Annotated in this window: 66 protein-coding genes and 1 tRNA gene (2 of these 67 only partly in view); 11 read left to right on the top strand and 56 right to left on the bottom strand. The window is 44.4% G+C overall.

Annotation, left to right across the window (positions count from 1 at the left end):
• On the top strand, positions 1-613 hold the end of the coding sequence (locus MTBPR1_RS16400) for a recombinase family protein (protein ID WP_069190112.1). Its footprint begins 875 nt before the window's first position; 613 of the gene's 1,488 nt are visible here — the last part of the coding sequence; the start codon falls outside the window, past its left edge; its stop codon occupies positions 611-613.
• Positions 614-689: 76 nt separating this feature from the next.
• Here the strand turns inward: MTBPR1_RS16400 and MTBPR1_RS16395 are convergent, their stop codons facing one another.
• The 3 genes from MTBPR1_RS16395 to MTBPR1_RS16385 all read right to left on the bottom strand — a co-directional run bounded on the left by MTBPR1_RS16395 (position 690) and on the right by MTBPR1_RS16385 (position 1,925).
• A complete protein-coding gene (locus MTBPR1_RS16395) occupies positions 690-1,253 on the bottom strand; it encodes a hypothetical protein (protein WP_069190111.1) in 564 nt (187 codons plus the stop codon).
• A 94-nt stretch (positions 1,254-1,347) separates the two neighbouring features.
• The gene (locus MTBPR1_RS16390) at positions 1,348-1,581 is read right to left on the bottom strand and encodes a hypothetical protein (protein WP_069190110.1); all 234 of its coding nucleotides are present in this window, start codon (positions 1,579-1,581) and stop codon (positions 1,348-1,350) included.
• Between the two features lie 41 nt (positions 1,582-1,622).
• The gene (locus MTBPR1_RS16385; RefSeq protein ID WP_069190109.1) at positions 1,623-1,925 is read right to left on the bottom strand and encodes a hypothetical protein; all 303 of its coding nucleotides are present in this window, start codon (positions 1,923-1,925) and stop codon (positions 1,623-1,625) included.
• Between the two features lie 118 nt (positions 1,926-2,043).
• Here MTBPR1_RS16385 and MTBPR1_RS16380 point away from each other — a divergent pair, with 118 nt between their 5' ends.
• Positions 2,044-2,271 carry a helix-turn-helix domain-containing protein gene (locus MTBPR1_RS16380; RefSeq protein ID WP_069190108.1) on the top strand — a complete coding sequence of 76 codons (228 nt, stop codon included), beginning with the start codon at positions 2,044-2,046 and terminating at the stop codon, positions 2,269-2,271.
• Positions 2,272-2,297: 26 nt separating this feature from the next.
• Here MTBPR1_RS16380 and MTBPR1_RS16375 read toward each other — a convergent pair whose 3' ends face one another.
• The 10 genes from MTBPR1_RS16375 to MTBPR1_RS16335 form a co-directional block, all read right to left on the bottom strand.
• Complete coding sequence (locus tag MTBPR1_RS16375; RefSeq protein ID WP_069190107.1) at positions 2,298-2,846, bottom strand: hypothetical protein; 549 nt, start codon at positions 2,844-2,846, stop codon at positions 2,298-2,300.
• A 37-nt stretch (positions 2,847-2,883) separates the two neighbouring features.
• Positions 2,884-3,123: a hypothetical protein gene (locus tag MTBPR1_RS16370; RefSeq protein ID WP_165602693.1), complete on the bottom strand. Its 240-nt coding sequence runs from the start codon at positions 3,121-3,123 to the stop codon at positions 2,884-2,886.
• A gap of 121 nt (positions 3,124-3,244) precedes the next feature.
• Positions 3,245-3,715 (bottom strand): hypothetical protein, encoded by a 471-nt coding sequence (locus tag MTBPR1_RS16365; RefSeq protein WP_069190105.1) that lies wholly within the window; start codon positions 3,713-3,715, stop codon positions 3,245-3,247.
• Positions 3,716-3,780: 65 nt separating this feature from the next.
• Positions 3,781-4,140, bottom strand: a complete 360-nt coding sequence (locus MTBPR1_RS16360) for a hypothetical protein (protein WP_069190104.1) — start codon at positions 4,138-4,140, stop codon at positions 3,781-3,783.
• Between the two features lie 19 nt (positions 4,141-4,159).
• Positions 4,160-4,594 carry a hypothetical protein gene (locus MTBPR1_RS16355; protein ID WP_069190103.1) on the bottom strand — a complete coding sequence of 145 codons (435 nt, stop codon included), beginning with the start codon at positions 4,592-4,594 and terminating at the stop codon, positions 4,160-4,162.
• Between the two features lie 29 nt (positions 4,595-4,623).
• Entirely contained in the window at positions 4,624-4,977 is a 354-nt protein-coding gene (locus MTBPR1_RS16350) for a hypothetical protein (protein WP_069190102.1), read from the bottom strand.
• A gap of 62 nt (positions 4,978-5,039) precedes the next feature.
• Positions 5,040-5,201, bottom strand: a complete 162-nt coding sequence (locus MTBPR1_RS18190) for a hypothetical protein (protein ID WP_165602692.1) — start codon at positions 5,199-5,201, stop codon at positions 5,040-5,042.
• Between the two features lie 8 nt (positions 5,202-5,209).
• A complete protein-coding gene (locus MTBPR1_RS16345; protein ID WP_069190101.1) occupies positions 5,210-5,488 on the bottom strand; it encodes a hypothetical protein in 279 nt (92 codons plus the stop codon).
• Complete coding sequence (locus tag MTBPR1_RS16340) at positions 5,488-5,694, bottom strand: hypothetical protein (RefSeq protein ID WP_069190100.1); 207 nt, start codon at positions 5,692-5,694, stop codon at positions 5,488-5,490. The genes MTBPR1_RS16345 and MTBPR1_RS16340 overlap by 1 nt, the downstream gene beginning before the upstream one ends.
• Positions 5,695-5,698: 4 nt before the next feature.
• On the bottom strand, positions 5,699-5,947 hold the full coding sequence (locus MTBPR1_RS16335; RefSeq protein WP_069190099.1) for a hypothetical protein: 249 nt from the start codon (positions 5,945-5,947) through the stop codon (positions 5,699-5,701).
• A 95-nt stretch (positions 5,948-6,042) separates the two neighbouring features.
• On the opposite strand from MTBPR1_RS16335, the gene MTBPR1_RS16330 reads away from it, so the two are divergent.
• Positions 6,043-6,273, top strand: a complete 231-nt coding sequence (locus tag MTBPR1_RS16330; RefSeq protein WP_069190098.1) for a hypothetical protein — start codon at positions 6,043-6,045, stop codon at positions 6,271-6,273.
• 125 nt (positions 6,274-6,398) lie between these two features.
• On the top strand, positions 6,399-7,379 hold the full coding sequence (locus tag MTBPR1_RS16325; protein WP_069190097.1) for a tyrosine-type recombinase/integrase: 981 nt from the start codon (positions 6,399-6,401) through the stop codon (positions 7,377-7,379).
• Between the two features lie 256 nt (positions 7,380-7,635).
• Here MTBPR1_RS16325 and MTBPR1_RS18035 read toward each other — a convergent pair whose 3' ends face one another.
• The 24 genes from MTBPR1_RS18035 to MTBPR1_RS16210 all read right to left on the bottom strand — a co-directional run bounded on the left by MTBPR1_RS18035 (position 7,636) and on the right by MTBPR1_RS16210 (position 27,300).
• Entirely contained in the window at positions 7,636-7,842 is a 207-nt protein-coding gene (locus tag MTBPR1_RS18035; RefSeq protein WP_126465321.1) for a hypothetical protein, read from the bottom strand.
• A gap of 27 nt (positions 7,843-7,869) precedes the next feature.
• Positions 7,870-8,265: a hypothetical protein gene (locus MTBPR1_RS16320; protein WP_126465319.1), complete on the bottom strand. Its 396-nt coding sequence runs from the start codon at positions 8,263-8,265 to the stop codon at positions 7,870-7,872.
• Positions 8,266-8,386: 121 nt separating this feature from the next.
• The gene (locus tag MTBPR1_RS16315) at positions 8,387-9,337 is read right to left on the bottom strand and encodes a response regulator (RefSeq protein WP_069190095.1); all 951 of its coding nucleotides are present in this window, start codon (positions 9,335-9,337) and stop codon (positions 8,387-8,389) included.
• A gap of 20 nt (positions 9,338-9,357) precedes the next feature.
• Positions 9,358-9,918, bottom strand: a complete 561-nt coding sequence (locus tag MTBPR1_RS16310; RefSeq protein WP_069190094.1) for a transglycosylase SLT domain-containing protein — start codon at positions 9,916-9,918, stop codon at positions 9,358-9,360.
• Positions 9,915-10,406 (bottom strand): hypothetical protein, encoded by a 492-nt coding sequence (locus MTBPR1_RS16305; RefSeq protein WP_069190093.1) that lies wholly within the window; start codon positions 10,404-10,406, stop codon positions 9,915-9,917. The genes MTBPR1_RS16310 and MTBPR1_RS16305 overlap by 4 nt, the downstream gene beginning before the upstream one ends.
• Positions 10,406-10,804 (bottom strand): hypothetical protein, encoded by a 399-nt coding sequence (locus MTBPR1_RS16300; protein WP_069190092.1) that lies wholly within the window; start codon positions 10,802-10,804, stop codon positions 10,406-10,408. The genes MTBPR1_RS16305 and MTBPR1_RS16300 overlap by 1 nt, the downstream gene beginning before the upstream one ends.
• Position 10,805: 1 nt before the next feature.
• Positions 10,806-13,676, bottom strand: a complete 2,871-nt coding sequence (locus tag MTBPR1_RS16295; protein WP_069190091.1) for a LamG domain-containing protein — start codon at positions 13,674-13,676, stop codon at positions 10,806-10,808.
• Positions 13,677-13,687: 11 nt separating this feature from the next.
• Positions 13,688-14,173: a hypothetical protein gene (locus tag MTBPR1_RS16290; RefSeq protein ID WP_069190090.1), complete on the bottom strand. Its 486-nt coding sequence runs from the start codon at positions 14,171-14,173 to the stop codon at positions 13,688-13,690.
• Positions 14,173-14,790 (bottom strand): hypothetical protein, encoded by a 618-nt coding sequence (locus MTBPR1_RS16285; RefSeq protein ID WP_069190089.1) that lies wholly within the window; start codon positions 14,788-14,790, stop codon positions 14,173-14,175. The genes MTBPR1_RS16290 and MTBPR1_RS16285 overlap by 1 nt, the downstream gene beginning before the upstream one ends.
• A 15-nt stretch (positions 14,791-14,805) precedes the next feature.
• Entirely contained in the window at positions 14,806-15,321 is a 516-nt protein-coding gene (locus tag MTBPR1_RS16280) for a hypothetical protein (protein ID WP_126465317.1), read from the bottom strand.
• Complete coding sequence (locus MTBPR1_RS16275; RefSeq protein WP_069190087.1) at positions 15,318-16,199, bottom strand: hypothetical protein; 882 nt, start codon at positions 16,197-16,199, stop codon at positions 15,318-15,320. Before MTBPR1_RS16275 ends, MTBPR1_RS16280 begins: the two co-directional genes overlap by 4 nt.
• Positions 16,200-16,201: 2 nt before the next feature.
• Positions 16,202-17,428 carry a type II secretion system F family protein gene (locus MTBPR1_RS16270; protein ID WP_069190086.1) on the bottom strand — a complete coding sequence of 409 codons (1,227 nt, stop codon included), beginning with the start codon at positions 17,426-17,428 and terminating at the stop codon, positions 16,202-16,204.
• Complete coding sequence (locus MTBPR1_RS16265) at positions 17,415-19,322, bottom strand: ATPase, T2SS/T4P/T4SS family (protein WP_069190085.1); 1,908 nt, start codon at positions 19,320-19,322, stop codon at positions 17,415-17,417. The genes MTBPR1_RS16270 and MTBPR1_RS16265 overlap by 14 nt, the downstream gene beginning before the upstream one ends.
• A gap of 3 nt (positions 19,323-19,325) precedes the next feature.
• Positions 19,326-19,916, bottom strand: coding sequence for a hypothetical protein (locus MTBPR1_RS16260; protein ID WP_126465315.1), 591 nt, complete (start codon positions 19,914-19,916; stop codon positions 19,326-19,328).
• Positions 19,913-21,877 carry a type II secretion system protein GspD gene (locus MTBPR1_RS16255; protein WP_069190083.1) on the bottom strand — a complete coding sequence of 655 codons (1,965 nt, stop codon included), beginning with the start codon at positions 21,875-21,877 and terminating at the stop codon, positions 19,913-19,915. The genes MTBPR1_RS16260 and MTBPR1_RS16255 overlap by 4 nt, the downstream gene beginning before the upstream one ends.
• 144 nt (positions 21,878-22,021) lie before the next feature.
• Positions 22,022-22,609, bottom strand: a complete 588-nt coding sequence (locus MTBPR1_RS16250; RefSeq protein WP_069190082.1) for a LuxR C-terminal-related transcriptional regulator — start codon at positions 22,607-22,609, stop codon at positions 22,022-22,024.
• Positions 22,606-22,860: a hypothetical protein gene (locus tag MTBPR1_RS16245; protein ID WP_069190081.1), complete on the bottom strand. Its 255-nt coding sequence runs from the start codon at positions 22,858-22,860 to the stop codon at positions 22,606-22,608. The genes MTBPR1_RS16250 and MTBPR1_RS16245 overlap by 4 nt, the downstream gene beginning before the upstream one ends.
• A 49-nt stretch (positions 22,861-22,909) precedes the next feature.
• Positions 22,910-23,590, bottom strand: a complete 681-nt coding sequence (locus MTBPR1_RS16240) for a tyrosine-type recombinase/integrase (RefSeq protein ID WP_069190080.1) — start codon at positions 23,588-23,590, stop codon at positions 22,910-22,912.
• A gap of 139 nt (positions 23,591-23,729) precedes the next feature.
• Positions 23,730-23,924 (bottom strand): hypothetical protein, encoded by a 195-nt coding sequence (locus MTBPR1_RS16235; protein WP_069190079.1) that lies wholly within the window; start codon positions 23,922-23,924, stop codon positions 23,730-23,732.
• Positions 23,924-24,052: a hypothetical protein gene (locus tag MTBPR1_RS18410; RefSeq protein WP_276204554.1), complete on the bottom strand. Its 129-nt coding sequence runs from the start codon at positions 24,050-24,052 to the stop codon at positions 23,924-23,926. The genes MTBPR1_RS16235 and MTBPR1_RS18410 overlap by 1 nt, the downstream gene beginning before the upstream one ends.
• Positions 24,049-24,441 (bottom strand): thermonuclease family protein, encoded by a 393-nt coding sequence (locus MTBPR1_RS16230; RefSeq protein WP_069190159.1) that lies wholly within the window; start codon positions 24,439-24,441, stop codon positions 24,049-24,051. The genes MTBPR1_RS18410 and MTBPR1_RS16230 overlap by 4 nt, the downstream gene beginning before the upstream one ends.
• A 361-nt stretch (positions 24,442-24,802) precedes the next feature.
• Positions 24,803-25,342: a hypothetical protein gene (locus MTBPR1_RS18185; protein ID WP_069190078.1), complete on the bottom strand. Its 540-nt coding sequence runs from the start codon at positions 25,340-25,342 to the stop codon at positions 24,803-24,805.
• The gene (gene repC, locus MTBPR1_RS16220; protein ID WP_069190077.1) at positions 25,339-26,802 is read right to left on the bottom strand and encodes a replication initiation protein RepC; all 1,464 of its coding nucleotides are present in this window, start codon (positions 26,800-26,802) and stop codon (positions 25,339-25,341) included. Before repC ends, MTBPR1_RS18185 begins: the two co-directional genes overlap by 4 nt.
• 421 nt (positions 26,803-27,223) lie before the next feature.
• Positions 27,224-27,300 (bottom strand) — tRNA-Met (locus MTBPR1_RS16210).
• Positions 27,301-27,484: 184 nt separating this feature from the next.
• Between MTBPR1_RS16210 and MTBPR1_RS16205 the strand changes: the two genes are divergently transcribed.
• Positions 27,485-28,396 carry an FkbM family methyltransferase gene (locus MTBPR1_RS16205; protein WP_069190075.1) on the top strand — a complete coding sequence of 304 codons (912 nt, stop codon included), beginning with the start codon at positions 27,485-27,487 and terminating at the stop codon, positions 28,394-28,396.
• On the opposite strand, the gene mnmA is transcribed toward MTBPR1_RS16205, so the two are convergent.
• From mnmA to cysE, 12 genes are all read right to left on the bottom strand, one after another.
• Complete coding sequence (mnmA, locus tag MTBPR1_RS16200; protein WP_069190074.1) at positions 28,393-29,499, bottom strand: tRNA 2-thiouridine(34) synthase MnmA; 1,107 nt, start codon at positions 29,497-29,499, stop codon at positions 28,393-28,395. The two genes, MTBPR1_RS16205 and mnmA, sit on opposite strands and share 4 nt — an antisense overlap.
• Positions 29,496-30,221, bottom strand: coding sequence for a DUF599 domain-containing protein (locus tag MTBPR1_RS16195; protein WP_083223169.1), 726 nt, complete (start codon positions 30,219-30,221; stop codon positions 29,496-29,498). The genes mnmA and MTBPR1_RS16195 overlap by 4 nt, the downstream gene beginning before the upstream one ends.
• 51 nt (positions 30,222-30,272) lie before the next feature.
• Positions 30,273-30,473 (bottom strand): Fe-S cluster assembly protein IscX, encoded by a 201-nt coding sequence (iscX, locus tag MTBPR1_RS16190; RefSeq protein ID WP_069190073.1) that lies wholly within the window; start codon positions 30,471-30,473, stop codon positions 30,273-30,275.
• A 27-nt stretch (positions 30,474-30,500) separates the two neighbouring features.
• On the bottom strand, positions 30,501-30,827 hold the full coding sequence (locus MTBPR1_RS16185; protein WP_069190072.1) for a ferredoxin family 2Fe-2S iron-sulfur cluster binding protein: 327 nt from the start codon (positions 30,825-30,827) through the stop codon (positions 30,501-30,503).
• 61 nt (positions 30,828-30,888) lie between these two features.
• Positions 30,889-32,784 carry a Fe-S protein assembly chaperone HscA gene (gene hscA / locus MTBPR1_RS16180; RefSeq protein WP_069190071.1) on the bottom strand — a complete coding sequence of 632 codons (1,896 nt, stop codon included), beginning with the start codon at positions 32,782-32,784 and terminating at the stop codon, positions 30,889-30,891.
• Positions 32,784-33,425 (bottom strand): Fe-S protein assembly co-chaperone HscB, encoded by a 642-nt coding sequence (hscB, locus tag MTBPR1_RS16175; protein ID WP_083223168.1) that lies wholly within the window; start codon positions 33,423-33,425, stop codon positions 32,784-32,786. Before hscB ends, hscA begins: the two co-directional genes overlap by 1 nt.
• A gap of 86 nt (positions 33,426-33,511) precedes the next feature.
• Positions 33,512-33,856, bottom strand: coding sequence for a HesB/IscA family protein (locus MTBPR1_RS16170; RefSeq protein WP_069190070.1), 345 nt, complete (start codon positions 33,854-33,856; stop codon positions 33,512-33,514).
• A 14-nt stretch (positions 33,857-33,870) separates the two neighbouring features.
• Positions 33,871-34,254 carry a Fe-S cluster assembly scaffold IscU gene (gene iscU / locus MTBPR1_RS16165; protein WP_069190069.1) on the bottom strand — a complete coding sequence of 128 codons (384 nt, stop codon included), beginning with the start codon at positions 34,252-34,254 and terminating at the stop codon, positions 33,871-33,873.
• A 46-nt stretch (positions 34,255-34,300) separates the two neighbouring features.
• Positions 34,301-35,527 (bottom strand): IscS subfamily cysteine desulfurase, encoded by a 1,227-nt coding sequence (locus MTBPR1_RS16160; protein WP_126465313.1) that lies wholly within the window; start codon positions 35,525-35,527, stop codon positions 34,301-34,303.
• Positions 35,528-35,572: 45 nt separating this feature from the next.
• Positions 35,573-36,685, bottom strand: a complete 1,113-nt coding sequence (locus tag MTBPR1_RS16155; RefSeq protein ID WP_069190068.1) for a cysteine desulfurase family protein — start codon at positions 36,683-36,685, stop codon at positions 35,573-35,575.
• Between the two features lie 17 nt (positions 36,686-36,702).
• A complete protein-coding gene (locus tag MTBPR1_RS16150) occupies positions 36,703-37,173 on the bottom strand; it encodes an Rrf2 family transcriptional regulator (RefSeq protein WP_069190067.1) in 471 nt (156 codons plus the stop codon).
• Between the two features lie 14 nt (positions 37,174-37,187).
• Entirely contained in the window at positions 37,188-37,898 is a 711-nt protein-coding gene (gene cysE / locus MTBPR1_RS16145) for a serine O-acetyltransferase (RefSeq protein ID WP_083223167.1), read from the bottom strand.
• Positions 37,899-38,126: 228 nt separating this feature from the next.
• On the opposite strand from cysE, the gene MTBPR1_RS16140 reads away from it, so the two are divergent.
• Entirely contained in the window at positions 38,127-38,786 is a 660-nt protein-coding gene (locus tag MTBPR1_RS16140) for an alpha/beta hydrolase (RefSeq protein WP_069190066.1), read from the top strand.
• A 116-nt stretch (positions 38,787-38,902) separates the two neighbouring features.
• Here MTBPR1_RS16140 and MTBPR1_RS16135 read toward each other — a convergent pair whose 3' ends face one another.
• Entirely contained in the window at positions 38,903-39,985 is a 1,083-nt protein-coding gene (locus MTBPR1_RS16135; protein WP_083223166.1) for an anhydro-N-acetylmuramic acid kinase, read from the bottom strand.
• A gap of 15 nt (positions 39,986-40,000) precedes the next feature.
• Positions 40,001-40,627 carry a MarC family protein gene (locus MTBPR1_RS16130; protein WP_069190065.1) on the bottom strand — a complete coding sequence of 209 codons (627 nt, stop codon included), beginning with the start codon at positions 40,625-40,627 and terminating at the stop codon, positions 40,001-40,003.
• A 94-nt stretch (positions 40,628-40,721) separates the two neighbouring features.
• Here MTBPR1_RS16130 and tyrS point away from each other — a divergent pair, with 94 nt between their 5' ends.
• Positions 40,722-41,966: a tyrosine--tRNA ligase gene (gene tyrS / locus MTBPR1_RS16125; RefSeq protein ID WP_069190064.1), complete on the top strand. Its 1,245-nt coding sequence runs from the start codon at positions 40,722-40,724 to the stop codon at positions 41,964-41,966.
• 55 nt (positions 41,967-42,021) lie between these two features.
• On the opposite strand, the gene MTBPR1_RS16120 is transcribed toward tyrS, so the two are convergent.
• Positions 42,022-45,288, bottom strand: coding sequence for a YhdP family protein (locus MTBPR1_RS16120; RefSeq protein ID WP_069190063.1), 3,267 nt, complete (start codon positions 45,286-45,288; stop codon positions 42,022-42,024).
• Between the two features lie 95 nt (positions 45,289-45,383).
• Between MTBPR1_RS16120 and MTBPR1_RS16115 the strand changes: the two genes are divergently transcribed.
• The 4 genes from MTBPR1_RS16115 (at position 45,384) to MTBPR1_RS16100 (ending at position 50,668) form a co-directional block, all read left to right on the top strand.
• Positions 45,384-48,386 carry a bifunctional [glutamine synthetase] adenylyltransferase/[glutamine synthetase]-adenylyl-L-tyrosine phosphorylase gene (locus MTBPR1_RS16115; protein ID WP_069190062.1) on the top strand — a complete coding sequence of 1,001 codons (3,003 nt, stop codon included), beginning with the start codon at positions 45,384-45,386 and terminating at the stop codon, positions 48,384-48,386.
• Between the two features lie 13 nt (positions 48,387-48,399).
• Positions 48,400-48,864 (top strand): thioredoxin-dependent thiol peroxidase, encoded by a 465-nt coding sequence (bcp, locus tag MTBPR1_RS16110; protein ID WP_069190061.1) that lies wholly within the window; start codon positions 48,400-48,402, stop codon positions 48,862-48,864.
• Positions 48,865-48,938: 74 nt separating this feature from the next.
• Positions 48,939-49,712: a response regulator gene (locus MTBPR1_RS16105; protein ID WP_069190060.1), complete on the top strand. Its 774-nt coding sequence runs from the start codon at positions 48,939-48,941 to the stop codon at positions 49,710-49,712.
• A 194-nt stretch (positions 49,713-49,906) separates the two neighbouring features.
• Positions 49,907-50,668, top strand: a complete 762-nt coding sequence (locus MTBPR1_RS16100; RefSeq protein ID WP_165602691.1) for an outer membrane protein — start codon at positions 49,907-49,909, stop codon at positions 50,666-50,668.
• A gap of 165 nt (positions 50,669-50,833) precedes the next feature.
• Here MTBPR1_RS16100 and MTBPR1_RS16095 read toward each other — a convergent pair whose 3' ends face one another.
• The 4 genes from MTBPR1_RS16095 to MTBPR1_RS16080 all read right to left on the bottom strand — a co-directional run.
• Positions 50,834-51,529: a type 2 periplasmic-binding domain-containing protein gene (locus MTBPR1_RS16095; protein WP_069190058.1), complete on the bottom strand. Its 696-nt coding sequence runs from the start codon at positions 51,527-51,529 to the stop codon at positions 50,834-50,836.
• 86 nt (positions 51,530-51,615) lie between these two features.
• On the bottom strand, positions 51,616-52,731 hold the full coding sequence (gene prfB, locus MTBPR1_RS16090; protein WP_069190057.1) for a peptide chain release factor 2: 1,116 nt from the start codon (positions 52,729-52,731) through the stop codon (positions 51,616-51,618).
• Positions 52,732-52,796: 65 nt separating this feature from the next.
• A complete protein-coding gene (locus MTBPR1_RS16085; protein ID WP_069190056.1) occupies positions 52,797-55,229 on the bottom strand; it encodes a PBP1A family penicillin-binding protein in 2,433 nt (810 codons plus the stop codon).
• 65 nt (positions 55,230-55,294) lie between these two features.
• Positions 55,295-55,429, bottom strand: partial view of an N-acetylmuramoyl-L-alanine amidase gene (locus tag MTBPR1_RS16080; RefSeq protein ID WP_205631264.1) — the final stretch only. 1,143 nt of this gene lie beyond the right edge of the window; only the last 135 of its 1,278 coding nucleotides appear in the window; its start codon lies off the right edge, out of view; the stop codon is at positions 55,295-55,297.

Raw genomic sequence — 55,429 nt, 5'->3', positions numbered from 1 at the left:
AACCAAAGGCAACAGAACAAGAACAACAAACCCATTAACCCAAAAGTTATTTTGTAAATGTTGTGGTAGCTCTCTAAATCTACAAAAGAAAGAAAGATATTTCTGCATTCAGCATACCAAACACAAAAACTGCAAAAATAAGAAATCTATTTCACTAGAAAAACTAATGGAAGAAATCAGCATTCAATTAAGAAAAGCCTTGAAAAATAATCGACATCATAATTTGTATAAAGTTCAAAAGTTCATCTCAGACCAAAAACAAGAAATCACGGTTGAGCAAAATAAATATAAAGTGCAACTTTCAAACCTCTACGAATTCGTTGCTAAAGGAACACTTACCCCCTCAATAAAAAAGAAAATTGCAGAATATGAACATCGGCTTGCTGTAATAAAATCTAGATCAGAAAAAACATTAACTCCAGCTGGAAGAGCAACTAGGCCATTAGAAGACTATTTAAAACGTGGAGCCCTTTTATATAAAGACATTGAGTTCCAAAAAGACTTCGCTTCACTAATAACTGAAATTAGAGTTGATGAATTTCAAAATATTTTCGTTAATCCTAATTATGAAGCCATTTTAAAGTGGTCAATATCTGAATTAAGTAATCCATGAAATCACCAGTATTTTGTAACTAATACACCGAAATGAAAAAAGCCGGAGAAACGCTGATTCTTAGCCTTTTTTCATTTCAAGTAAGAGCAAAGCGACCTATTCGTATGAATCCAGCTTTGATCAAAAAATCAGAACCTACAATCATTGGATGATATGACATGCCCTTATTTAACTTGTCGGCATAGCCGCTAACAACGCTACCCTTCATTTCTTCAATACCATGAGCATACGCATAAGATGTTGCAAAGGTTGGATCAATAATCTCACCACTTGTCAGGGTTACCCAAGCGTGAATATTTTCACTTTGTTTACGGCTAGGGTTTCGTACTAAAGCTGAATAGAAGTTTTCATCCTGCTTGAAATAGTCATCATCATCTAATACAACGTAACCAAACGTCAATATTGAAGGTATTTTTACCTTTTCTTCTAGATACTCATGCGTCGCTTGGGAAATAGCCAAACATTGACCTTTAAATGCTTCATATCCGATATCTGTGAATTTTTGACTGAAAAATCGACTATACTTATTGAGTGTCTTCTTATCGAGATATGGCTTTCTCTTAATCAATGGGAATGTAACGTCAATTCCATTCTCGTTACTTCTAGATACTGCGCTCTTAAATTCTTCTACATAAGACAACTGCAATTCCTTTTCACATTATGCTTACGAAACGTTCAATATACGACGACTGTAAACTGTTTCGCTTTAATGGGTGTAAATTAAAAGCTGACATTTAATTCCCTCCAGCTTCGCCCAGCCATTCCATAGCCTCTTGATGTTCTTCGGCTGTCATTATACCCGCCCCGCTTGCGTCATCAATACGCTTCAATAAATCTGTGTAGCGTTTTTTAAATGTTGCTGCAATTTGCGCAGCTTGCAAAGCGGCCTTTACATCGCCCGTATCGCCCTTGCCAGACAGTGTACAGATACCCAAATCAACGGCGTGAACGTTGAAGGCTATTTTCATATCGGTTTTGTGTGATCCGTTCCGTTTGATTTTGAAAACCTTTATTGAATTGTAGACATTGCATGTTTAATTACATGGCGCAAAGCTTCTTCACTTGCGATCCAATGTGGAAACTCTTCACCGTTTCCGTAAATCTGTCCTTTCCAAAACAAGCCTTGCTCCTCAACCCGATAGGAGGCAAAGAAATTATCGTAATCAGGATGACCATCTTCATCCAGTTCATGAAAAGTAAGAGACAGCACGTCTTCATGATCTTCACCAAAAGCGGAAGGCCATGTATCAAGCTCAATAATAAAACCTCGTTTACGAGCCATATTGTAAGTTGTTTTGGAAATATTGAACATTGTGACGTATCCTGTTGAGTTCCTATCTTGATAATAATGTAGCATGAGACTACATTTTAAGTCAATGCAAAAAGTAGCGTGACACTACAAATATTTTACAGTATAAAAACCTATGGATATGAAAACTCGCATAAAATCCCTTGGGCTTAATCAGCAAGACCTTGCAGATTTGTTAGGCCATAACAGGGTTACAATAAACAACCGTTTGAATGGCAAGAAGAACGCGACCATCACACAAGATATTATATCACTGGTGGCTTTTGGTGAGGCGTTAAAGAGTGTTGATCCAGACCTTTACGGCAAGACAGTAAATACCCTTCTTGCAGACAAAAAAGAAGGGGCGTAACGGCCCCTTTTATCCATTAGTGAAGCTTACCTAGAACTCGTTGGACCTTCTAAAAGACCTTGGCTTCGTGCTTCCATTACAAAGTCCTTTAATATTCCTGAGATATGTTCAAGCTTGCTAAATTCTTCTTTGGTTAGATCGTCATGATCCAGTGCGCGGCTTGCATATTCCCATAAGTAATCAGCTTTTTTATATCTGTCTACGATGCTATCTGCATCTTCTGCGGCCTCTGCTGCTTCACCTTGGATTTGACGCATATCATTGTGTATTAGGCTGACAATATCGCTATTAAAGAGTGTTGGAATAACAACATTTGAAGCCATGCCGTTGCGCTCAACATTACTGTTTGTCTGTTCAACTTCTGTAATCTGACGTTCTTTCAACACGCCACCGATAGATAACCCTGTAAAAAAGATAAAAGAAATATTGAACAAGTGATCTAGTTTGCCTTCAAAATCACCTAATGCTTTATCCAAAAGTGATGTGTGGTTCAAAAACACCAGCAACACACCAATGATTGCACCGATCCCGATCGTCGCAAATTGAGTTTTCTCAAAGAGACTGTATTTGTTCATATCTTTTTACCTTCTATTTGTGAAGCTTACTGAAATCTTACTTGGCCTTGCGAGTGCCACCATGCAGCATTACATCTGGGTTGGTTCTCAAAGACAGCACATTGCCAATTTCGATACTGGACACTTGGGGATCGTCAAAGCCTGAATAGACTTCCAGTTCTCCATTGTCCAAACCGGACGGGCCAGCCGCTTCTACAATGTGCTTTGCGTCTTCTTCGCTTTCAGCTTCGACAACGACAATACCGCCATCAGACATTTTTGCGGACACATGCACCATAAATTTCTTTTTGTCGCCCATCTGCTTTCCTTTGCATTTCCTAGTGTTTTCGAATTGGGTGGACTACATCATTTAAAGTAGACCATTTATCGCCCATCTATTTGTGAAGCTTACAAAAGTCTTAATTAGACTTTGCGTTTTTAACCTTAGTGTATCTAGCTTTTAGTCCCGCCAGTAATCGTTTATGCACTGGCTTTTTTGGATCAAACTCAGAAGCTTTTTTAGTTTGAGAAATGGCCTTGCGATAGGCTCCGGCTTTTGTTCGTGAGAATGGAATGTCTTCTGTTACCTTCCATTGCTTACGATAAAACTCATCAATGTTTTTAAGCCATTTGCCTTTTCTATTTTGAGTCCACTGATTAACTTGAAATGCTGTAACCATTTGTGGGCGGCTATCTCGTTCTTCTTGAGTTGACCAATATTCTCTTTTGGTGTTAGGCCGACGAATTGAGCGAACCTGATAGGTTTCCAATTCTGTTGAAGGCTTCATAAAATCTTCGTCTTCTTCACCTTCTTTAAACATAGGATCGTTGGGATCGTCACCGAGCCAAACAAAAACATTATACAATGTGTCTCCTACTTTGATTGTCATCGCCTCCCCCTTTCGTTCCTTCCATTAGTGAAGCTTACTGAACTAGTTAAATGCTTACGAAAGACTTATTTGGCTTTCATCGGTTTCACTTGTGACAATTGAGCCGAGCTTGCCATTTCAGCAACAACCTTTAAGGCTTCCGTCAATTTGATCACATGTTGTTCTAACGACACAATCCGGCGTTCAAGTTCTACAACATGATCTTGAGCAGTAGTTTCTTTTGACCATTCTCTTGAATAGTTGAATGTCGGAAATGTTTTGTAGCTGGCAACAACACAATCAAATTCACCGCTTCTGCTTTCCGTTTCTACAGCCACACCACCTTGTAATGCACAACGTTGTTTTGCGGCTTTGAGTGTTTCAGCTTGAACACTGGTCGCGCCGATCCCGACGAGCAAGGCAGAAAAGAGGAATAGTTTTTTCATTGTTTTAATCCTGTTAAATTTATTTCCCCTTATTCTCTTTCCATGCCTTTTTAATCGCTTCATTAATCAAATATTGCTGCTTAACTCGTTGCTCTAAACGTTCATCTTTAACAGAAACAAGTAAAGGTCTGCATTCTGCCGAATTACGGAAATTGACAATATTTTTAATCGCTTCCTGCGCGCCATTTTCTGTATATCCATCAAACACAGTGAAAGGCTTATCTCGGCCTGCCATATAAAGATCAATGGCATATGTAAAGTTATCTACGCCTTTACCATTCTGCGGTTCAGGAACATGATAATCATTTGTATAAACAATACGTTCTTCGACGATACGTATATCACATGGATCAGCATATAAATCTGAATGAGGGATAGCTTTAATCTCTCCAGCTTGCGCACAGGTCACGTGGATCGCGGCAGCTGCAAGTGCTGTAAGGATAATCTTTTTCATTTTTCCTATTCCTTATCTATTTGTGAAGCTTACATATAATCGCGTGGGTCACACGCAAAAAAGAAATCATGCTGACAAGTCACTTGTTGTTCGAGTGCCTTGATTAGCTGTTCTATATCGTCGTCTTCATTCAACGTTTTAACGATTGATCTGATATGATCAGCATGACGGTTTTTATAAACCATGTAGATTGAAATGCTATCAATCTTGCAGCTAATAAGAACGTCTAGGTCATTTACAATGGACTTTTGATCATCCGGCGATTTTGGATCGTAATCGACTTCTACGACTTCCAGCCCATAATCAGAGCGAAGAAATACCGTCCAGCCTGTCGGCGGTTCTGTTTTCGATGAACAATGGATATGTGGTAAATGTTGTCTCATATCTCTTTCCTATCCTGCGTTCTGCTTACATCTGGTTCCATTAGTGAAGCTTACTGAGCTAGTTAATGAGCATTCGCACAGATAAGCTCTTTTGCTTTTTGTGCCGCCTCAATCAATTCATCCAAATCAATAATATCTAAGGGAATGGATTTGGATTGTTCATCAAAAGAAAATTGAGCATGAATGCCGTCTTCTTTTTCATATACCGTTTGATCTGCTGACATTTCTTTTCCTACCATGTGCTAATGATGCAATATTGTCTAAATGGGATTTTTATTTTTCTATTATATTTGTCTGTAAGCATCCAAATGGATTTATCTTTATTTACTTTTGTAATCTTACCTTGCAAGCCTTCGATTGTCTCTACTGTATAATCAATTTCAGGCTCATAGTCTGGATCATCTTCTTCACAAGCGCGTTTGCGACTTTCTTCTACCTGATTAAGATAGTGTGGCAAGTAATCATGAAAACTTGATAGGAATTGTGATTTACGTTCGTCTTGCTCAATCATTATTCGTCATCCTCTTCCCATGTGTCGATACAGTCCCATGAAATATTCCCACGGTCCCATTTTTTATGAGGAAAGCGACTATCCATCTGCGCTACGCACCAATCATCAGACCACGACCCGTCACTATCAATGCAATGATCTGCTGTCATAACAAACTCGCTAAACTGATCTTCAGTAGACCAAATCTTAAAAGTATTAAATTGCATATCTTTAGCCTTTAACTGACTGTTTAAATTCTTTCCAAGCTCTACGAAAAGATTTGATCTCTGGCGGTTCAATCATAAATTCAGTTGTGTAAGTACCGTATGAGTCATCAGCACAACCAGAGTTAAAATCACCCCAATAATTATCAAATGCTGCATGGAATTTTTCAGACAATTCCGAAGGCATATAGACAGACATTTCAACTGTGCCACGTTCAAGAATACCGTCACTTGTTTCGCGTACTAATTTAAACATCACATCTCGCCTTCGTTTGTGTTTGATCCTCTTTATAGTACCGTGACGGTACACATAAAACAAGATAAAAATACCGTGACGGTACATTTTTTTTCATGTATATAGAAAACATGGATATGAAAGACCGCATAAAAGCCCTTGGGCTTAATCAAAAGAAGATTGCAGAACTACTTGGCAAGCAACGCCATACTATTTCCCGTCAATTGAACGGTGGTGAAGGTATGAAGGTTACGCATGATCTGGAAAGTCTTGTGCTGGCTCTTGAAATGCTGAAAGAGGAAAACAGGCTAGAAGACTATCTTTTTCAAGCCCTGCCGACAAAATAACCTCTACGCCCTCCATAGCTCCTAGAACTATATAGGGGGCTTTACATTGCTAATCTTAAACGTGGTCGGCATACTAAATAGCCTCTACACTGTAGATATCTGTTACATCAAGTAAGGAGATATTTTTGGTCAAGCGACGACATTCAGATGTAGAGAAGATTGCGGATTTCGATATAGATCAGCTTCATTCTTTAACACAAGAACTTGAAGATCAAGCGTACTCTTCAGAGACATGGAAAACCTACAATCACTCTTGGAAGCAATTCAAGGCATGGTGCAAAAAGGTTGATGCCTCCCCTCTCCCTGCCGAACTAAAAACAATCCAAGCCTTCTTATCTTGGTTGGTTAAAGAGGAATATAGCTGGCCTACAATTGAAAGAACGGTTTGCGCTATTTCTAAATTCCACGATCTAGAAGAAGAAACAGCCCAAACACGGCATATCAAAGTCAAAAAACAATTAGACGGTATTCGACGTTCTCTCAAAACAAAGAGCAAATCGAAAAAGAACCTGACGATTATTGATCTGGCTTCTATCTGCCAAGCCGCACCGGATAAACCTATATGGTGGCGCAACAGGGCTATTTTAACGATGGGCTTTGCTGGCGCACTCCGTCGATCCGAAGTAGCGAACCTGAAAGTACAGGATGTTGTTTTTATGAATGACGGTGCCATTCTAAATCTTTGGGATGCCAAAGGTGCCAGAAAAGGAGAAGTGCAGCGTGTCGGCATTCCTATGGGCCAAAATGCCATGATTTGTCCCATACAGAACCTTCGCAAATGGCTAGCCTTCACAAAAGCAACCGAAGGGCCGTTATTCCTTCCTATGAAACCGCCTTTAGGACAAGAAATTTGGAAGAATGAACCAATTTATAAAGAAACGGTTTCTCAGGTGGTGAAACGTGGTGTTGAACTGATTGGGATTGATTCGGCTATATATGGTGGTCATAGCTTGCGCCGTGGTCTTGCTACGGCTGCATCACAGGCGAATGTGCCACTGGCGAGACTGAAACAACACACGCGCCATAAATCCGTTCAATCTCTCCTGCCCTACATCGAGGACAGCGAACTTTTTGCAGATAATCCAGCAAACTTGATAGGGTTCTAAGATTTCAGCTTACTTCATAAGTACTTCACTCAGCCTTTGAAATATCAACACACCGCCCATTCATATCGATAGTCTTTGCCTCTTTCAAAAGAGCTTCACATGCTTGCATTGTTGGCATTGGTAAGACTTGCTGATTATCCAGATGAGCCCCCACATTCAATGGGATAACTGAGAAAAGCAAAAGAAATATTGACGTATTCATTAGAAGTTTTTCCTTATTGTTCGGGTGTCGAATTGTCGAATATATGATTACGGCTTACTTAGAACTTGGTGGTAAACAAGCTTTCTTAATGCCGTACTCTTCGATTGGGCAAGCATAAGTAGTCATTGAAACATTATACCTTGATTGTAATTCTTGCATGTCTGCCATCTTTGTAAAACTACGAGTAGCCATAAATATCACTACAGAAATCATAATTACGTTCGCCCAAAAATAAATTGAGAAACCATTTGAACTGCTCATCTTACTTACCTTCGATCTTAGGAGACTTTAATCATCATTCGACTTATCAATATCACTTAAACGATGAATTTTTCTAAGCTGCTGTTCTAGTGATTTAATTTTACCCAACAACGCAGTTTTTTGTGAAATATCTTTATAGTTTGGCAAAGTCTCATCACATGTAACTGGCTTGCGCATTAAAACATTTAAATCAACATATAGGTCAGGATACACTTTTAACAAATAGTACATATGCCGCAAAAATAGAGCATGTACATTTGGAATATCTCTTTCTCCTTTGCCATAAGAAACCAAATGAGGTTTAGAGATTTGGGTCAGAACATGCATTTGATCTAACCATTTTTCCTTTTCGCCTGTTAAGAATTGGGCAATCTTTATAAATTCCCCCTTATTCATTAACCGTTCTATTTTTTGCCTACCCACTAGACTTACCCATCTTGTTCATCTGTATTCTAAATATAACATAAATACATTTTTGGAAAAGAATAAATTTAATTATTTCCAAAAAAAGATAGGATGGATACCTTATTTTGCTCTCCCATACCTACAAGCTCGAATACTGCTCTTTAAGTGAGTTGATTTTCTCATGAACCACATTCGTTATAAGTCGGATTGTTGCTAAATTTGGACTAGTGCTAATTCCCATTTTGATTGCTTCATTTATTTGTTCAATGATTGGGAGATTCCATTTTTCAAACTGTCCAGATTCATCGATCTGACAGAGAATACCCCATAATGCCATGCATAATTCACCAATATGCTCATAGTTTGATCCGTCTAATCTTCTGTTTGTATCTTCAACAATAGAAACAAGTTTCTTAACGCACTTTTTTGTCTTTTCATCCAATGCAGATGAATTTTCTATAGTTTTAAGCCATTTGATATGAAGTTCAATTTCCTTTGCATGGCTCTTTACCATGGAAGCATTTACCTCATGCATAGCTGACTGAATAATATCATCTGCTTCATCTGAGGTTAAGCCGTCAACAGCCTTCATACGCAGACTATTTGGAACTTGTTTTCGGTCTGCCATTGCTTCAAATGAATTTCTTGGTTTTCTTATTGGGCCAATATAATTCCCATTGATCGTGAAAGGTTTTCTCTCCTCTATCAATCGAATAAGTCGGGCATGAAGTTTTTCAACGGCTATAGGTTTTGCCAGTAAGTCATCTGCGCCTGCTTCTGTAATTCTGGTGACTAATTCAGGTGTTGGTGTTTGGCTCAAGCCAGCAATGACAAGGAAAGGATTATCGCCGACTTTTTTATGTCTGATTTTCCTCACAAAACCACTTAGTTCACCATCAGGCAGAGTAATTTCTGAAATTAAGAGTTCAGGCATTTTTGAAGAGAAAGCCTGAGTAATAAACGCAAGATCACTCCCCTGAATAATATCTTTAAAACCTGCTTGTAACAGTGTTTTTCGAGTAAGTATTAGTGATTTCGGGTCTGGGTCGGCAATAATAACCCTAACCTTTGCAAGATCGACGGATCGCATTTTATATGTCCAATTAAGGTTTAACGAGTACAGCTTTTAGGTTTGTTATAAGCAGGGCATTCTTTATCTGGCAGGCCATAGAGATGAGCTAGTTTCTTACCTATGGCGCAAACATATTGTGCTTGTTTTTCACAATTTCCTGCATTGTAATGGGCAATGGCATGTGTCCAATTGCCATATTCTTTATAGTTTCGTGCAAGTAGGCTTAAAGCAAAACGAACATTCTTTGCCGGAGTGAGCATATCGTCTAGGCTGATCGCCTCTTTATGATAGTGTAAATTGATTTGCATACATCCCACATCCACGTCAGAGAGTTTACCTGTGAAGCTTTCAACAAGTCTTTTTGCCTCTGCTTTTGATTTTGCCCAATGGGACTCCTTCCCTAATCTAACGACATAGGGAGAAAAACGACTTTCTTGCTTACCAATCGCCAGCAATAGTTTTTGCAACATCGGGTTTTTTATTTGTTTTATCTCCCTTAAACACTCATTGGCTGAAGCCGTTTGTGAAACGGACCAAAAAGAGATAATAAAACTAAGAGCTATTATGGTTTTTGCTGTCTTTTTTTGCTTTATTTTCATGGAATTTGCCCCTGTGTAATATAGATGGCCAAGTCATCATTTTGAGCTTCCCTGCTGAGCAAGTCTTTACAGTCAGATTGAAACAAACCATCTGCTCCTGAAGAAATAACAACTCCAATGACGGTCTCATCATTTGGCGTATCTATTCCTTGATAATATCCTGAAGATGTTTTCATTGTGCCATGGTCATAAGAGCAATAGCCAAACAGTCGTTTAAAACGGTCTGTAAGCACGAGGCCATATGTGTCGGGCAAGAGCCCTCCATTTATAACAGATTGACCTTCTTTGACTGCTGGCAGCTCTTTTGTGCTATCTGCATCAAGGTCAGACACCAATGTAAGAAGTTTATTTCGATTGGCATTAGCCCAAAAGCTCGTTGCCTGATAACGAGTTGTTTCAAGTGATTGTGCCGCCATTTGATTGTTTACAGAATTTACGTCAGCGGCCCCCACTGCCAAGAGGAGTGCCGTATAGAGGGTTTCAATCATTATTCACCACCCCTCTTTGTAAGGTTTTCTCTTTCTTGATAGCCTTCACATGAGAAACAGCGGTTTTCCAGTGGCAAGAGACGATCTCTAATCCAAGTTAGAATAAGTTCCTGCTGTTCAAATACTGAATTGCAATTCATATATTCATTAAGAACTGCACCAAAAACATTGCCTTCTTTTCTGACAATTTCTTTACATTTGAGTTCTTCAGTTGTTTTCCCCATGGGGGAATTATTTACTTCTAAGAGATGTTTGAGCCCCTTGTGTAGAATCTCCTCATGCAGGCGCTTTCGTTGGCGCGCAGACAGTTTTCCATCTAGAGCGCTTAATTCTTGCAACGCTTCATCGAAATCCTCAAAGGCTTCAGTGTAATATGGCGCGATTTGGCACTGTCTCATTTTATTGCCCTCTGCCAATTTGGTGAGGGTCTACGATGGCGAGGCCAATGTATGTGCCATTTGTTGAGGTATTATGTTCTTTAATGCCGTTATGATGGAAATCCTTACCTTTATCAGAGCTAAGATAACCGCCAGCAGATGGATCATTAGGAGCAAGCCATCCGGTTACTGGATTACTTGGGTTTCTTGCCCGGTCGTATAAACTCCACCAATCTTTAATCAATGAGTTTTTATGTAAATTCCAGACAGATGCACCCTGCAAAGGAACAAAAACATTATTAGATGTTCCATTTGCGATCATCTCATAGGTTTTTATATATGGGCTATCTTTGGCGAAGACATAGGCAATAAAATCTACATTATTACTGTTTGTTGAGGAGCCCTTACCAAGAGTGAATATTGTTTCTGATGGCTCAGTATTGTTCCAAGGCCCTGAACTCGTAAAAGCGTAATATTCATCAAAAGAGATGAACTTAGTTGCACCAAGTTCATGATGGTAAATGTACCATCCCCCAGCAATCCGTGACTTAACTATAGACATCCCAACGTCTTGGGAAAGTCCATGGGGAACTTCATGCCCCGCAGAGCCTGAACCTTTATAGGTTACTGTGGAAAAGCCAAATTCAGGATTGGCACTTACGGTATAAGCTTTCCCGTGATTTGTTGTACCTGTAACACGTGAGCTAGATGAACCCGCTTTTAAGGCGTAATAGACAAAGTTTTCATTAGCCGCGTTTGTATTATTCTCAGTACTTAAGTCAAACCCTGTACCAGTTAGGTTTGTTATTGAATTACTTTTGTATTTTTCTTCTGTCGTTCCACTGAAATCAAGTGTTTCTCCGTTTCCACGGAGACTATCAACAATTTTCCAACTGCGTGCTGCGGTTAGGTTTTTGACAATAATTAAAGAATCATCATCTCCCCAATCCACTCCATCGCCAAAGAGGATGGTTTGAGAGGTACCGTTACCTTTATAGGTGCCTTGGACGAAGTGGTCAGAAAGCTTACTGGTCGGGAGGCTTAGGTTTGCTGTTGTGAGGGCTTTGAAACCTGTGTCAGGTGTATCTACAAATTCATTTTCTGAGAAATTTGCTGTAACAACCCCACGATTGGAACCCGAACCATCACGAATTGCGGGGAACAATTGCGCTGTAGTCGTGTATGTTTCCGATACGATTTCAGTGCCGTTTTGGTCGATTGTGAAAGTCTTTGCAGACGTATCCACCTCAAAAGTGAAACGATCCCCCACAGACCAACTACCGTATGTTGACCCTAACGAGCCATTAACATAATTTGCGATATTACCTGCACTTTGTAGTGACACACCGTTTCTAGTCCCGTTATCGGATGGGTCCATAAAGAGCAATTGAATATTGCTGGTACTTGCATCCACCTCAAACTCAAAATGAACCTGATCAATATCATTAATTGCTAGGGTTGCAGGGGTAATGCCTTGGCCCGATGTCGTGCTATCCACAGTACGGTTGCCGTTTGAGAACACTGCGCTTGTGTTACCGATATCCAAAGGATTAAAGGTTGCTGCACTATCAGTGGGGGAGTTTCCTACTGGCGTCACCCCACCATGAACACTCCAATGGTTTGCATTACCTGAAACGTCTTTTCCAAGATCAGTTGAATCGGCAAAATCTAAATGAAACCCGTTGGAGCCAAAATCAGCAGAATAGGTAATAGGGTCCCAAGCTCCCGTCGAACTGGTGAATTCGCCAAAGTCTGTTACTGTCCCAAACCCGTTTTGGAATTCAGCGACATAACCATTTAGGTATTTTATACCAGACGTATAACGCCCAATATTGTGGGTCTCTGTATTATTCCATTGTGACTGAAAGTTAAGACTGTAGGCATCCTCAGTAGAGAATGACGTAACACGTTCACCATTTACATATAACTTTTGACGTTCAGACGCCGTGGTTTGTGTGGTATCGACTTCAAAAACAACATGATACCATGCATTATCACGGTAAAGGGCATTGGTCTGAAGGTACATTTCTGTTGTACCGCCAGATAACTCTTTAATACGGATGACACCTGTATCTTGAAAACGAACAAATAAATAGCTCGTCAATCCAGCATTATTTGCATTTGCAATTACCTGTTGAGTACCTTGCCCCTTTCTTACCCATGCAGAAATTGTAAATACTTTGCGGCTTCCCGCAGTTGAAGGCACCCAAGATAAATACCCCGTAGACCCATCGAACAAAGCAGCGCCTGCGACGCTATAGGTCGAGCTACCGGGAAGAGTAACGCCGCCACCGGGAACAGTTGTACCGCCATCCCCTTCATCTGAACCAGTATCTGTCCCTGAACCACTTGTTGTGGGCGTTCCGCCACCTGAAGCCAGAATAAAGGCTGCATCGGACACACCCAAGGGCATAAAGTCAGCTCTATCGTCACCAACGGCGCTGCCTAATGCAAGGTCTGCACATGTACTGTCAAAAGTGCGATTGGCCCCAGATGAGACCACTGCAAAGGAAATTCCACCGGGATCGGGCGTTGTTTGGCCGTCTATGCGGCCTGTTGAGCTATTTGTTGTGCCATGATCATAAACACAATAACCAAGACTGCGGTTCCAGCCATCTTTCTTAATGCCTAAGATCGTCTCAGGCAGTGCGCCGCCCCCTGTTGGGGCATGGTTTGCCTCTATAAAGGCTGGTGCTTCAAGAGTGTTGTCACTATCGCTATCACTTAGGCTCTGGGCTAGAACCTGAATAACGGACTGAACATGGGTTTCAGTTTCAAACTGTTGGCTTGTTTTAAAGTTATTATAGAGCTGTCGAACAACATCACTACTGATGTTGGAGACATTACCTGTAATGATCAGGCTTGCGAGAAAAAGGAGGATTAACTTTTTCATAAGGGGGAACTCTAACTGTTTTCTTTAAGGAGCCAGACGGTTAAAATCGCATCATTCACTTGAGCTTGTTCACCCAGAAACAATTGTGCGTCTCTTAAAATTCTTTGTGTTCTTGTGGTGTCTTTTTCAGCTTCAAGGTAAAGACGAATACCGAGTTCATCATTTTCATAAGACCAGGGCTTAAAGCCGGATAGACCCGTTGGTCTATGCCCCCAAAGCTGAAACGTATCTGGTGCGCCGGGGCAGGTTAAATCGGTTAAAGCTGTTTTATCCACGGCTGCTGGATACATGGGGTGATAGCTTGTGGCGTTATCGCCTTGATAGAGGCTGGCGCAATGTTGAATTTGGTTTGTTAAAAGGAGGGCGCGGCCTTTGATTTCCGCACCCTCAGTCATGGCCGTGACAGCTTTCGTATTGCCCCCAATCCCGCTTAGTTTGAATACTAAGCCTGAGTAAACAGAAAGGGCAACTAAGAGAGCAATGAAAGCTTTTCCCATTAGCTATATTCCAACACCATATAAGTCACATAGCTTGTCCCAACTTTGATACATTGAGAAAGTTTATTCTCCATGGTTGTGGAGCTTGATGCATCAATGGCCGTACCTGCGGTAATATCAGAAGAGGTTGCACCAGACTCCCAATCAGCAATCGCGCCCACTCCTGTTGGTGGTGTGGCATCGGCATCGGCTTCAATGATTTCTTTATTATAGGCCTGACATAAAGCAAGTGAGGTGTTTGGCAGAACAGCGACTTTTTCAGCCTTTGCATCATCACCCAAACCCTTGATTATCACATTATATTTAATAATGATCTTTTGATCATCTTTGGTTGTCCAGACATTTGGCACCGCCTCATCAATAATCTCACTATCTGCATGATAAAAGCCTGTATTTACCGTTTTATCTAGCGTCACTTCTTCAGAAGCATATTGCAGGGTAATTTTGTCATACACCCCCGCATAGTTATCAAACAAGATTTTGAGGGCCACGGCTTGGGTTGCTTTATTTGTGGCTGAGGCATCTTTTTTACCCGATGCAGTATATTTATTAAGCGTAAACTGAATACCGGCTGCAATGGTTAAGACCAGCAAAAGGCCAATGAGCATTTTTTTCATTATCTATTTCCTAAGTTAATGAGAAGGAGAGAGAGAGAGTTTCAAGTCGTGAGCTTCTAACTCGACACGAAAAGGCGCACCGTTTTTACATTTAACGGCACAAAAATATTTAGGTTTCCAATGGAGGTTGCCGCGATAACGATGGGCTGCAACTTGGGCATATAGCCATTCTTGATGCAGTTTAGTATCCGGCGTTTCTATGATGAGTGTATTGCGCTGAGTTGACAACCTAACTTCATCATATTCCGTTTTGATCAACTGAATAATGCGGAGATAATCATTTTCGGTCAGACTTTTTTGCTCTGTTTTGTAATGCAGTTTCACATAACTATTTTTGGCATTGTCATGACGTGCCTGAGCAAATAAGAAATCGTAATAAATAAAGGCATTAATGACGACAAAGGACGCAATCGCGAGGTAAAGCAAGGCAATCCAGACAAACTGGTCGTAACGCCTGTTATGCTTTAACAAGAAATTATATTCCGAGGTAAAAGCGCCAAAAGAAGGTAAGTTGATTTTATTCATTTTCATTTGACCTTCTCCACCAAAGACCCTACCCCAATTAAAACGGTGCCTTCTTTATGGTCATTTCTTGGGCTGAAGCTGTCTTTACGCTTTAGCTTTTCCAACTTATCTGCATATGTTTCTGAAGCCCATTTGGGGATTTTCGCCTGCCAAGCGGATTTGCCATTTTCATATTTATAAAAAAGAAGCTCCCCATCCATACTGAGAACGTCTTTAACGATGGTTGAATAGTCCGCCAACACTTCAAGATGTTTATCTTCTCTATGGCGTTTCATCTCGCGTAAAGCCTGATGCATGGAGCGTTCTATTTCCCTAGAAATCTCCGAGACTTCAGTTTGCAGAATTTCTTTTTGAGTGACCTGTAAATAAAGCAGGCCAATTAATACCAATAAGAAAGCGGCACCGGGATAGAACAGAAATTTAAAAATCTGATTTTGTCGATTAAGCCGCGCAAGAATATAGGATTGCCATTGCACCGTTTCTGTCGTTTCAAACTCAGAGATATCAAAAACTTGTAGGTCCTCTTCCCCATACCATTCAGATGGCAAACCATAAGCAAGTGAGATTTCCTGTGTTGTTTCAGGGACAACAAGAAGCGTATTACTATTGGGCTCGTGATAGATACCCGGTCCTTGATGGTCATTACCACCGGGCAAAAATGTCGCTAAAGGGTTGATTGGTTTTTTATGGTTCTTAAACTCACGCGAAGCTGCCGCCATATAATGAATGACGTTTCCTTGACGTTGATAGACCAAATGGACATTTTCAGTCCCTAAATCACCTTCAACATTTTCATAAATGATTTCTAGATCAACACCACTGGGATCGGCGCGAAGACTGCCTGCAATAGCCCCATGGGGTATAAAGTTTTGTTTATTCATCATTCTTATCCCGGCATTAACCCTTTAACTGATTCAGTAAGAAGATCGTTTTGAGAGACAATGATCCATGCATAGAGGAAGGTTGGGACAATCAGGAGAAGCCCTGTTACTGCCCAAGCAATATATTTTTGTTTTAAATTATAACTTTTAGCCTTTAGCAAACGATGGGCGCTCAATGTCTCCACAACATTTGCAAGCTGCACACTATCGCCCAGACGGATGAGGCGAATACGTTCTTCATCTTCAATATATTTATGCTGTCCAATTGCATCTTTGAAACTATCATTGGCAACAATCGCTGTCTTAGCGTCTTGCCAAAGGCCACGCACGCCTGCTGAAGAGACCGACTTAATGACATAATCCAAGGCTTCATTGAAATTAACTTTACCCAGGATTAACGGACTTAGCAGAGAATAGCTTAAGGCCATATCGTTATGCCTGATTTGCTTGCCATAAAAGGGCAGATAATCCACATAAGCCGGATAGGCTTCACCCTCACGTTTTGCGATAAAACAGATGACAATTGTTATTAACAAGAAGGTCATAAAACATGTTGCAAACATGAGCCAATTCAAACTAATCAGCTCAATTGTTGCCATTGTTTGGGCGAATTGATCTGCGGCGGCTGGACTATCACTTAAAACCCCTTGCCTTTTATATTTGGGAATTTGTTCAAAATGGAGCCAGAAGGGAAAATCGGCAAGAATAACAACTTCAATAACTCCCCACAAAGACCAGACATTTATAGGTCCAAGACGGTTTGCCTTCTCACTTAAAACATCAATGGCTTTAGCTATATTGATTTTAAGCTGTTCATTATCTTTGCCTGGCATCAACTCACCAGCCTGAACCAAGGCAATCACCCGATGGTCAAACTTCAAAGCCTTTAAGGCATCACTTAATGTGGCATCCGCTTGATTAATCATGGCAATGGCAGGTTGAAGTTTGCGTTTCACCCTAGGTGTGGCCGCTTCTTCATAGATGCGCAGCGCCATCCCTGTTGTTGTACCGTGATTGATATCTGTACTTAGGCTTTCTAATAAGGCCAATTGTTCACGCAAGCGAAAGAAGCGCCAAAGAGTAAGATCAAGTTTCTTTTCTCGAACAGAAAGGATCGTATAATTCTGTTCGCGCAGCCCTTCTTTAACCTCTTCTACGCTTGAGAGATAAAAAGTCTCTTTGACGATTTCACCTTCAAACGATCTGCGATAACGGGCTTCAACGATCTTCATCTGTCGCCTCATCATCTTCATTCATGAACAATTCTTCAATTTCTTCAATTGAGATAACGGGCTCACGCTCATCACGGGCGCTATATTCTTCATTTAATTGATCGATATCGATATTGTTGATTGTGTCCATGATCTCTTGCGCTTTTTGATCCCGCTTTTGCTGGATAACTTCAAGCACATCAATTGTTCTTTGACGTTGATAGGTTTCATGGTCGATCACGCCTTCATCATAGAGACGACGGGCATAATAATCGCGTGGTCGATAGGTGACGCCATCCAGCTTGACCAAATCGGCCAAACGGTGTTCTTTAAGGGCTTTGAGTGCTTCATGACGGACTTCTAAGCCATCCCCGATTTGCAGGGTTTCTGGGCATTGCACCATGCCGTCATAACCTGTGTAGTCACATTTTGGACAGCCATGGGGATTGCGTTTTAAAATATTGCCGCCTGCGTCTTCATCGACCAAAGCGCAGCTACACAGCTTTTTAATCAGCTTTAAATGAAGACTATAATGTAAAATATCGCCAATGATATTCCACGCTTGTTCTTTAAACTCTTCTGGCACCATGGAGACAATTTTAGCCGCTGCTGAAATCGCAGACACCGCATGGATGGTGAAGCCTGTTTTATGGCCTGTATCACCATTGCGCAATGCGCCTTCAGCAGTTTGAGGATCGCGCACTTCTTCTTGAATAAGAATATCTGGAAAGAGACGCATGGCCGCTTTAGTCAGGACATTAGCTGTTTGACCGATATCCTCATTGATTTGCATTTGCTGAGTATGGCGCACACGCATTTCTACCGGAGCGGCAATAGAAATAATCGTGCAACCAAGACGATCTGCTTCACGCTGTAGGGCCGCCAGCAAAGCTGTTTTACCGGACCCTGTTGTACCAGACAGACAGATAAGAGAGCCGCCCTTATCTTTTTGGCGCATATAGTGGCGTAAATTATCAGCCAGTTCAGGAAAGCGGTTCAAGAGGATGTGCAAGCTCATGATAGAGCCTAGGTCATGAACCCGAAGCGACATAAATTCGCCGCTCACCGTTGCCCCGGTTGCTGCCCTGAAGTTTACTTTACGGTCCTGAAAGACCATCTCAATATGACCATCTTGGGGGCGGTCCTTAATGATGGGGTCCATCTTGGCATCATCTTTAAAGGCCTGCATCAAGCGCCCTGCGGCCTTAACGGAAAGAACGTGTTTTGGTGCCGTGGTTTGCCCAATGGTAAAACTAATCACACATTCAAGAACGTCATTAGATTTCACCAGTTTGATGTTACTGGCTTTTGCCTGTAGCGCCTGAAGGAGAATATATTCTTTAACTTTTTTAAGACGCAGCGGGTCTTGCGGGTCGTGATTAAACTCAGAAATTAACGTGCTTATTTCATCGTCAGTGACAATTTTCTGACGGCTATTAATTTGCAGAATTCTTTTAGTATCAATAGCGCGATATTTTAGGTGTCGAACATTAAAGCCTTCTTCATTGATGGCCGTGATGAGTTCTTTTTTCTGGCTCTCTTTTAAAGGGCGCACAGCTCCATAATGAAGCGTATGGGTATCGCGTTCCCAAGACACAATATGGACTTGTAATTTCTGGCAGGTATAAGGCGCAATCCGACCAAAGGTCTTATCGTATTTATCACCTAGAACATCAACAATATCGCGTCGAGTGAGAAAGCCGTTTTCAATACCAAGATCGAGCAGGCCAAAAGGTTCTGGCGCATTAAACTTGGCTTTCCAATAATCATATTCCGGCTCATCAGTGCCGCTATTAATCTGAGAGTGCAACAAGGAATATTGCTGCAACATCATGTGGAAATGGTTGTTTTTTAAAACGTTTTTGTCAACTAATCGTTGCGCCTTAGAGTAATCCGGTGCAAGGGAAACAGACATGGCTCATTCCCCCCACATTGACCCTTGAAGGGCTGTGCGCCCTTTATGGAGTAAGCTTACGCGGGTCTCTTCAATCTTGACCTGATAGCGAGTAAAACCAATGGTCAGAGGTTGGCCGTGGAAGGCAGTATATTTCTGCTCATCGATCTGGATTAGGGCTGAATAGCTTTCTTTTTGCCCTTGCTGTGTTTTTAAGGTGGTCAAGACCTTCAAGTCGCTCAGTTCAGCTTTTGCCGGGGCGGTATTTTGCAACAGATAGTCTTCATAAGAGGCAATATCAAAAGCGCTGCTATCGGCTCTTAAAATACGATCAAGCCAGCCTGACCCATTGGGCGCAAGGGGGCCGTATGATTGTTGAGTTTCAACTTGATTTTCCATCAAGGGCGCAGGCGCTGTTTTAAACGGGCTACGAATTTCAGCTAAAAGCGGCCCAGATGATAAGCTTAGAAGGGTGAGACAGGTGAGGACCACCTTAGCCTTGGACATAGCTCTATTTGGTAGAACAGTACTATGGGGGAGGCTTAAATCCCACCCTTCCGGTGCTTGAACCATAGGGTTCAAACTCGTGTTATACAGGAAAGAGGAAAAAGTCATAGGCTTATTTCCTCCATTGATGTTTGGGTTATGAGCGCTTTCATACGCTCCATTTCCATATTCACGCAGGCGGGTTTAACTGAGCCGCACAGCTTAATGGCAACTGCTTTCATCACCCCTTCATTATAGGATTTAGGCGGTGTTTTTTTGATCCTTTTGACCCGCCTAAACATGGAAGAGGTCGCCGGGCTGAAGCTGATATTTTGCACCTTAGGTGTGACGTGATAAAAACCTTCAGCTTCAATTTTTTGCTCAATCCCGTTTTGACGCTCTAATCCTTCACCACGTGGTGATGGAAATGGGGGGAGCTCATAAGATTCCACAGATTTTGTCGGAGCTGGGCGCGGCTGAAGGGGCGCACTTTTCTCATATTCAAACAAAGGATAAGGCTGTTGCTGTCTCTTGTTTGATTGTCTTTTTTGCCACAGATGCGGTGCTTGGCGCTGCTGGCGCTGTGGCGTTATAGCTCTTTGGGGGGTGCGTTGTTGAACTTGCGGCTGTGGTTGCTGTACTGGTCTTTGATAGACCACAGGGGGCAATGAGGTTTGGCTTGGGGCTACGCGATATTTCAGGACACGGGTTGTGACGGCTATGACATATTCACTACGCTCAATCAGGGTTTGGTCATCACTGGGGATCATATGACTACTGCCCAGGGGGATGCCTTTAGAAATCCGCTGATCTTTTGAGCGAATTAAACCGCCTTGTAGATGGGTATGACCGGGCAAGATCGGCGTATTGATCACAATCTTGTTTTTAGATGTTTCATATTGTGTTGAGGTCTGCCCATTTTGCGTGATGGAAAGCGGAGCTGTGGCGGCTGTATCGCTCAAGTTAATATCGAGATAGACCAGACCATTGATATAATTTGCGGCCACATCAATTGTTGTACCAGTTTGTAAAAAGTCAATTTTAGAGGTGGTTTGCGGACTATCGCCCACGGCCACGGCCCCCACTTCAGAAAGATAGGGGGTTTCTTTGCCTACCGAAAACTGAGTTCTTTGACCGGAGCGCACCGGAACAATGGGCTTTGTCACGGTTTGCAAGGTGCCTTGTTCATTGAGCAAGGAGGCTAATAAATTCAGGGTAAAGCGCCCCCCTGCATAGGTCAGCCCGGCAATGGCCCCGCCTGTGACCTGTGCACCGCCTGATAAAGAGGCTCCGAGTTTTGTTGCTTGATAGTTTAACTGCTGAAAATCAAGGCCGCGTTTATTGTCATCACTTAAGGCGACTTCCCAAATATGAATATCAGCCACCACAACGGAGAGATTTTCTGTGACTTCTTTAAGATAGGCGGCAATTTCATCATAAACAAAGCGGTTGGCTCTAAAGGACAACATGGAGTTATTATTATAAATAACCTTCTGCGCGCCCAAATCCGTCATATGGGTTTTAATTTCCGAGGATAAATTACCTTTTGCATCCTTGCTTGCCTGAACGGGTGGCACATAGACATTAAAGCGTCGTGTTTTAGAGACTTTTAACATCTTATGTTTATATTGCCAGAACAGACCTGTGATGGTTGAGGCCGCTTCTAAAATATCAAACAGGGAGCCGGAATAATTCTCAATGGGAAAGCGGTCTTCTTTGATTTCATCGCGACCTTTAGAATTTTCCTCAGTCAAGGCAATGGATCCTTGAACGGCAAAGGGCATCCCTGCTTTTGCCGCAATGGCGCGAAACAAATCAAGCGCAGTGCCATTATGATTAAGGTTACTAATGGTGATATCTGGCAAAGGATCAGAGTCATTATTGACCAGAGGCACAAGACTATTTTCAGGTAGGAAGATTTCAACAACGGGTTCTTCGGCCATGCCCAACATGGATTGTTTTTCTTCAAACGTGGGTTTTTCTGGCGCGTCTGGAAAATCCGCCTTTAGGGGCTCTCGCGTTGAGCAAGCCGCCATAAGGACCATCAAAGATGAAGATAAAAAGAGTTTTCGCCAAACCGGAGCAACCATGTTACGTCCCCTAAATATTTACTGTTCTACCACCGCCGAAATTATCAGGTGGCACACTATAAATAAAACAGGAAAGCGGGACGTTTTGGCTAATATGGATAAGGTAGCAACTACCCTATAGTATAGTAAGTATTTATACGATAGCTATTGGCAATATTGACAAGTTTTGACAGCTAAAGGTACTCTGCCTGTTACTTTAAAACATTTATAAAGTTTGTTTTGTATTTGTTTATTACGACGCTCTGTCATATTTAAAGCTCTTTGAATTTGTTTATTGCTTTTACCAGCTACAATAAGAGCTAAAACTTTCTGCTCTAAACGAGTTAAGCTATTAAAAGGCTCTGCATGTCGTGAAGAGACGATAAAATGACATTCCCCGCCCATGATTAGACCAAGCGCAGATTTCAAAACCATTGTATTATAATCTGTAGAGATTACCCCACTGAGGTCAATTTTTTGCGCCTGTTCAATATCGAGCTCATTGATGTATCTTTTGATCCAAACATAATGACAACTATCCTCTCTATTGCCCACCACGCCCTTCATCTCTTCAAGGCTGAACATGTGATAATCGATCAGAGCCATATCAAATTGTTCTTTACACAAAAGCTGATCAATCACAGCTTGTGCGTTATCGGCCTCAATGATTAAGGCATGGGGATATTGCTCTGCGACTTTAACGCATAAGCCCTGACGAATAATATCCAAAGGATGGGCAATTAAAATTCTCATGCTTCACCTTTGGCGACATAACCGTCCTGATCGCGATGGGCTTCAATGCTTTTTTTCAAGCGATTTCTAAAGCCTTCATGTAATTTGTCGATTTGTTCCTCTGTATCACACATACCTAAAAAGCTGCTGATCACGAGAGATTGATAAACATCAATGATCTCATGGGGCTGATAGCCTTCTTTTTTTACAAGATCATGGATTTCTTGAACCAGAGTAAAGATGTCTTTTTTGATGAATGTTTGTGACGCCATTAGAGCTGCCCCTTTGATAGATTAAGGGACACAGCTTTGAGGGAAAATTCTAGATTTCCTCGTCGTCCCAAAGTTTGCTGGTGATCTCGCGTCGCTCCTTGCCCATGGCTCGGGCATAAAGCGCGGTATTGTTGATATCGGCGTGACCCATGAGGTCTTGTAGCGTGACCAAATCCACGCCCTTTTGAATAGCGCGCACCCCAAAGGCATGGCGCAAGGCTTTGGCCGTGGCCGCTTTGCGCGTCAAGCCTGCCTCCAGCATGATCTTTTTCACCCGACGTAAAGCTGTATTTTTGTGCCAGCTCCATAAGGGAGCTTGTTCTTCTTCTTTTTGGCGTAAACGCAACGAAAAGGCCGCGTCCAACTCTTCCATTACTTGTTTTGGCAGGTCGATACGACGCAAGGGTTTTTTCTTCTGCCTTCTCTTTAAAGTCGGCACCATGACGGCCATGAGATCGAAACGAAAATGGCTTGGCAATATTAATAATGCCTCGCCAAGACGTGTCCCGGTGAAATAGAGAAACTTGATAAAATAACGCGCCTCTACATCCGGCCAATCTTTGAGACAGGCCAGCAGTTTTTTGCATTCTGCTTGTGTGAGGTAGCGGGGCTCCCCATCTTCTTCGTAGAGGCTTTGTTCTTCCATGGGCGCAATATGGCGCAGGAGTGTAAAGCTGACAAGAAAGAAAAGGTCCCCGCGCCGTTTGGGTCGGGAAAAACGCGGGGACAAGGGAGACTTGATTAACCATATGGTGATGAATACTAGTATTCTTCACCACAATCAAGCTTAAATTGGGCCTGAAAGTGAAAAAGAAGAGTTAAAACAGGTAAAATCTCAGTGGATTTTGGTGACGTATACAGGAATGGTGTCATGTGACCCTCTCAGCGACCAAAAAGGCCTGTGTTTGACGATGCTGGAAAATGTCGCCGCGCTCTGGGTGTGTCCCTACATATTTATAATTACCAATAAAGTTTTCTGCGTTATCCAGACCGGATAAGGCACCGGAGGCTAAAGCCTCCTCCATGGCCGCAACCGCCTCTCGAAAGAAAATCTTGTCCTTCATCAAACGCGCCCCTTTTTAAGCAAGCGCATAAAATCAATCAGGTCTGAAACCCACCACCACAAAGCTGATCGGCTCTTACCAAAATTGCTTTGGCGCAAGGTCCGTTGGATTTTTGCGTCATAACTCATTTTGCACCACACCATATTTTTTGTTTGCGCCCACCCTCATACGGAACCGCCAGTTTTTGCGACAACATCACAGCGCCATAATCACGCCCATCCCCCAAAGTGACTTGGGCAACAACCCGTCCTTCATATTTATCTTTTTTGAAGTGGCTTAACTGGACCTGTGAGCCCTCGCGCAACAAGAAACGGGCATAAGAGCTTGCCTGTAAGCCTGCCCTTTTTTCTGCCAAACATTCAAAACCCCATTTGGTTTCTGGGGTGTCAATATGGGCCACGCGCACACTCGTCACCATGGCCTTACCTGCGCCAAGGTCCAGCTTGGCTTTAAAGGTATCGCCATCGATCACATAAAGGACTTTGGCTGGAATGCCTGCAAAAACAGGAAATGACATAAAAAGACTACATACAGCCAGAGCGTAATAGACTGATTTACCGCGTTTTTGCGCCTTTTTTACCTGATTATGGACTCCAGCCTTTTGCATAGCTATGCTAGAGTTTGATAAATTTAGATATGCAGCAAGGCTACTCCTAACCTTAGCCCACGTTCCCAATATAATCTCTTTAGCTGAAAGAACAAAATTTATGGCCCTAATCTCTTGCCCTGAATGCACTAAAGAAGGCGTTTCTTCGACGGCCCCTGCTTGTCCTGGTTGTGGATATGACTTTGCACTAAAACGTGAGCAAGAAAAGAATGCCAATACACGTCTATTATCTCTAATGTTCTTTGCTGCGGGTATTATTATCATTTTGTATCTAGGCATGTCTGGCACCTCCCCTATTGCAGAGGAAATGCTCAATATCATTTTCAGGATTTTTGAGAATATTTTCGATAAGCACTTTTAGTTTAGAAAAATCCGATTGAAGGCATTTACGCCAATATAACGGACCGCTAACGCGCTCTTTCCATGCCCGATTTAAAACATGAGCTTTCAAAGTAAAGCAAACTTTGAACTCCTCATTAAAAAGGGGATCAACGGACCATGAAAAATACGTCTTACGCGCTACGCTGCTCAGTTGATATATTTCTTCTGCCAGCTCGGCAGCTAATGGTACAGGACAATAAAAATACACATAGGGTGGCTGTTGTGAGAAATAATGCCCCTGGCAACTTGCTATCGTTTTAAGACCACGAGCTGAATAATTTAACAGCTTGACCAAGGGTAGAATTTTATCTTCGACGACTGTTTCGTCCAAGATCTGACCCTTAGAGTATTCATTCCAATGTAAATTTAAATGGGTTTCTTCTGTCTTCCATATTGCTGGAAAGAAAAAACGGTAGAGTATTCCCCTCATTGAACGCGCTCCTTTTTAGCCCTGTAAAGCTTACCAAAGACCGATTTATGCAAGTGAAGCTCGCCCTTCTTTTGGCGGGATATCAATTCATTGAGATAAGCACCAGCTATGCGCACATTTGGGCGACAAGCCAGCATTAACCCAATCGCGGCCCCGTAGCGCCCAATGGTTTGATTGGCATTTTTCCACGTATAAGGAGAAACATTGAGGAAGGGCTGGAGATATTCTGCTGCAAGTTTGATGTCATTTACAGATAACTCATCTGCCTTGGCCCCATTGGTAACTCGATCAACAGCTTGACGGAAATCTGAGCAAGACGCCTCGTAAATATGGGCTGGGGTGAGATATTCAGCGCCTGAGAGATGTTCATACTCTCCATAATCAGAGGCAGGACGCCACTCTTTGCCCTTGCTTTCTCGATTTTGCGCGCAAGCCTCTCCTTGGGAGGCATTTACAGGGGCGGTGTGAGCTTTGCTCACATCAAGACCGCCCTCTTGTGAGCCTTTAGGCGAACACTGTTCAATATTATCCCCAGAGCTATGCTCAGGCGGATTACTGTAATATCCTTTAGAGATATCGGATTCTGTATTGGTATCTATGTGACGGAAATCAGTTTCAGGCGTGGCGGAAATATTTTGCGTCAATCCACAGGTTTTCCCAGCCTCAGCTTCTTCCTGTTCACATGTTTTTCCACTGCCTTCACATGCAGCTATAACAGATAATATTTCGTCTTCAAGCTCGCGTAAAACTTCAAGTCGGCCCACAAGGCTCTTTAAACTGTCAGAAGAACGTACAGGACGCACAGCTTTCCATCTTGAAGACCATTCGATGATAAATTCATCTAAATCCTCAAAATTTTCGCAGCAGTCAGCAATGAAATTAGTAATACGTCGTCTAATTGCAGCAATTTCTTGACGACAATGTTTCCAATGAAGAAGATTTTGTTTGTACTCATAATCCTCACGACGAAGCTCATCAACTCTCATCATCAGCGGGACAAGTGAAACACCAAAAGCTTTTACAACATGATTATTTATTTTAATGGGGTAACGACGACCATTTGAGCTATCATAAAAAGCAAGAAAGCCAAGATCGGCTAATTTATTTTCTCGATACCGAATCGCTCTATCAGTTAATTGCAGGTCTTTTGCCTGATTAATGACCGATTGATAGAAAACTGGGCAACCACCAGGCTCCCATTCCGCAACCGGGATTCGTTTCATAATATATTCAATGTGATTGATTAGATCATCTGTCAGGCCGATATCTTTTTTTACGCGGCGTAAAATTTCAATAACTTCCCAACGTTCTTTAATCTGATAATCTGGTAACCCCCTATAATCCTTAACTAAACTTTCCGTTAAACGCCTTTGAGATGTGGTTTTTCGTGTACTCTGCGCACTACGCATAACCTCTGCAACATCAAGAGAGAGTAACCCCTGTTCTACTGCTAAAGTCATTGAGCCACCCTCCTTCTCATGGCAACACCATAAGAGAAAGAAAACATGGTTTTTTGGTCCATGCGAATCGGGTCAAAAGGACTAACTTGAGATAAGTTTAGATCTATTTTCGGTAGAATTATACTGAGGATTACATCACGAAATTTAAAAATTCCGCATATTTTCCTACTTTCTGGGCCATTAAGCATCTTTTGTTCATTTTCCATTGGCCCCAGCCAAAGAAAAAGTACTTATAAACCGCAGAACGCTTGACTTATTGATAGTGTCAAACTACATTTCATAAGCATCTTTTGCTTAAAGAGCTGCCCATGATTTTCGACGTCGGGGCGGCTCTTTTTTTGTTTCTTAACCCAGAAACAAAAGAACTGGGGACTTGCCCCAGTTCTATTTGTGCGCTAGAATCTATATCTAGCAGTTGAATTGGTAGCTGGAGTGTGACTTGAACACACGACCTCGGCATTATGAATGCCGCGCTCTAACCAGCTGAGCTACCCAGCCTTAGAAGCCGTTTGGCTTCGAAGTGCGCGCTTTTTACGGCAGTGGTGCCCAAGTGTCAAGCAACAAAAGACAATGTTTTTGACTTTTTTTTGAAACACCGAAAAACAGTTCACAAAACCCCGATATATCTATCTCTTATAAGATAAAAAGAGTAAGGTCCAAATATCACGAAGGGGCTTGGTTTATGGACTATACACAATTTTATAATCAAATCATTCAGGCTTTGGAATGTAACGAACCAGCCGTTGCCCTACAGATGTGCCAACTGCTTGAACAAAACAATATTAAAACAGGTAATGGCTACTGGTTAAAAGGTCATGCCATGGCAAAACTTGGGCATCCTTCAGAATCCTGCACGGCTTATCGTCAAGCCTGGGCGTTAGGCTGTCGCCAAAATATGTTTGAGTTTAGAGCAAAAGAAAACAGCTTTAGGATCAAAGATACCCCGCATTCTGAAAGTATTCTTCAGGTGATGGAAGAAATGTATCAAGACCAATATGGTCTCTCTCAAATCCCCCTTCCTGAAAAACCGACAATTATTGATGTCGGCGCTCATGTGGGGCTTTTCTCCATCTTGGCCTCTCAACAATACCCGGATGCGCGCATCATCGCCTTTGAACCCCTGGCAGCTACCTATGAAGCCCTAAAACAAAATGTCGAGTTCAATCAACTTTCAAAAGTTGAAATCCATCATATGGGTATTTCCGGCAATGATGATGTTTTGGATTTTTTCTATCACGCCCAAGAAAGCGCTTCCACCAGTGCCTATTTTGCAAGTGATATGCAAGAGCTGACAGATTTCGGCCTAAAGGCGGAAAAGCTCAACGTAACCAGCCTTGACCATGTCTTTGAACAGTTCAAGGTTGAGCATTGCGACCTGTTAAAGCTCGACTGTGAAGGCGCTGAGTTTGATATTCTGCGCCATTCAAAATGCCTTGATAAAGTCTCACGCATTGTTATTGAAGTTCATCGTAGCGAACATTGGGCTTTAAGCTCGAAGCAAGATTTCAAAAAGCACTTGCTTGGGCTTATTGATCTGGAAGAAGACCAAAAACCAGACATCTCTGTCTGTTCTGTCATGACGCAAGCGGTTTAAGCTGCGGTTTCAATCCAGCCACCACCCAACATTCTTTCACCTTCATAAAAGACACAGGCCTGCCCCGGTGCAATACCAGCATAACCGTCTTTAAGGGTCACACGGGCACGCCCGTCTTCAAGGGGATAAACAGTTGCAGGCTGTGGCGGTTGGGCTGAGCGTACCTTTACAACAAGCTCACGGCCCTCATCTGGCAGCTCAGTAAAGCCAATCCAGTTAACCCCATTGATGGTAAGCTCATATTCCATCAAGGCTTCTTTTGGACCAACGATCACCTGTTTGTTTTCTGCATCCAGCTTAATCACATAAAGCGGCTCAGGCCAAGCAATACCAAGGCCACGGCGTTGACCAACCGTATATTTGATAATACCGTCATGTTTGCCCACAACCGTGCCATCCACATGTACGATCTCACCAGCCTCAAGGCTGCCGGGACGGAGTTTTTCCACCACATCGACATATTTACCTTCAGGCACAAAACAAATGTCCTGACTGTCACTTTTTGAAGCCACAGCCAAACCGAATTTCTTGGCAAGCTCGCGGGTTTCATCTTTACACATGCCGCCTAAAGGAAAGCGCACATAATCTGCCTGATCCTGCGTCATGGTAAACATGAAATAACTTTGGTCACGGCGATGATCATCCCCGCGCAGCAAAATCGCGCCTTGGTCTGTCATTTCCCATTGCACATAATGCCCTGTGACAAGCGCATCCCCACCCAGGTCTTTGGCTGTTTCTAACAGGTCGCGAAATTTCACCGTCTCATTACATTTCACACAAGGGATCGGCGTTTCACCATGGACATATGTCTCGGCAAAATACTCCATCACATCGCGTTTAAAAACTTCTTCGTAATCCAGCACATAATGAGGAATACCGATTTGGTCAGCCACACGGCGCGCATCATAAATATCACGCCCGGCACAACAGGTATTGGGGCGGCACACGGCCTCACCATGATCATAAAGCTGTAGGGTTACACCCACCACGTCATAGCCCTCTTCCTTCAACATCGCTGCGGTAACAGAGCTATCCACGCCGCCAGACATGGCAACGATCACACGGGTATCTTCAGGTGCTTTATCAATAAAAAGAGAGTTCATGACTTAAAAACAGCTTCGTAATCACTTCTAGGGTCAAGGGTCAGTAATGTTTTGGATTTAAATTCGCGGCGATAAATAACCAAAACAACAAGTAAGGTCGCACCAACAAAAATCCAAGGATGGATAAACCATGCTAAGGCTGCCATCCCAAAATAATAAGCCCGCATCCCCCGGTTAAAGGTCTGCACCGCCAAGGCATTTACCCGAGCAGCACGTTCTGCAATCGCAAGGGCTTCTGGCGTTTCTGCACGATCAGGGGCGGGAAAAGCGCCCATCACAATCAGCATATAATTAAACTGGCGCAACGCCCAAGCAAACTTGAAAAAGGCATAGATAAAAACCAAAGCCAACGTTAAAAGCTTGATTTCCCACATCACCTTGGATGCTTTCGCCACATAGGTAAGCTCAGCTGTGAGATCACGGATTTGTTCCAACCCGCCAAACATCGCTACCGTACCCCCGATAATGAAAATCGCGGTTGAGGCAAAAAGCGAGATTGAGCGGATCAAGGTTGAGAGCAATGCGGCATCAGCCACACGGACTTCACGATGTAAAGATTCGCGCATCCATTGCAGGCGATATTCATACATCACGCTCATCAGGCTTGTACGTTTTTGATTAAAGCTATCGGCCCAAGCCGTGTAGCCCATCCACGCTGCGATAAACCAGAAAAGAGAGATGAAATCCCAAAGGGTCACGCCATGCATAAATTCAATATTCATAACACACCCTAAACCTTGTCATATTGGGATAAACCCAATAGCTGGAGCGTTTTAATCGCGTTCATCAAGCCATGCCATCTGGATGGCTTCAAGCACTTTTTCGTTGCTTTTTTCCGGGTCGTCATCGAAATCGTCCAATGCCTGCACCCATTTCCACAAATCCGTAAAACGGACATGCATAATATCTACATCAGGGTGAGCATCCTCAAGTTCAATGGCGATATCGTGAATATCTGTCCAGCGTAGTCCCATTAGATGCTCTCCTTTTGATGTATGGTCTTAGCCGATGTTACGTGTCTCAGCAGGAACATGAACTTTGATACCGTCAAGGTCATCGCTCATGATGATCTGACAGCCCAAGCGTGAGGTTTCTTGCAAACCAAACGCGAGGTCGAGCATGTCTTCTTCTTCTTCTGTTGGTTCTTCCAACTCGTCAAACCACTCGTCATCAACAACGATATGGCAAGTTGAACATGCCAAAGAGCCTTCGCAAGCCCCTTCTAGGTCGATTTCATTTTTGTGGGCAACTTCCAAAATGGACAGGCCATTTGCCGCTTCTACTTCTTTTTCAGAACCATCAGGGTTTACGAAAATAATTTTAGGCATAAAAAGAACTCCTCTTTAACATAAACTTTTTATTCAGTTTTGATTTATTCCAAACAATAAATCAAGTTTCAATAGCATTTTCCAGTTTCTCGACATTGATACCTGTCAATGCTTCTTCAATTCCTTTGTCCATACGGCGTTGGGCAAATATCTGGGTTTCACGATCCAGTTCTTCCACCATGGCATTAATGGCATGGCGGTCCTCACCAGAAATGGTTTCATCCAGTTTGTTCAACTCCACATCAATATGGGCGCGCTCATCTTCATTAAGCAGCTTGCCATCAATATGAAGGGCGGAATAGACCGCTTCCATCACACGTTTGGCTTCAACGCGAGCCTCTGTCAGAAGGCGGATTTCCATATCATCCTTGGCATGGACCATACTGTCGCGCAGCATGGTTGCCATTTCTTCATCAGATAACCCATAAGATGGCTTCACCGCAACTTCTTGGGACACGCCTGTTGTGACTTCTTCTGCGCCAACAGTCAACAGCCCATCTGCATCCACACTAAAGGTCACACGAATGCGTGCTGCCCCTGCTGTCATGGAGGGAATACCTTTTAAGATAAAACGTGCAAGGGAGCGGTTTTGATCAACCATCTCACGCTCACCTTGAAGCACATGGATCGCCATGGCACTTTGACCATCTTGATAGGTGGTAAATTCCTGCGCCTTGGCAACGGGGATCGGCGTATTGCGCGGGATAACTTTTTCAACAATGCCGCCCATGGTTTCAATACCAAGGCTCAAGGGGGTCACATCTAACAACAGATTGTCAGAACCAACAGTTAACGCTTCGGCCTGAAGGGCTGCACCAACAGAGACAACCTCATCCGGGTTGATATCTGAAAGCGGGTCTTGTTCAAAAAACTCACCCACACGCTGGCGCACCAACGGCACACGGGTTGAGCCCCCCACCAGTACAACGCCTTTTACTTCATCAGGGAATGTGTCGGCATCTTCTAAAACATTGTGGCAAATATCGATTGTGCGCTCAACAAGGGGCGCTGCTAATTCTTCAAACTTTTCACGGGTGATGGTGTGGTTTGAGGTTTTGCCGTTAAATTCCAGCATAAAATCACCGCTGTCATTTTCCGTCAGGCATTCTTTTGCCATACGTCCCGTCACCAGCGCGACCTTCACATCATCGGTGGTGAGGGTTTCATCCCCGAAAGTTTCGCGGCGTTGTTCAAGGAAATATTCCAAAATGGCATGATCAAAATCATCTCCACCAAGGGCAGCATCACCGCCTGTGGATTTAACCTGAAAAACACCTTTTTCCATGCGTAGTAGTGAAATATCAAATGTGCCGCCACCAAGGTCATAAACCGCATAAAGGCCCTCTGCTTGGCGGTCCAAACCATAAGCTAGCGCAGCGGCTGTTGGCTCATTTACCAAACGCAGTACTTCAAGACCAGCAAGCTTGGCGGCATCTTTTGTGGCTGTGCGCGCCGCATCATCAAAATAAGCTGGGACCGTAATAACAGCCTTTTCAACCTTTTGCTTGAGCTGGTCTTCAGAACGTTCTTTTAGAGCGCGCAAAATATCGGCTGAAATTTCAACAGGGGTGAGTTCTTTACCCGCCACCTTCAAGCGCACCATGCCTTCGCCTTCAATCACTTCAAAAGGAAGGGTGCCTGAAATAGACTTCACATCAGCAAGGCCACGTCCCATCAAACGTTTGACCGAAGAAATCACCGTTTCAGGGCGCATCAGAAGCAATTGCTTGGCAAGCTGTCCAACAATGGCAGAACCATCAGGGGCATAAGCCACAACCGATGGCACAAGGGCTGTACCGCTTTCATCACGTAAAACTTCCGGTGCCTCTTCTTTAGAAACAGCCACAACAGAGTTGGTCGTCCCCAAATCAATCCCGACAGCCAAGGCATCATCCCCATCATGAGGAGCAGGTGTTTCACCGGGTTCGTGAATTTGAAGCAGAACGTTTTCAATCATTATTTCATTACCAGACGCGCTTTATGGTGGCGCGTTTCTTCAAGAAGTTTTGTAAGGTATTTAAGGCGCAAAGCAAGCTTGCGGGCCTCATCGAGATTAGTGGCTTCAAAGGCAGCGGCGATTAGTTTCACACAATCGCGCACATCACGGCGTGCTTTATCAGAAAGCTTGTTTACAATCGCAACATCCTCAGCTTCCATCAAAGCTTCGCGTGTTTCCATGGCTTCCATCAACAAGATCGGATCATTGACCGTATGATCATGGCTGATCCCATCCACACCGCTGACTTGCAACAAGTAATCAGCACGCAACAATGGGTCTTTCAATGTCTCAAAGGCTTCATTCAGGCTCACGGCCTGTTGTTGAGATAATGATTTTTCCTGCGCCGTCTTATTGGCAAAACGATCGGGATGAAGATGGCGTTGTAGCTCAAAATAGGTCAGTTCCAGCGCATCCACATCAATGGCATAATCCTTATGCAAGCCAAGGCGAGCAAAATGATCAATATGCCCAGGAGGCTGCACCGCATGACAAGTTTCACAAAACAGATCACTTTCCCCTGCCGGACCTTTACAGGACCAACAAGGGTGTAAGCCGCTTTGATCATTGCGCAATGTTTTATTGAGTGTCGAAGTATCCATAAGCCCAAACTGTCATCCCGCAACTGATGCGCGGGATCTTTATCCCAAAAGCTTCTCTAGCAATCTAGAGAATGACATTTCCTCATTTATACGTGGAAAGATTCACCACAACCGCAACGACCTTTTTCGTTAGGGTTGCTAAAGACAAAGCCAGATGCCATCTGTTCTTCAACAAAGTCCATCTCCGTGCCAAAGATAAACATGGTCGCTTTTGGGTCGATCATGATTTTTACATCTTCAGCAGGGTCAAAGACTTCATCAAACTCACTGATTTCATCTGCAAATTCCAGCGTATAAGACAAGCCGGAACAGCCTTTTGTGCGCACACCAATGCGAATACCCACACTTGGCTTACCACGGCTATCTAAAAGATCGCGGATACGCGCAAGGGCGTTTTCAGTCACACTGATCGGGGCTGGACGTTCATTCATTCTAACGTCACTCCTTAGTCATCATTCTTGGCTTTATAATCATCAATCGCTGCTTTGATAGCATCTTCTGCCAAAACAGAGCAATGGATCTTCACAGGTGGCAAGGCCAACTCTTCAGCGATATCGGTATTTTTGATATCTGCTGCTTCATCAAGGGTTTTGCCTTTTACCCACTCCGTTACAAGTGAGCTTGAAGCAATGGCAGAACCACAGCCAAATGTTTTAAACTTGGCATCTTCGATTACACCGTCATTGCCGACTTTGATCTGCAAACGCATCACATCGCCACAAGCAGGTGCACCAACAAGGCCCGTGCCGACTTCAGTGGTTTCATTATCCATTGAGCCAACGTTGCGCGGGTTTTCGTAATGGTCGATTACTTTTTCGCTATAAGACATTTTGTTCTCCTTTAAACCGCTTCAAAGGCGGTAGTCTTAACTAATCTTAGTGTTCTGCCCACTGGATGGACTTAATATCGATACCTTGCTGAGCCATTTCAAAAAGCGGGCTCATTTCACGCAGGCGTTTGACTTCTTTGATGATGCGGTCTGTTGCAAAATCAACTTCTTCCTTTGTCGAAAAACGACCGATACCTAAACGCAGTGAGGTATGGGCAAGTTCTTCTTCAACACCAAGGGCACGCAACACATAAGAGGGTTCCAGTGACGCTGATGTACAGGCAGAACCGGAAGAAACAGCCAAATCCTTAATCCCCATCATGAGGCCTTCACCCTCAACAAAGGCGAAAGACACATTGAGGTTACCCGGAATACGTTCTTCCAAGGACCCATTAAGATAGACTTCAGGCAGTTCTTCTTGAAAACGGTTCCACATATGCATTTGCAATTCATGCAGACGCTCATTTTCCGCTTTCATTTCTTCTTTGGCGATCTTACAGGCTTCCCCCAGACCAACACAAAGTGCCGGTGCCAATGTGCCAGAGCGCATACCACGTTCCTGACCGCCACCATTGATCTGTGCAATGATACGCACACGTGGACGACGACGCACATAAAGTGCACCAATCCCCATGGGACCATAAATTTTATGACCAGAGATCGACATCAAATCGATGTTCATCTCATCAACGTCCAAATCGATCTTGCCCACAGCCTGCGCACAATCTGTGTGGAAGAATGTTTTGTTGGCACGACACATGGCACCAATTTCTTTTAACGGCTGGATCACACCAATTTCGTTATTCACCGCCATGATAGAAACCAGCAATGTGTTTTGCGTCATAGCTGCTTTGAGCTCATCCAGATTAATCAGGCCATTTTCCTGAACAGGCAGGTAAGTGACTTCAAAACCTTCTTGTTCCATATGACGACATGTATCAAGGATACATTTATGTTCTGTCACACAAGTGATGATGTGATTGCGTTTTTTCTTGTAAAACTCCCCTACCCCTTTTAAGGCAAGGTTGTTTGATTCTGTCGCACCAGAGGTAAAGACGATTTCTTTCGGGTTGGCATTGATAATGTCAGCAACCTGCTTGCGCCCTTGTTCAACCCCTTCTTCAGCATCCCAGCCATAGGCATGGTTGCGCGAATGGGGGTTACCGAATTTCTGAGTAAAAAACGGCATCATCGCTTCAACGACACGGGGGTCGGTCGGTGTGGTGGCTTGGTAATCCAAGTATACCGGATGGTCCTGTGTATTCACGCCCATGTGGGCACTCCTTTTCTTCTTCTTATTCAGTTCAATTTTTTCAATTCAGGCAGCATTGCTTCTACCTGTTTTTCGGCTTTGCACACGCTCTATTAATTTTGTATAGGCCTGTACGAAAAACTCAATATCTTCTTTGGTACTATTCCATCCAAGTGACACCCGAATGGCACAGCCTGCTAATTCATCCTCAACCTTCATCGCCTTTAAGACGTGGGAGCTTTTCACCTTACCCGATGAACAGGCAGAACCCGCACTCACCATCACGCCTGCCAGATCCAGCGCCATGACTTGGCGCTCACTTGGCATCCCGGCAAATGCAAAATAACTTGTGTTGGGCAAACGTTTTGCACCATCGCCAAAAACTGTTGCGCCCAAGGCTTTAATTTGCAGTTCAAGGTCATCTCGCAAGGCCTTGATTGCCAAATAATCCGTTTTTTCTTCTACAGCTGCGCCAAAACCAACGATGCCAGAGAGATTTTCCGTCCCGCCACGAAGCGAGCGTTCCTGACCGCCCCCTTTAAACATGGCCTCAAGATCAACACCTTGACGTTTAACAAGCGCACCAACACCTTGGGGTCCACCAATTTTATGGGCAGACAGGCTGATCATATCCAGCCCCAAGGCCTGCATATCAAAGTCACACTTGCCAACCATCTGAACCGCATCTGAATGAACCAGCGCCCCATGGGCATGGCAAATCTCAACAATTTCTTCCAAAGGCTGGATCACACCTGTTTCATTGTTGGCTGCAACCACACTTACCAATGTTGTGCGCTCATCACCTTTTAAGCGATCCTCTAATGCTTTAAGATCAACAATCCCGTTTTCATCAACGCTCAAGACGTCAACATCATCGCGTGCATTCATCACCGCGACATGTTCAACGGCTGATACAAGCACACGTTCCACATCTACACCGTTTAGGGCCAGCGCGTCGGCCTCTGTGCCGCCACTGGTAAAGATCACCCAATCACTTGGTACATTTACGAGCCTTGCGACCTTTTCACGGGCTTCTTCAAGCAGTTTGCGCGCCCCACGACCAGAGCCATGAACAGATGAAGGATTACCCACATGATTTAATGCAGCACTCATGGCGCTGATCACCGAGCCATAGGCTGGTGCAGTTGCATTATAATCCATGTAGACAATTTTATTCATCACACTCACTTAACTTCTTATTGTGCCGCAGCGACTTTTTCGCGGGTTTCCACATCAAAAAGGGAACTTGTCCCTAAAAGACGTTTCTGAACGATATCTTCTAAAGAGACAGAGCTTAGATAGAGGTAAATCTGATTACCAAGCTCGGTCCATAAATCATGGGTCAAACAACGGCTTTTGTTTTCACGACAGCCATTTGGGTTACCCGGTGTGCAGCGCGTAGCCGTAATTGGTTCATCCACCGACATAATAATGTCAGAGATACGCACATCTGAACAGTCGCGCGCCAAGAGGTATCCACCACCTGGTCCGCGCACAGATTTAACCAGATCACCTTTGCGTAACTTGCCAAACAATTGCTCAAGATACGACAGGGAGATTTCCTGACGATCGGCAATATCGGCTAAAGAAACCGGTGCGCCCTTGCTGTTACAGGCCAGATCGACCATCGCCATCACGGCGTAACGTCCTTTTGTACTTAACTTCACGTTTTAGCTCCCAATTAGCGACCACCAGAGACAACATCGAGCTTTTGTTCGCTCTCAACATTATCTTGTGGTGTTTCGCCTTCAAGTTCTTGAACACGATTCTTTAAAGCATTGATTTCATCACGAAGTCCCTCAATGGTGCGAACCACCGGGTCTTTCATGCCATCTGGCGTACCATAGGCACAAAACTCGCTATCTTGTTTTTTGCTGCGTCCCATCACCATCTTGGCAGGTATCCCAACCATGGTGACCCCGGGGGGCACATCTTCCAAGACAACCGCATTTGCACCAATGCGCGCGCCTGCCCCAATTACATGGGGGCCAAGCACTTGCGCACCAGAACCAACAATTACCCCATCTTCAAGCGTGGGGTGGCGTTTACCTTCTTCAAGTGAGGTCCCGCCCAATGTGACGCCTTGATAAAGCGTTACATCATCGCCAACTTCTGCCGTCTCACCAATCACAACCCCTGTGCCATGATCAATAAAAAAACGACGACCAACCGTCGCGCCGGGATGAATTTCTACACCTGAAACAATTTTTGCAAAATGGGACAGAAAGCGCCCCATTAAGCGCCAATCACGCACCCATAATGCATGAGCAACACGGTAAAACATCAACGCATGAAGCCCCGGATAACATAGAATCACCTCAAGGCGAGACTTTGCTGCGGGATCACGTTTGATAAATGAATCGATATCTTCTTTGAATCTTTTGAACACAATAGGCCACGTTTTACTAGTATCTTAATCATTTTTGCGCTATGAGATCAGCATTGATTCGGCAACAAATAGTGCTTTTCTCATAGTCATTTGATTAGGAATATAGAATGTCCGACTAAACTAGTCAAGTTTATCTCGGTGCATTTTCTCATTTTTCTAAAGAATAACCACTCACGTTAGTCGGATTTACGATTTTTTGTTTTTATTACCGATAGGATTCGTCTGAGAAAGATGCCTGAAGTCATTTTCAATGGACCCGAAGGTCGCCTCGAAGGGCGCTACCATCACAGCAACGATCCAAATGCACCCGTTGCGCTTTTGCTCCACCCTCATCCTGAACAGGGCGGCACCATGAACAACCGTGTGACATACACATTGTTCAAAACCTTTAAAGAGCGCGGTTTTTCTGTTTTGCGCTTTAACTTCCGCGGTGTTGGACGTTCCCAAGGTATCTTTGATAGCGGCATTGGTGAGCTTTCCGATGCTGCCGCAGCACTTGATTGGATGCAGACCCATAACCCCAACGCCCGTATCTGTTGGGTTGGTGGTTTCTCCTTTGGCGCATGGATTGGCATGCAGCTGATGATGCGTCGCCCAGAGATCAATGGCTTTATCTCTATCGCTCCACCGGCAAACCTTTATGACTTCTCCTTCCTTGCGCCTTGCCCGGCGTCTGGTCTGGTGATCCATGGGGATGCAGATGATGTGGTACCTGAAGAGTCTGTTGCCAAATTGGTGACAAAACTTGATAGCCAGAAAAACATCTCCATTGACTATCAGCGCATCACTGAAGCAACGCACTACTTCAATAATGAAGAAGAAGCTGATCAGATCAAACAAATGTCAGGCGACTATCTTGATCGCCGCATTGTTGAGCTTGCTGCTGAATAAGTTTTGCTGTCATTATGCATTTTAAAAGGTCCGCATCGTCGGGCCTTTTTTAATGACCATCTCAATATAACTAATCAAATTAGATAAACAATCTAATTAACTACATTTGAAGTTTTTCAATCTCTAGCGCTTGAACTGTGCAGAACGCCGCCTGTCATGGGCTCTTTCACCCCTGTTGTACCGGAAAATGTAATTGGCAAGCCCTTTACACTACGTGCTGCGAGATACGCAAAGGCTTGAGCCTCAATCGCATCACCATTCCAGCCCACATGCTCAGCACTCATGATCTGACCATAGAGATAAGCATTAAAGGCGCTCATCATGGAACGGTTCAGCCGCCCTCCCCCACAGACAATCCAGTTTTCTGCTAAATAGGGAAACGCATCTTGTGCTTTCATGACAGAGGCCACCGTAAAGGCGGTCAATGTGGCAGCACCATCTTCCACAGACAAATCGTCGATCAGCTCAAAAGCGATCTTTTTAAACTCGTCACGATCAAGGCTTTTAGGTGCCGGTTTTGAAAAATAGGGATGGGTCATAAATGTGTTGACCGCATCATCATGGATATCGCCTGAGGCTGCAATCGCCCCCTTTTCATCAAAGGCTTTGCCTGTATGTTGTTTAACCCAATCATCCACAAGCGCATTGGCTGGCCCCGTATCAAAGGCGAGCAACTCCCCATCAGGGCCAATCCACGTCACATTCCCCACGCCACCTAAATTCAAAATCGCAAGCGGGCGAGAGATATCCTTAGTAATAGCCTCATGAAAAACCGGAACGAGTGGTGCGCCCTGCCCACCTGCAAGCACATCCGCTGTGCGCAGATCATTTACCACATCAATGCCTACCGCGCGCGCCATCTCAGCCCCATTGCCAAGCTGGATGGTCAGTTTGTTTTCAGGCTCGTGAAAAACCGTTTGCCCGTGAAAACCGATCAGATCAATCTCTTGCCTTGAATAGCCTTCCGTTTGTAAAAAACGCTCTACCGCCTGAATATGGCGATGGGTGATCTGTTCTTCTAAATCACCAAAGCCGTCTTTTTTACCAAAGGAGCTTTGCACCAATGTGCGAAACTCTTCATCATAAGGGTAGGATTGAAAACCAAGACATTCATCAACGCTTTCCCCATCCGAGCGGATCAAGGCCACATCAATACCGTCTAGGGACGTACCACTCATAAGACCGATGACAAGTTTCACAGCTCTCTATCCTTCTTAACTAAACAACGCATCGCGCAAGCCATCAATTATATATTGTGAGGCCAAGGCAGCCAATAAGACACCTAAAATGCGCGAAAAGATACTTGAAACCGTCTGCCCTAAAACTTTCTCAAGCTTATCAGAAATCATAAACAGAAACAGGCTCACCAAAAGCACAGCCCCCGTAACAGCCAAGATCATCATCTGACCTTCACTGTTGCTATCTTGGGCTTCCATTAACAACATGATGGAGGTAATAGAGCCCGGCCCTGCCAAAAACGGGATAGCCAGCGGAAAGACGGAAATATCTTCCATCTCATCATCGGCTTTTATCTCTTCAGCCTTTTCACTGCGCCGTGTTGTGCGCTTACCAAAGACCATTTCAAGCCCGGTTAAAAACAACATGGCCCCGCCTGCAATGCGAAAAGACGACATCTCGATCCCTAAAAGCCCCAGAAACTCATGACCGATAAGGGCAAAAAACAGTAAGATGCAGGCCCCAAAGAACACAGCGCGCAGTGCCATTTTACGACGATACGCCACAGTTGCCCCAGCGCTAAGACCAATAAACATGGGCGTCAGGCCAATGGGGTCAATAATCACAAACATGGTGACAAAAGCTTGCAGGATAATATCTGTCATGCCTTATCCATTTTTATCTAGAGCATCATTGCTATTTCATGCTAAGTAGGCCCGCCTTTCATTAAAGTAAAGATTTTTCAGGAAAAGCGGTACAATGACCAATTACAAATCCGATTTTATGCGCATTCTGTCTGAGCGTGGTTTTATCAACCAGTGCACAGACCTTGAAGCCTTGGACGAAAAAGCATCAAAAGAAGTCATTACCGCTTATATCGGCTTTGATTGTACCGCAACCAGCCTGCATATTGGGAGCCTTCTGCCCATTATGTTGCTGCGTTGGTTGCAAAAAACCGGGCATAAGCCTGTCGTCTTGATGGGCGGGGGCACAACAAAGGTTGGCGACCCTTCCGGTAAAGATGCCACACGTCCGGTCATGACTGATGAGTTCATCGCAACAAACATGGCAGGTATCAAAACCGTTTTTGATAAATACCTTGATTTTGGTGAAGGTGCGAGTGAAGCCATGATGGTCAATAACAATGACTGGCTGGCTGATCTTTCCTACCTTGAATTCTTGCGTGATTTTGGTCGCCACTTCACCATCAACCGTATGATGACCTTTGATAGCGTCAAGCTGCGCTTGGACCGTGAACAACCGCTCACACTGCTTGAATTCAACTACATGATTTTACAAGCTTATGATTTTTATGAGCTGAACAAACGCCATGGGCTGACCCTGCAAATGGGCGGCTCTGACCAATGGGGCAACATCATCAATGGTGTTGAGCTGACACGCCGTGCAGGGGGTAATGAAGTCTTTGGCCTGACCGTTCCACTTTTGACCACATCTGATGGCAAGAAAATGGGCAAAACGGCCAATGGTGCAGTTTGGCTGAATGATGATATGCTTTCTGCCTATGACTTCTGGCAGTACTGGCGCAATACATCTGATGCGGATGTGGGTCGTTTCCTTAAGCTCTTTACCGAGTTGCCAATGGATGAGATTGCCAAGCTCGAAGCACTTGAAGGCCAAGAACTTAATGAAGCCAAGAAAATCCTTGCCCATGAAGTCACAAAACTGTGCCGTGGCGAGCAAGCTGCCCTTGATGCCGCAGAAACTGCCAAAAAGACATTTGAGCAAGGCCAGTTGGGTAAAGACCTGCCAACTTTTGATATTGAGCTTGGTGAGGGCATTCCCGCATTTGACGCCATGCGCCGTGTGGAGCTGGCAAAATCTGGTGGTGAAGCACGCCGCGCCATTAAGGGCGGTGGTGCACGCTTAAACGATAAAGCCATTGGGGATGAAAACCAGCTGATTACAGCTGGGGATGCCAATGAAGATGGTTTAATCAAACTGTCATTTGGTAAAAAACGCCACGCGCTTATCAAGCCTGTTTAATAACCCAAGGTCATGCTGGAGCCGATCCAGCATCCAGCCTGTTAAACTTTTACAATTATTGTGCAGCTACGGGGGCGGTCTTTGAATGATCGCCCAACTGGAACAGACGTCTTAAGAAACCCGGTGCCAAGGCACTCACGGGGTTTACACTAACCTTGGCATCATCAAGGTCGCCCGTTACATCATACGTCCAGGCAAACAGGCCACCGCCCTTTTCCCCGGCAGAAAACAAATTCCCGATCAAGGGAACATTACCCAGTAATGAGTTCAACCCGTAGGCAGGAACAATCGTACCCGTCATATCAGCAACGTTTGCATGGGTATAGAGCTTGCCTTCCCATGTCAGCCCAATAGAGATCCCATTGGTGCGCCCGTCTTTAAACTCAATCACACCACGGTCATATTTAAATGGTGATGTAAGGGAGGTAAAACCAATCCCGTCGCCTTCAAGGCTATCAAGCACCCCTGTGAGCGCCACAAGGCTCAAAAGCTTTGCCAGTGCAGGCACCTCAACAATGCGGTAATCCTTCACACGGATTGTCCCAACAAGGGGGCGACTTTCCACATCATCATTTAACACGCCGTCAATCACAAGGTCACCGCCTTGCATATCATCAAACAAGTCAAGCGCACGCAGCAAAGCCCCGGCATCTTTGGTTTGCATTCTTAGGCGTCGATTGTCATTTTCAGGAGAAAGGGCAATCTTAAACTCTTCACCGCCACCCACGACACCCGTGAGCAAGGCCTTCGTCCAAATCTTCCCATCAGAACTAACCGCGCCGACCACAGTATTAAGGGCCTCTTTCTCATCCAGCCAGATATGATCAAAGCGGCCTGAGAACGTACCCGGCATATTGGTATCTTTATTTTCAGGGCTCGCTGTTTTATCTGTATTGCGCATGGATGCAAGGGCTTGCGTTAAATCAAGGCTTTCTCCTTGAACATCCAACTCCCACCCTGTCATGGGGGAGTTTAAGACCGTACCGCCATTGATCTTAGTGCGCCCGGCTTCAAAGCGTGAAATGCGCATGGTTTGAATTTGCTGGCCTTCCGCATCCAGTGCGATGGAGCCTGAAGCTTTCAAATCCCCACTGGAAATAGAGAAATACGGCACACCAATAAGGCGCTCTGCATTGAAATTGACCTTTGCATAAGCTTGGCCTGCGCCTTTGGCCTCTTTCTTCCATTGAATGATTGGAATATTAATCTCAGCACCCTCAAGGTTGGCAAAGCTTTCCAAAATACCAACGCCCTGCCAGTTTTCTGTGATCGTTGCATCCACACGGATGGGTCCGGACATGATCTGGTTATTAAAGGGGGGGAAATTTAGACGTAATTCTTTAACCCGTTGCTTATCGTTCACAATACCATCAAGCAGGAAGCGACGTTTAAAAAGCGTGTTGCGGGCAAAATTTTCACGCCATTTCAAATCAGCCGGGATTGTGCCTAGAACAATCTTACCTTCAACTTCCATGCCTTTTTTATCGACAACGAGATCAATCTCACCTTTGCTCAGGTCTTCATCAAAAATAACATCGGTGATGGAGATATTTTTTCCACGCGCTTTTGCAGAAACATCGACCCCGTCCCAGTCCAAATCATCCAATAACAAGAAGGACATTTTTAAATCGGTCACCGTATGCCCAGATGTTTTCTTTGGATCAATCCCCAGCGCCTTTGCAAAACCCAATGGTTTTTTATCAATAAAGGTCAAGCTATCGCGCAGCGGCCCTTCAAGGGTCATATCAAGATTGAGACGTTGGTCATATTCATCAAGACCGATGATATCAATTTGCGCTTTCTTGATTTTAATGGTGTCAACACCGCCGCCTGTCACAGTGATTTTAAATTCTTTTTCGTTAAACTTGGCCCAACCACGTGCATTTTTTGCTACGGGCAGCGGGTTGAGATAATCAACACTCACCCCATCCATTTCCATATCACCATGAACGTGATGAAGCTCAACTGTGCCATCTTCATGGGCTGAAACAGATAGATTAATACCCGCGCGGTGAACCACACCGTCATATATTTTATTGACGACCCAATCGCGCGCATCATCATTTAAGCCCTTGGGCCAATAACGATGAAGCTTTGTGGGAAGTACATTGAGCAATTCACCAATGATATCGACTTTGCGACTTGGTCCCTTAAGCAAGCCGGCGACATTGCCCTTAATGGTCCCGGTTGGACCTTCGCCTAAATCAAAAGCCAATTCATCAAGCTTAAAGATATCCGTATCGGTTTCATAATCCCCTGTGAAACGGATCATTTCCATGGGCATGAAATCTTCAACCGGTTTTGGCGTTTTGATCATTGAGCCTTTGGTCAGCGCAATGAGTGCCTCTTCAATACGTAGTTTGGAATTAAAATCCTCATAACCTGCGCGCAAAGACAGCGTATCAATATTAAGCACCTGCTTCACTGGTTCAGGAAGCTGGATTTGGCCTTGCGTTGTTTTTAAATCAGCAAAGAAGGAACGGATATTTCCTTCTTTATCAATGGCAAGGTTGGTTTTACCCTCAAGGGAGAACTGCAAAGGTTTTAACGGTGCAAGCTCAGGCCAAAGACCGGAAAGGTCGCCTAAGTGAAGGGAATGGATAAAGGCTTGAGTATCCAGTATCTCAGTCGTCAAATTATAAGAGGCATCCACGTCAATTTTTGCAGGTTTACCACTTAAGAAAACTTCCAAGCCTGTTTCAAAAACAATGGTTTCGCCAATCCGTTCTGCCGCAAATGTTGTATTTGGGGCCTTAAAGGTCGTTTCGCTTTTCTTATCTTGATATTCCAGATGCGCTTTACTGATGGAAATCTTTTTGAGGTAACTTAACGGGCGTGACGGGTCTGGCGCTTTGGAAATAAGATTATCCAGATTAAAGGCACGATCTGCGCGCACCGTCATGCCGTCACCCATCTCAAAAGCGAACGAGCCATCGCCATGGCGCAACAGGTTAATCTGCGGCTCAATCAACTCAATACTGCTGGGCGCAACCGTGCCTTCAAACAAGGCGCCCCCACTCAAAGAGAGCGATGCTTGCGGGATTGAGGCAATACGGCGACCATCGCGGGCAAATACCGTTGTCCCGATAATGCGGATATCAAGGGTACGTTCCCAGCCCTCCCAGCTTAAGATCGTATCTTTAATACGAACCCTCATGCCGCGGGTATTATTAGAAACGGCCTCCACGATATAAGGGGTCAGTTGTGGAATTGAAATAGGGCCTTGTGACAGCTTCCAAGCAAAGACAAGCGCCAACAGCGCAATGCCCGCAAGGACTGCGCTAACTATCTGGAGTGTATGTTTTAATGTCTTCCAGACCACCGGGATTATTCCAACTCTTCTTTCACTCTTGACCCATCAATTCAGTTGGCGCACTGTTACAAAAAACAAAAAGCGCACAGCTGGGGATATTTAGTATGACATCACTTTGGTACCAAACCGTTAACGCGCCGCTTCCAAAAGCGTCTGATCAGGAAAAATCTGATGTGGGATTTGAGCACTGGCAGGAGGCCACGCAGCGCATTGATGACATTGATGAGCAGTTAAATGCAACATCTCTTATTGAAGATGAAAATGCAAAAGCAATTTTAACCTCTCTTCTTGGCAATAGTCCTTTCCTAACCCATTGTGTTTTAAGCGATATTCCCTTTACTTGCCGCCTTTTGCGCAATGGTCCACAGGCCACTTTTGATGACCTCATTTCTGAGTTGGATAGCTTCTGGCAGACCCAACCCGCACGCGATGATATGGCCAGACAGTTGCGAATCACCAAACGTTGCGCAGCCCTTACCATCGCTTTAGCTGATATATGTCAGCAATGGGATGTTTTTCAAGTCACTGAAAGTTTAACGACTCTGGCAGAAAAATCTCTGGATTATGCCTTGGGCACCTTATTGCGCGAAGGCCACAGACGTGGATATTTCAAACTGCCTGACCCTGAAAACAATCCGCAAAAAGGCTCCGGCTTTATCGTGTTAGGCATGGGCAAGCTTGGCGGGCGTGAGCTCAACTATTCCAGTGATGTAGATATCATCGTGCTGTTTGACACAGAAGTCATTGAAACCGATGATCCATGGGACCTGCAAGGCAATATGGTGCGCATCACCAAACAGCTTGTGCAGATGATGGATGATCGCACGGCTGATGGATATGTCTTTAGAACAGACCTGCGCCTGCGACCTGACCCGGGCTCCACCCCGCTTGCCATTTCAGTCCTTGCGGCTGAAACCTATTATGAAAGCATTGGGCAAAACTGGGAACGTGCTGCCATGATCAAGGCGCGCCCTGTTGCGGGTGATATCAAGGCGGGCTATGCCTTTCTTGATATTTTGCGCCCTTATATGTGGCGCAAATATATGGATTTTGCCGCCATTCAGGATATTCACGCCATTAAACGCCAGATCAATGCCCATAAAGGCGGTCACAGCATTGCTTTAAAAGGCCATAATGTAAAACTCGGTCATGGCGGCATTCGTGAAATCGAATTTTATGCCCAGACCCAACAGCTCATTTGGGGTGGACGTAATCCTGATGTGCGCATAGCCCCCACATGCAAGGCCCTTCAAGCCTTGGTTGATGCTGAACAGGTGGAACAAAAAATCTGTGATGAGTTGATTGAAAGTTACCAATATCTGCGCACGGTCGAACATCGCATCCAAATGACCAACGATGAGCAGACCCATTCCATCCCTGAAGATGAAGCCGCCATTGAACGACTTGCTATTTTCATGGGCTATAAAGACAGCAAAGCCTTCGAAACAGAATTTATTGCCCATCTTGAACGGGTTGAAAATTATTATGCCCAACTGTTTGAAGAAACCGTTGATCGTAATAATCATGCTGATGAAACGGGAAATCTTGTTTTCACAGGTGGGGATACAGACCCTAACACCTTAAACTACCTTAAAAGCCTCGGCTTTAAGAAACCGGAATTTATTGATAGCACTGTTCGGGGCTGGCACCATGCAAGATATCGCGCCACCCGCAGCACACGCTCGCGCGAAATCCTCACAGACCTCATGCCCGCCCTTGTTCATGCCATGGCAAATACGGCTGAACCAGATACGGCCTTCTTGCGTTTTGATGAGTTTTTAAGTGAACTTCCCGCAGGGGTTCAGCTTTTTTCCATGTTTCAGGTAAACCCACAGCTTCTTGACCTTGTTGCCGAAGTGATGGGCGAGGCCCCGCGCCTTGCAGAGCATCTTGCACGCAATTCTGGCTTGCTGGAATATGTCCTAACGCCAGATTTTTTCACCCCTCTTCCTGAAGTTGAATGTTTATGTCAGGATTTGGAAAAAGCCCTTGGTCAGGCGCGTGATTTTCAAGATATCCTCGATATTTCAAGACGTTGGGCCAATGATCGTAAATTTCAAGTAGGTGTACAGACCTTGCGCCAAATCATCTCGATCAAAGACTCAGGCATTGCCCAAACAAATATTGCCGATGCCATCATTCGTGAAATGCTACCACGCGTTCAAGAAGAGCTCGCGATTAAACACGGCATCATTGAAGGCGGCGATATGTGTATCGTCGGGCTTGGCAAGGCAGGGTCTTGCGATATGACAGCCACAAGCGACCTCGACCTAGTATTTATCTATGATGTGCCAGAAGATTGCGTTGGCTCAAACGGGGACCGCGCCCTTGGGGTTGCGCAATATTTTGCCCGCTTGTCCCAACGTTTCATTAATGCCCTAACCGCTCCAACAGGTGAAGGCATGCTTTATGAAGTGGATATGCGCTTACGCCCCTCAGGCAATGCAGGGCCGATTGCCTCAAGCCTTGCTTCTTTTGAGCGCTATCACGAAGAATCGGCTTGGACTTGGGAACATATGGCCCTTACCCGCGCACGTGTGATGAGTGGCAGCGACCAACTAAGAGAAAAAGTTGAAAAATCCATTGAAGATATCCTGACCAGACAACGCGATATGGACAAATTGCTCTTTGATGTTTCTGATATGCGCAAACGTATGGAAAAGGAACATCACACCGATGTGGTGTGGGAGATTAAGCAATATCGGGGCGGCATCGTCGATATTGATTTTATGGCGCAATATCTCCAGCTTCGCCACGCCCCCCAACATAAAGAGATTTTGCAAAACAATACCATTGATGTGCTTTTAAAAGCGCGTGAGCTTGAAATTTTAGAAGAAACCGTCGCAAACGACCTGATTTCAGCCATCGAGCTTTGGAATATTGTGCAAGGCTATCTGCGTCTTACCGTTGCAGCAGAGCTAAAAAAAGAAGACGGTGGCGAGCTGCCCCATGCCTTAAAAGATGATTTAGTTCAGGCTTGCGGTGAACCATCATTTGACATCCTATGCGAACGTATGAAAAATGCAGCTCAACAAGTTCAAAAACACTACAAACAGATAATTGATGATCCTGCATCACTTATCCCCCCCAAAGAAGAAGATCAGTAAGGAATATAGAATAATGACGATTGAAGTAGGCACACAGGCACCCGATTTTACATTGCCAACCGATGGCAATGGCGAGCTTTCCCTTTCAAGCCTGAAGGGTAAAAAAGTAGTTCTTTATTTTTACCCCAAAGACAGCACACCGGGCTGCACCACACAGGCCAAAGGCTTTCGCGATGAAATGGCCGCCTTTGAAGCTGAAAACTGTGTCATTGTCGGGGCTTCTAAAGACACGGTAAAACGCCACGATAACTTCAAGACCAAACAGGAGCTTAATTTCTCTCTCGTGTCTGATGCAGAAGGCGATTTGTGCGAAACCTATGGTGTTTGGCAAGAAAAGAAAATGTACGGCAAAACCTTCATGGGCATCGTGCGCAGCACCTTCTTAATTGATGAAAATGGTGTAGTACAGAAAGTCTGGCCGAAGGTAAAAGTTAAAGGCCATATCGAAGAAGTCCTTGAAGTGGTGAAAGAAATATAAGAAAGAACCTTCTCCTTATGTTGTATAATATGTAAGATAAGGAGAAGGAATATTACATAGGGGAAACAAGTTTAATGGCGCACGATAAATCTGACCTAGAACTTCAAGTCGAAAGTGAATTTCTCGAAGAAGCACGAGATATTATGAACAACCTTGAAATTCAGCGTGAAAATCTACGTTCGAATTTTAATGATGATGATATGGCGAAGTTTCGCCGCAATGTGCAAATTCTGGGTGCGCATGCGCATACCGCAGACTCCAGCACAGTCAGCTTGCTCTCCCACCGTCTTGATGACTATCTGGACCGTATTAAATCCATGGATGAGCCCCATTGTGATGATGTGCGCATGTTCCTTGATAAGCTGGAAGCAGCCCTTGATGGCACATTGGCGAGCGAGACCAAGAAAACCAGTGCCGAGCTGGTGCGTGAGTTGCCAACGGTTACCAAGTTTGATCATGAGTTTGGTGATCTTGAAAAAAAGAACATCGAAATTCTCGTTATTGTGCCTGATAAACCAACGGGCCATATTGTAGAGCGTGAAATGGCAGAATGTGGTTATCGTGTTTCTTTTGCCAAATCCTCTTTCAAAGGCTTTGAACTCGCCATGCGCACGCGCCCCGATATGGTTCTCGCTGCTGGTGTGATTGATGAGCTCTCAGGCATTGATCTTGCCAACGCTTTTGCTTCCATGCCTGCTGCTAAGGGCATCCCATTTGCGCTACTGACCAGTAATGATTGGGGAGACCCATCTTTACGTGACCTGCCTCATTCATCCGGCTTGGTACGCAAAGGCAAAAGCTTTGGCGATGATATTGCAGACTGTTTAAGACGTTTTGGCATCACCTGAACCTAAGCAACATGGCGGACCCATTTAAAAACGGTCCGCCGTACATATGGAAACTCATCTGGTTGACAGAGATGTAAACAAGCGCAATATTTTTTCATGTATCCCTATTCAAGCTTGAAATATTGCTGACTACACTCTATGAGATCAAATATCGTAAAACTTGTAGTTATCAACATAGAATTAAGGTGGGCAAAGTGCGAAAATACTCAATTACAAAATCATTAGGTCGACTTACAGGCTGTTTACTTCTTACAGCTCCCCTTTTGTCCACGACGGCACTTGCATCTGACTTTTACCTAACTGTTGGGGTGGGTCAAGCCTATAGCTCTGATAGTGACGCAACAATCATTCTAGGTGGTGGTGAAGAAGCTTTCACAACAAACTTTGATAATGCACCGATTGCGAAAATTGGAATTGGGTATGAAGTACTGGACTATCTAGACCTAGAGTTCGTTTACCAGCATAATTTCAGTTCTCAATCTGTTTCTGATGCTGATCGTTTTACCAGCAGTACGGGCACCGATTATTATCAATATGACATTGAAACTGAATCTGTCATGCTTAATGCGGCACTCAACCTTGCAGACTTAGCTGAAAAGTTCGCAGGCATTGAAAAGAATTATTATGTTGAGCCCTATGTTGGCTTTGGTTTTGGTGCTGCCCGAAATACTATTGATGATGCTTACAGACAAAATGGCGCCGGCGCTTTTTCTCGATTACAATATCAAAGACATAAAGAAACCGGTTTTGCTAAAAGACTGTTTGCAGGTTTGCAAATTCCATTCAGTGACAAACTGACTTTCGACCTCTCTTATTCTTATTCAGATTACGGTCGCGCAAAAACAAGTAATACCTACAATTGGATCAGTACTTCAGGTGAGGGAAATGAAGTGCAAGGTATTCACTTTGACCATAAGACCCATGAAATTGGTGCTTCTGTACGCTACAACTTTTAAAACAAGTTAAAGATTATGTAGGCTAAACATCGTTTAGCCTACTCTTATCAATGGTGGATTTTTACCTTCAGCTCATTTCCGTTTTCAAAGTCTTTGATTAATCTATTTTATTATTAATTTTAAGACAGAGGTTCGAGATGGTTGGCAAGCATCTAAGAAGACTAACTAGTGATTATGATCTGCCTGTATCGGATCAGTAAAAGCTCTACCTTTGGCAAGATAAGCCATATAAGCCTGATTAACTTTTACAGCCAAATCTTTATGTTTAGCCAACAGCCATGTGTGGCCTGATAAGTTCATAATGGCAAGAGGTCGCGCTTGGCCCAGTTTCTTCTTCAGTGACATATAGGCGACACTATCAGCTAAAAATCCATCGATCTCATTTAGCTTTAAGGCTGTGACAAGCTGTTGATAATTTTCATATACAACAGCATTCTTCATTTTTTTGACCACCAGCTTGTTCCAGATGGTGCCAACAAGATAGCCAATTTTATAGTCTTTGTAATTGGCCTTGGTGATATCAGACTCTTTGCGCACAACCACAAAACCATTGCCTGAGGCAAGCGGGGTGGGCACGATCACGAGCCTCTCACCAATGAGACGGTCATAAAACTGCACACGTAACAGTTCGCCATCAATAAGGCCTTGTTCTTTTGCTTTTTGAGTTTCTGCACTTAAAGGGTTATAAAAAAGGCTACACAGCCCAGCCTCATTAAGTGCAAGTCTCACATTCTTGGAGATGGTTGAAACAATACCTGTTTCATGCGCGACCAGCTTTAGACAAGGTGTTTCAGCACCCGCAGGCCTTGCCTGTATGGTCATCAGACCAAATAAAACTAAAATTATACCAACAGCTCTCATATCACGCCATTAAGTTGAATGAGTTGCTGCAACCTATAACAAGCTTAAGTGCAATACCAGTACTTTATCATGTTAAAATAATTCTATTACTCGCTGTCGCTTGAGCCTTCAATACGGTTGGCAAGTGCGGCTGCCATAAACTGATCCAGATCCCCATCCAATACGGCTTGAGAGTTTGACGTCTCAACATTGGTGCGCAAATCCTTGATCATCTGATACGGCTGAAGCACGTAGGAGCGAATTTGACGGCCCCAACCGATCTCGGTCTTTGCATCATGTTCCGCTTGGCTTTCAGCTTCGCGGCGTTGCAGCTCTGCCTCATAAAGGCGTGCACGCAACATCTTATATGCTGCGGCACGGTTTTTATGTTGTGAGCGATCATTTTGACACTGCACCACAATACCCGTTGGCAAGTGCGTGATACGAATGGCTGAGTCAGTTTTATTAACGTGCTGCCCCCCTGCACCAGAGGCACGGTATGTATCCACACGCAGGTCTTTTTCCTCGATCTCAATCTCGATATTATCATCAATTTCGGGGGAGCAGGAAACAGCTGCAAAACTGGTATGGCGTCGTGCTGAACTATCAAACGGGGAAATACGCACAAGACGGTGTGTGCCCGTTTCCGTTTTTAACCAGCCATACGCATTATGACCTGTAACTTTTAAGGTAACAGATTTAATACCCGCTTCTTCACCCGCGGTTTCTTCAAGATATTCAATCTTATAGCCCCGGCTATCACACCAGCGCGAATACATGCGCAACATAATATTGGCCCAGTCACAAGCCTCTGTCCCGCCTGCACCTGAGTTAATTTCCAAGAAACAGTTGTTACCATCGGCTTCACCGGAAAGCAGCGTTTCAATCTCTTCTTTTGCCGCGCGTTCTTGCAGCTGGTTTAAACATTCTTCAGCCTCAGTAATGGTGTCTTGATCATCTTCCATTTCACCAAGCTCGATCAGCTCGATATTATCAGAAAGTTCCTGCTCAGATTCTTCAAGCGCCTTGATGCCATTTTCAAGACGTGTGCGTTCCTTCATCAGCTCTTGAGCTTTTTTGGGATCATTCCACAGGTCAGGGTCCTCGCTCAACGCATTGAGTTCCTCAAGGCGGCGCACGGCATTATCGTAATCCAAATGCTTGCGCAGCAATTTAAGGGATTTACGGATTTCTTCGACCTGAGTTTCGACTTCAGCGCGCATGAACGATCTTCCTAAAGAAAATAATTAAACTTTTGCAGGATATTTAAACTGTAACACAGCTTGGGTCAATATAGACCGCCGCCCGTATCCACATCACCGGGAGAAACAATCTCGTCACTCTGACCTTCAAGCACACGGTTGCTTTGGCTTGGCGATGTGCCTTGTTTAAAGGCTTCCCAGATCACGTTTGTTTCACCCACTTGGGCATCTTGGCCTGTACGTGCATTTACACGCACCATACGCACGCCATCAGGGATACGAAACGGTGTTGCAGGTTTGCCTGCCAGAGCCTCTTTCATAAAGTCCCTAAAGATGGGAGCAGCAACGCTTGAGCCTGTTTCTTTGCGACCCAAGGGTGTTGGTGTATCCATACCCACAAACACACCTGTGACAAGGTCGGGACTAAAGCCCATAAACCATGTATCGCGGCTTTTGTTTGTTGTACCCGTCTTGCCACCCAAGGGCTTGCCCACTGCGCGCACGCGACGACCAGTGCCGCGTTGCACCACCCCTTCAAGGATAGAAACAATCTGATAGGCACTTTCAGGTGAGGTTACGCTTTCACGGTTATCTACAATCTGGGGCACGATCTCATCACCTGTCCAGTTCAAGGCCAGACAATTCGGGCATTCACGGGTTTCATGCTTAAACTGCGTCACCCCGTTGCGATCTTGAATGCGATCAATCAAGGTCGGTAAAATACGTTTACCACCATTCACCAACATGCCATAGGCCGTGGCAAGGTTCATAAGTTTGGTCTCACCGGAACCAAGCGCCATGGAAAGCACTTCTGGCAGGTTTGGTGTGATATCAAAACGCTTGGCGTAAGCACTGACTTTATCCATGCCCAATGTCTGGGCAAGACGTACTGTCATCAAGTTACGTGATTTTTCAATCCCCAAACGCATGGTTGAAGGGCCATAAAATTTCTTGGAATAGTTATCCGGTCGCCATTTGGGCTGGCCCGGTCCCTGATCCAATACAAACGGTGCATCAAGAATAAGGGTAGAGGGCGTATAGCCTTCATCAAAAGCAGACAGATAGACAAACGGCTTAAAGGCCGAGCCGGGCTGGCGTTTGGCTTGTGTGACACGGTTAAACTGGCTATGGGCATAAGAATACCCCCCAACCATTGCCAATACACGCCCTGTATGTGGATCAAGCGAGACAATACCGCCTTGTACTTTTGGAATTTGGCGCAAGGCATAAGTATTAGGCTGGTATTTATCCCCTTTGGAATTTTCAACAACCGGTTTTACCCAAACTACATCGCCTTTATTCAACGCATCAGAGGGCTGTTTTAAACGCGCGCCGACTTTTTGATCTTCAAGGGGCTCGCGCGCCCATTTCATTTCATTAAAGGGCAAGGCAGCATTGCTGCCATCAAGTAGACCAAGACTTACTCCTGCTTTATGCAGTTTCAGCACAACAGCCAACGTCCAGTCTGCAGGCGCCCCTTTGGGCGATTTTACATCACCAAGGGCGGTTTGCCAATCAAGCATATTATCGATTTTAGCAACAGGGCCGCGCCATCCGTGGCGGCGATCATAGGTTTCTAGGCCCTTTTGTAATTGGCGTTGCGCAATGGCCTGTAAGGTGGGATCAAGCGTGGTATGAACAGACAAGCCACCCTTATAAAGCTTATCTTCGCCATACATGGAAACCAACTCACGACGGACTTCTTCAGCAAAATAAGGTGCTTTTACAAATTCTGTTTGCGCACGTGAGGCTACTTTCAGCGGCTTATTTTTAGCATCCGCCGCATCACCAAGGGTGATCACCCCCTCAATTGCCATACGATCCACAACCCAGTTGCGACGCTCAACAGCTTTTTTCGTCTTTTTAATTGGGTGATAGTTGTTCGGCGCTTTGGGTAAAGCAGCCAGATAAGCAACTTCTTCAATAGAAAGCTCACCCAAGGACTTGTTAAAATAGTTTAAGGCGGCTGCGGCCACCCCGTATGAGCCATAGCCCAGATAAATTTCATTAAGGTAGAGTTCTAAAATACGGTCTTTTTCAAAGGCTTTTTCAATACGCAAGGCAAGGATGGCTTCCTTGATTTTACGCACATAAGAAACCTCGTTTGTCAGCAAAAAGTTTTTTGCCACTTGCTGGGTAATGGTTGAGGCCCCGACCAAACGGCGGCCCTTGCCCACATTTTTGATATTAATCAAAATGGCACGGCCAACCCCCATGGGGTCAATTCCAGAGTGGTGATAAAAGTTTTTATCTTCTGCGGCTAAAAATGCCCTGATTACGCGTTGCGGGATCGCTTTGATCGGTACGAACACACGGTTTTCAATGGCATATTCTGCCATCAATTGACCATCACCTGCATGAACACGCGTCATCACAGGTGGCTCATAATCCTTAAGCTGGGTGTAGTCCGGCAAGCCTTTGCCATAATAGTAAAAACCATAGAGCAAAGCCCCGGCCCCAAGAAACGCAAGGAACAGGAAAAAGCCCAACATTCCGGCTATGATTTTTAATATTTTCACGACACTTCCAAATCTTTGAAAAACGGACGGGCAGTATACAAGCTTAAACAGGCTTGTCGCGGGTTTTATAGGCGATTGGCCTCTTCCACCCGATTAAAGTAGCGATTGATGGATGTTTTAATCGCATCTGCCAATTTTGCACGATGCTTCTTGGACCGAAGCGAGCGTTCATCATATTTATTAGATAAGAATCCAAGCTC

Source organism: Candidatus Terasakiella magnetica (assembly GCF_900093605.1).
Lineage (GTDB): Bacteria > Pseudomonadota > Alphaproteobacteria > Rhodospirillales > Terasakiellaceae > Terasakiella > Terasakiella magnetica.
The sequence above is the reverse complement of the archived record's forward strand: the minus strand, read 5'-3'. Positions and strand labels throughout refer to the sequence as shown.

What these genes read in the sequence shown, in the direction of transcription:
- MTBPR1_RS16390 (WP_069190110.1), bottom strand. Translation starts at nt 1,581, where the DNA reads ATGAAAATAGCCTTCAACGTTCACGCCGTTGATTTGGGTATCTGTACA.
- MTBPR1_RS16385 (WP_069190109.1), bottom strand. Translation starts at nt 1,925, where the DNA reads ATGTTCAATATTTCCAAAACAACTTACAATATGGCTCGTAAACGAGGT.
- MTBPR1_RS16380 (WP_069190108.1), top strand. Translation starts at nt 2,044, where the DNA reads ATGAAAACTCGCATAAAATCCCTTGGGCTTAATCAGCAAGACCTTGCA.
- MTBPR1_RS16375 (WP_069190107.1), bottom strand. Translation starts at nt 2,846, where the DNA reads ATGAACAAATACAGTCTCTTTGAGAAAACTCAATTTGCGACGATCGGG.
- MTBPR1_RS16370 (WP_165602693.1), bottom strand. Translation starts at nt 3,123, where the DNA reads ATGGTGCATGTGTCCGCAAAAATGTCTGATGGCGGTATTGTCGTTGTC.
- MTBPR1_RS16365 (WP_069190105.1), bottom strand. Translation starts at nt 3,715, where the DNA reads ATGACAATCAAAGTAGGAGACACATTGTATAATGTTTTTGTTTGGCTC.
- MTBPR1_RS16360 (WP_069190104.1), bottom strand. Translation starts at nt 4,140, where the DNA reads ATGAAAAAACTATTCCTCTTTTCTGCCTTGCTCGTCGGGATCGGCGCG.
- MTBPR1_RS16355 (WP_069190103.1), bottom strand. Translation starts at nt 4,594, where the DNA reads ATGAAAAAGATTATCCTTACAGCACTTGCAGCTGCCGCGATCCACGTG.
- MTBPR1_RS16350 (WP_069190102.1), bottom strand. Translation starts at nt 4,977, where the DNA reads ATGAGACAACATTTACCACATATCCATTGTTCATCGAAAACAGAACCG.
- MTBPR1_RS18190 (WP_165602692.1), bottom strand. Translation starts at nt 5,201, where the DNA reads ATGTCAGCAGATCAAACGGTATATGAAAAAGAAGACGGCATTCATGCT.
- MTBPR1_RS16345 (WP_069190101.1), bottom strand. Translation starts at nt 5,488, where the DNA reads ATGATTGAGCAAGACGAACGTAAATCACAATTCCTATCAAGTTTTCAT.
- MTBPR1_RS16340 (WP_069190100.1), bottom strand. Translation starts at nt 5,694, where the DNA reads ATGCAATTTAATACTTTTAAGATTTGGTCTACTGAAGATCAGTTTAGC.
- MTBPR1_RS16335 (WP_069190099.1), bottom strand. Translation starts at nt 5,947, where the DNA reads ATGTTTAAATTAGTACGCGAAACAAGTGACGGTATTCTTGAACGTGGC.
- MTBPR1_RS16330 (WP_069190098.1), top strand. Translation starts at nt 6,043, where the DNA reads ATGTATATAGAAAACATGGATATGAAAGACCGCATAAAAGCCCTTGGG.
- MTBPR1_RS18035 (WP_126465321.1), bottom strand. Translation starts at nt 7,842, where the DNA reads ATGAGCAGTTCAAATGGTTTCTCAATTTATTTTTGGGCGAACGTAATT.
- MTBPR1_RS16315 (WP_069190095.1), bottom strand. Translation starts at nt 9,337, where the DNA reads ATGCGATCCGTCGATCTTGCAAAGGTTAGGGTTATTATTGCCGACCCA.
- MTBPR1_RS16310 (WP_069190094.1), bottom strand. Translation starts at nt 9,918, where the DNA reads ATGAAAATAAAGCAAAAAAAGACAGCAAAAACCATAATAGCTCTTAGT.
- MTBPR1_RS16305 (WP_069190093.1), bottom strand. Translation starts at nt 10,406, where the DNA reads ATGATTGAAACCCTCTATACGGCACTCCTCTTGGCAGTGGGGGCCGCT.
- MTBPR1_RS16300 (WP_069190092.1), bottom strand. Translation starts at nt 10,804, where the DNA reads ATGAGACAGTGCCAAATCGCGCCATATTACACTGAAGCCTTTGAGGAT.
- MTBPR1_RS16295 (WP_069190091.1), bottom strand. Translation starts at nt 13,676, where the DNA reads ATGAAAAAGTTAATCCTCCTTTTTCTCGCAAGCCTGATCATTACAGGT.
- MTBPR1_RS16290 (WP_069190090.1), bottom strand. Translation starts at nt 14,173, where the DNA reads ATGGGAAAAGCTTTCATTGCTCTCTTAGTTGCCCTTTCTGTTTACTCA.
- MTBPR1_RS16285 (WP_069190089.1), bottom strand. Translation starts at nt 14,790, where the DNA reads ATGAAAAAAATGCTCATTGGCCTTTTGCTGGTCTTAACCATTGCAGCC.
- MTBPR1_RS16280 (WP_126465317.1), bottom strand. Translation starts at nt 15,321, where the DNA reads ATGAAAATGAATAAAATCAACTTACCTTCTTTTGGCGCTTTTACCTCG.
- MTBPR1_RS16275 (WP_069190087.1), bottom strand. Translation starts at nt 16,199, where the DNA reads ATGATGAATAAACAAAACTTTATACCCCATGGGGCTATTGCAGGCAGT.
- MTBPR1_RS16270 (WP_069190086.1), bottom strand. Translation starts at nt 17,428, where the DNA reads ATGAAGATCGTTGAAGCCCGTTATCGCAGATCGTTTGAAGGTGAAATC.
- MTBPR1_RS16265 (WP_069190085.1), bottom strand. Translation starts at nt 19,322, where the DNA reads ATGTCTGTTTCCCTTGCACCGGATTACTCTAAGGCGCAACGATTAGTT.
- MTBPR1_RS16260 (WP_126465315.1), bottom strand. Translation starts at nt 19,916, where the DNA reads ATGACTTTTTCCTCTTTCCTGTATAACACGAGTTTGAACCCTATGGTT.
- MTBPR1_RS16255 (WP_069190083.1), bottom strand. Translation starts at nt 21,877, where the DNA reads ATGGTTGCTCCGGTTTGGCGAAAACTCTTTTTATCTTCATCTTTGATG.
- MTBPR1_RS16250 (WP_069190082.1), bottom strand. Translation starts at nt 22,609, where the DNA reads ATGAGAATTTTAATTGCCCATCCTTTGGATATTATTCGTCAGGGCTTA.
- MTBPR1_RS16245 (WP_069190081.1), bottom strand. Translation starts at nt 22,860, where the DNA reads ATGGCGTCACAAACATTCATCAAAAAAGACATCTTTACTCTGGTTCAA.
- MTBPR1_RS16235 (WP_069190079.1), bottom strand. Translation starts at nt 23,924, where the DNA reads ATGAAGGACAAGATTTTCTTTCGAGAGGCGGTTGCGGCCATGGAGGAG.
- MTBPR1_RS18410 (WP_276204554.1), bottom strand. Translation starts at nt 24,052, where the DNA reads ATGAGTTATGACGCAAAAATCCAACGGACCTTGCGCCAAAGCAATTTT.
- MTBPR1_RS16230 (WP_069190159.1), bottom strand. Translation starts at nt 24,441, where the DNA reads ATGTCATTTCCTGTTTTTGCAGGCATTCCAGCCAAAGTCCTTTATGTG.
- MTBPR1_RS18185 (WP_069190078.1), bottom strand. Translation starts at nt 25,342, where the DNA reads ATGAGGGGAATACTCTACCGTTTTTTCTTTCCAGCAATATGGAAGACA.
- repC (WP_069190077.1), bottom strand. Translation starts at nt 26,802, where the DNA reads ATGACTTTAGCAGTAGAACAGGGGTTACTCTCTCTTGATGTTGCAGAG.
- MTBPR1_RS16205 (WP_069190075.1), top strand. Translation starts at nt 27,485, where the DNA reads ATGGACTATACACAATTTTATAATCAAATCATTCAGGCTTTGGAATGT.
- mnmA (WP_069190074.1), bottom strand. Translation starts at nt 29,499, where the DNA reads ATGAACTCTCTTTTTATTGATAAAGCACCTGAAGATACCCGTGTGATC.
- MTBPR1_RS16195 (WP_083223169.1), bottom strand. Translation starts at nt 30,221, where the DNA reads ATGAATATTGAATTTATGCATGGCGTGACCCTTTGGGATTTCATCTCT.
- iscX (WP_069190073.1), bottom strand. Translation starts at nt 30,473, where the DNA reads ATGGGACTACGCTGGACAGATATTCACGATATCGCCATTGAACTTGAG.
- MTBPR1_RS16185 (WP_069190072.1), bottom strand. Translation starts at nt 30,827, where the DNA reads ATGCCTAAAATTATTTTCGTAAACCCTGATGGTTCTGAAAAAGAAGTA.
- hscA (WP_069190071.1), bottom strand. Translation starts at nt 32,784, where the DNA reads ATGATTGAAAACGTTCTGCTTCAAATTCACGAACCCGGTGAAACACCT.
- hscB (WP_083223168.1), bottom strand. Translation starts at nt 33,425, where the DNA reads ATGGATACTTCGACACTCAATAAAACATTGCGCAATGATCAAAGCGGC.
- MTBPR1_RS16170 (WP_069190070.1), bottom strand. Translation starts at nt 33,856, where the DNA reads ATGAATGAACGTCCAGCCCCGATCAGTGTGACTGAAAACGCCCTTGCG.
- iscU (WP_069190069.1), bottom strand. Translation starts at nt 34,254, where the DNA reads ATGTCTTATAGCGAAAAAGTAATCGACCATTACGAAAACCCGCGCAAC.
- MTBPR1_RS16160 (WP_126465313.1), bottom strand. Translation starts at nt 35,527, where the DNA reads ATGGGCGTGAATACACAGGACCATCCGGTATACTTGGATTACCAAGCC.
- MTBPR1_RS16155 (WP_069190068.1), bottom strand. Translation starts at nt 36,685, where the DNA reads ATGAATAAAATTGTCTACATGGATTATAATGCAACTGCACCAGCCTAT.
- MTBPR1_RS16140 (WP_069190066.1), top strand. Translation starts at nt 38,127, where the DNA reads ATGCCTGAAGTCATTTTCAATGGACCCGAAGGTCGCCTCGAAGGGCGC.
- MTBPR1_RS16130 (WP_069190065.1), bottom strand. Translation starts at nt 40,627, where the DNA reads ATGACAGATATTATCCTGCAAGCTTTTGTCACCATGTTTGTGATTATT.
- tyrS (WP_069190064.1), top strand. Translation starts at nt 40,722, where the DNA reads ATGACCAATTACAAATCCGATTTTATGCGCATTCTGTCTGAGCGTGGT.
- MTBPR1_RS16115 (WP_069190062.1), top strand. Translation starts at nt 45,384, where the DNA reads ATGACATCACTTTGGTACCAAACCGTTAACGCGCCGCTTCCAAAAGCG.
- bcp (WP_069190061.1), top strand. Translation starts at nt 48,400, where the DNA reads ATGACGATTGAAGTAGGCACACAGGCACCCGATTTTACATTGCCAACC.
- MTBPR1_RS16105 (WP_069190060.1), top strand. Translation starts at nt 48,939, where the DNA reads ATGGCGCACGATAAATCTGACCTAGAACTTCAAGTCGAAAGTGAATTT.
- MTBPR1_RS16095 (WP_069190058.1), bottom strand. Translation starts at nt 51,529, where the DNA reads ATGAGAGCTGTTGGTATAATTTTAGTTTTATTTGGTCTGATGACCATA.
- prfB (WP_069190057.1), bottom strand. Translation starts at nt 52,731, where the DNA reads ATGCGCGCTGAAGTCGAAACTCAGGTCGAAGAAATCCGTAAATCCCTT.